A 55,944-nucleotide genomic window follows, 5' to 3' on the forward strand; every position below is an offset into this window, starting at 1 on the left:
GCCAGGTGTAGATCACACCCGGAATGACGCCATAGTTGACATGACCATGCTTGCCCGCGACCTGTTCGGCTGCGGCCATGCCCTCATCCTCGGCCTTATGCGCCAGCATTGGGCCTTCGGTCACGTCGCCGATGGCATAAATACCGGGCACGTTGGTCTGCCAGTCGGCACCGACCTTTATCTGACCACGCGGTGTCATTTCGACGCCCAGAGCATCCAGTCCCAGACCGTCTGAGAACGGCTTGCGCCCGGTGGCAACCAGCACGGCGTCTGCGTCGACCACATGTTCGCTGTCATCTTTACGCAGTTTGTACGTGACTTTGGCTTTTGTCTTAGTGGCCTCGGTTTTCTGAACTGCGGCCCCCATCACGAATTTCAGACCCTGCTTCTTCAGGATACGTTGGAAGGTTTTCTGCACCTCGGGGTCCATGCCCGGAGTGATCACATCGAGGAATTCAATTACCGTGACCTCAGCCCCCAAACGCTGATAGACCGAGCCCAGTTCCAGGCCGATTACACCCGCGCCGATCACGACCATTTTCTTGGGGATTTTGCCCAAAGACAGCGCACCGGTCGAGGTCACAACAACCTTTTCATCCACTTCGACGCCAGGCAGCGAAGCCGGTTCCGAGCCCGAAGCGATAATGATATTCTTGGCTTCGTGCAATTCGTCACCCACCTTAACCTGGCCGGCAGCCGGGATCGAGCCCCAGCCTTTTAGCCAGTCGATCTTGTTCTTCTTAAACAGGAACTCGATGCCCTTGGTATTGCCTTCAATTGTCTCTTCTTTGTAGGCCTGCATCTGCTTCCAATCGACCGAGGGGCTTTTGCCTTTCAGACCCATCTTGGCAAAGTTATGTTCGGCCTCGTGCAATTGATGACTGGCATGCAGAAGCGCTTTGGATGGGATGCAGCCCACGTTCAGGCAGGTGCCACCCAGCGTCTCACGTCCTTCGACCACGGCGGTTTTCAGGCCCAACTGGGCGCAGCGGATGGCGCAGACATAGCCGCCGGGGCCTGCTCCGATTACGATGACGTCATAGTTTGCCATGAGGGATCTCCTTGAGAAGTCGGGCTGTCACAGGGTTTGGGCCTATGAACAATTTGTACAACAGCGGGGTCACAATAACACCGCCAAAAGCATGAGGGTTGTGGCCAGAAATCCGACCAACCAGATCAGTGTGCGCCAGGGTCTGAGGCCATAGTAATACGCTGGCACATACAGGACGCGCGCAGTCAGATAGATATACGCGCAGGTGGTCGTGAAGCCACCGGTTGATCCGCTGAGTGTGACGACGACACAGGCGATAGCGAACAGGATCAGCCCTTCGAAGTGATTGTTCAACGCGCGGTACAGACGCGCTGTTTTTTCCGAAAGCTGATCTTCCAACCCGCCGCCCAACCGGCTTCGGTCGCGAGCAGACGTGGTCTTGCCGGGTCCGAGTTCCAAATTTGCGGGGACTGCCATCACCACATACTGAACAACCTGCAAAAGTGCGGCCAATGTCAGGGCTGTGAGTTCAGGGGTCACGCTTGAGAACTTTTGTTGTGTTGCCCGGCGTCGTCGTGCCCGGGCCATACTTGGGGTCTATGTCCAGTGGCAGTCGCATTCAAACGGGTGTCAGTATCTTGACCTGAATATGGGCCACGCCGCCGCGTTCGTGATGCATGGCCAATTCTTCGGACTCGATGAAACTCTGTGCGCGTTCAAGGTCGGTGACTTCAAACAAGGCCACCGCATGATCTTTCAAATTGGGGTCACGCCAGATGTGGAGGTCGCGGATACCCGCGGCCTCTCTCATTTTTTGATCCTCGCGGAACACCTTTAGCCAGACATCGAAATCTGCGACATCGGCCTGCCAGAGAATATGCGTTGCCATGGTTACAGATCCATAAGCAGGCGGCGGGGGTCTTCAAGCGCTTCTTTCACGCGAACCAAGAAGGTTACCGCGCCTTTGCCGTCGACGATCCGGTGGTCATAGGACAGCGCCAGATACATCATCGGGCGGATCACCACTTGACCGTTGATCGCCATCGGGCGGTCCTGAATCTTGTGCATGCCAAGTATGCCCGATTGCGGCGGGTTCAGGATCGGCGAGGACATCAACGAGCCGTAGACACCGCCGTTTGAGATGGTGAAGGTGCCGCCTTGCATCTCTTCCATGCTCAGCTTGCCGTCACGGGCGCGTTTACCTTTTTCGGCAATCGCCTTTTCGATCGCGGCAAAGGACATGCTGTCGGCATCGCGGATAACCGGAACCACCAGTCCTGTCGGTGTACCAGCGGCTACACCCATATGGACGAAGTTCTTGTAGACGATGTCGGTACCGTCGATCTCGGCATTCACCTCGGGCACTTCTTTCAACGCGTGGCAGCAGGCCTTGGTGAAGAAGGACATAAAGCCCAAACGGACGCCATGTTTCTTTTCGAACTGGTCCTTGTACTGGCTGCGCAGGGCCATCACCTCGGTCATGTCGACCTCGTTATAGGTGGTCAGCATCGCTGCGGTGTTCTGGCTGTCTTTCAGGCGCTTTGCGATGGTCTGACGCAAGCGGGTCATTTTGACCCGTTCCTCGCGCGCAGCGTCGCTGGCCGCAACCGGAGCGCGCGGGGCCGGAGCAGGTGCTGCCGCAGGTGCGGGGGCCGGGGCAGCAGCGGTTGCAACGGCACGTGCCACATCGTCTTTCATAATCCGGCCATCACGACCAGTCCCGGTGACCTGATCAGCGGACATGCCTGCCTCGGCCATGGCTTTCTCAGCAGAGGGGGCATTGGCCACGTCTTTGCCTGTGCTGGCTGCTGTGGGGGCCGTTGCTGCTGCGGCAGCCGCCGGAGCCGCACCAGCCGCCGCACCCGATATCACCGCCAGTTTCGCTGAGGCATCTACAGTTGTACCTTCGGGAGCTGCAATTTCTGCCAGAACACCCGCTGCGGGGGCAGGTACCTCGACCGAGACTTTATCGGTTTCCAACTCGCATAGCATTTCGTCCTGAGCGACGCTGTCGCCAACCTGTTTGAACCAAGTTGACACGGTTGCCTCGGTCACGGACTCGCCCAGTGTTGGCACCATCACGTCGACACTGCCCGCTGACGCCGCGGGCGCTGCTGCAGGGGCCGGCGCCGCGGCCGCAGGGGCAGCCGCTGCGCTGTCACCATCTGCGATGGTCGCCAGCAACGCATCGACGCCAACCGTCTGGCCTTCGGCCGCAACGATCTCACCCATCACGCCCGCAGCCGGGGCAGGCACTTCTACGGTGACCTTGTCTGTTTCAAGCTCACAGAGCATCTCATCCACAGCGACCGCGTCGCCTGGTTTCTTAAACCATGTCGCAACTGTGGCTTCTGTTACCGACTCGCCAAGCGTGGGAACACGAACTTCAATCGTCATCGTTTACTTTCCTTCAATGCTCAGCGCTTCGTTCACCAGCGCTTGTTGTTGGGCTTTGTGTTGGCTGGCCAGGCCCGTCGCGGGCGAAGCCGAAGTGGCGCGGCCGACATAGCGAGGCCGTGTATGTTTCGCTTTGATGCGGGACAGGACCCATTCGATGTTGGGCTCGATAAAGGTCCAGGCACCCTGGTTTTTGGGTTCTTCCTGACACCAGATCATTTCGGCGCCTTTAAAACGCTCAAGCTCATTGATCAGAGAATGCGCAGGGAACGGATAGAATTGTTCAATTCGCATCAGGTAGACATCGTCGATCCCACGCGCGTCACGCTCCTCCAAAAGGTCATAGTAAACCTTGCCCGAGCACATCACGACCCGCTTGATCTTGCTGTCGGCAACCAGCTTGGTATCCGAATTGCCATGTTGCGCATCGTCCCACAACACGCGGTGGAAGCTGGAGCCTGTGGTGAATTCCTCAGCGGTGCTAACCGCCAGCTTGTGACGCAGAAGCGACTTGGGTGTTACAAGGATCAGCGGCTTGCGGAAGGTCCTGTGCAGTTGACGGCGCAGGATGTGGAAATAGTTCGCGGGCGTCGTACAGTTCGCCACGATCCAGTTGTCCTGGCCGCACATCTGCAGGAACCGTTCCAGTCGCGCCGAGCTGTGTTCCGGGCCCTGACCTTCAAAGCCATGCGGAAGCAAACAAACCAAACCAGACATGCGCAGCCATTTACTTTCGCCCGAGCTGATGAACTGGTCGAACATGATTTGCGCGCCGTTGGCGAAGTCGCCGAACTGCGCCTCCCAGAGGGTCAACGCGTTGGGTTCGGCCAGTGAATAGCCGTATTCAAAACCCAGAACCGCATATTCCGACAGCATCGAGTCGATCACTTCATAGTGTGACTGACCGGGCCGGATATTGTTGAGCGGATAATACCGTTCCTCATTCTCCTGGTTGATGAAACCCGAATGGCGCTGGCTGAACGTCCCGCGTGTGGCGTCCTGACCGGACAGGCGCACCGGATAGCCTTCGGTCAGCAGCGAGCCGAATGCCAGAGCTTCACCCGTCGCCCAATCGAATCCTTTACCAGACTCAAACATTTGCTTTTTGTGTTCCAGCAGGCGACCAACGGTCTTATGCATGGCAAAACCGTCCGGTGTGCGCGAGAGCGCGGCACCGATCTCGGCTAAAGTATCTGGCGAAATGGCGGTCTCACCGCGCATGTATTCGTCTTTGTTCTTGTCGAGGTGCGACCACCGCCCGTCCAGCCAATCGGCCTTGTTGGGTTTATAGTCCTTTCCGGCCTCGAACTCATCGTTCAGACGGGCCTGAAAGGCGGTTTTCATATCCTCGATCTCGCCCTCGGGGATCAGCCCGTCTTTGACCAGACGTTCGGTGTACAGCGACAGCGTGGTCTTATGGGTCTTGATCTTCTTGTACATGATCGGGTTGGTGAACATGGGCTCATCGCCCTCGTTGTGGCCAAACCGGCGGTAGCAAAAGATGTCGATCACCACGTCCTTGTGGAACTTCTGGCGGAATTCGGTTGCCACTTTGGCAGCATGTACAACCGCCTCGGGATCGTCGCCGTTCACGTGGAAGATCGGAGCCTCGACCATCAGCGCGATATCCGTTGGATACGGGCTGGAGCGGCTGAAGTGCGGCGCGGTGGTGAAACCGATCTGGTTGTTCACCACGATATGCATGGTGCCGCCGGTCTTGTGCCCACGCAGACCGGACAGGCCGAACCCTTCGGCGACCACACCCTGACCAGCAAAGGCCGCATCGCCGTGCAGCAGAATGCCCATCACCTTGGTCCGGTCGGTATCCTTCAGTTGATCCTGCTTGGCCCGAACCTTGCCCAGCACAACCGGGTTCACCGCTTCAAGGTGGCTGGGGTTTGCGGTCAGCGACAGGTGTACGCTGTTGCCATCAAACTCACGGTCGCTGGAGGCGCCGAGGTGGTACTTCACATCGCCCGAGCCATCCACGTCTTCGGGCTTGAAGCTGCCTCCCTGGAATTCGTTGAAAATCGCGCGGTAGGGTTTGCCCATCACATTGGCGAGGATGTTCAGACGCCCGCGGTGCGGCATGCCGATGACAATGTCCTGAACGCCCAAGGCTCCGCCACGCTTGATGATCTGCTCCATCGCGGGGATCAGGCTTTCGCCACCGTCCAAACCAAAGCGCTTGGTGCCCATGTATTTGACATGCAGGAATTTCTCGAAACCTTCGGCCTCAACCATCTTGTTCAGGATCGCCTTGCGGCCTTCCTTGGTGAACTGGATTTCCTTGCCGTAGCCTTCGATGCGTTCTTTCAGCCAGGCGGCTTCTTCCGGGTTCGAGATATGCATGTACTGCAGCGCGAAAGTGCCGCAATAGGTGCGCTTTACGATCTCGACGATCTGGCGCATGCTGGCCATCTGCAGGCCCAGAACATTGTCGATAAAGATCGGGCGATCCATGTCGGCGTCTGTGAAGCCATATGTTTTCGGGTCCAGCTCTGGATGGGTGCTGGCAGCGCGCATTCCCAGCGGGTCCAGATCAGCCGCCAGATGGCCCCGGATCCGATAGGCCCGGATCAGCATCAGGGCGCGCAGGCTGTCCAACACGGCGCGCTTGATCTGGTCTTCGCTGACCTGAACACCGGTGTCAGCAGCCTTCTCCTGAATCTTCTTGCCTGCGGCTTTGGCATCAATCCCAGCCCATTCGCCGGTCAGCGCCCCGGTCAGATCATCTGTTGGCATGGGCGGCCAATCGGTGCGTGCCCAAGAGGGACCTTTGGCCTCTTTCTGAACATCCGGTGTAGCGTCACCCATCTGCCGGAAGAACTCGACCCATGCCGCATCTATTGCGTTCGGGTCTTTTGTGTACTGGGCATATAGCTGCTCTAGATACTCGGCATTGTGCCCTTGCATGAAGCTAGAGGCATGAAAGGCAGTGTTGGGCGTATGTTCGGTCATTGGGCTACCTCATATGGGTTGGGACCGTATTGGTTGGTGCCTGGCTGACTGGGGCGGGACAACCACCACAGCACCAGGAGGGGCGACACAAACAGGATCAGAAGTGTCGGAATGACGATCAGCAGAGTGGCACGGGTGAACAGGATATCCAGATTGCCGCCATGCTGGAAACTGGAGGCGAGCCCGATGCCAAAGAACAGGGTCGCAAACGCGCCGAGGATTAGAAGGAGTGGCAGTAAAGCGTAGAGGCCACTGCGCCCGGTATCATGCATCCGCCGCCACGCGACGGCGAGATGGGGGAAGAAGACGATCAGGCTGACGATGCTTTGCACAGGTTGTGAGGACTTAGCTGCGACGGATTTGGATGTTTCGGTTTCGGTCACTGCAACTTGCGTGAAGAACTGCGCGTCGATGATCCCGGCAATGACGCTCCAGATCACGATGAACAGGAAAAAGAACCAGTATTCGGGCCGAGAGGCACGCCCTGAGAAGGTGAAGAACTTCGAAAAACAGGTGCGGATGGCGTCGGAGAAAGTCATGCGAGACCCTCTTCACGCGGCGCCCCAAATCGATTTCTGTCTGGGTCGGAAGCAACCAGCATCAACCCGATAACATTGGACGCAACCAGCGCGCTTGTCACTATCGCGATTAGGAACACCGGAACAAAAAGAAAGATGGCCAGAAGAAACAGAAGAATGGGTCCGCCGATCAGCAACCCGAAACCAAGAAAGACATGATACCCCAGCCAGACGATAAATACTGTAGCGAACGGATAGAGCGCTTGATGCCCATCTTCGCCCGCGTCCTGCAGCCGTCTGCACATTGCTGAAAGCAGGGGCAAAGACGCGGCGGTGATCACCAACAGCCTCGAGGTGCCCCAGTTTACAGGAACGCTCCAGTCAAACAGCAATGCGGCGGCGATCGGCAAAACAATGGCGATTGGGGCAAACCACCAAAATTCAGAACGCGACGCCCTGCCCGTAAAGACAAATGTCTTTCGGATGCCTGTCGATATGGCTTGCTTTGGTCCCATCGTTACTGTTCCGCCCCGATTTGCCAAAGGTAAACCAAAGGTTTGATGGGAGGGCGCGTCTCGCCCACCCCCGAGCCGGACGTTGCCCCAAAAGCATATGTCCGGTTTTTGGTCACTTACCCAATCGCTTCCAGCACAGCCTCACCCAGCTGTGCTGGGCTTTCGGCCACGACGATACCGGCACTGCGCATGGCTTCGATCTTGTCCTCGGCACCACCTTTGCCGCCGGCGACGATTGCGCCCGCGTGGCCCATGCGGCGGCCCGGAGGGGCTGTGCGGCCTGCGATGAACCCGGCGGTTGGCTTTTTACGGCCCTTCTTGGCCTCATCCGCCAGGAACTGTGCGGCTTCTTCCTCGGCCGAGCCACCGATCTCACCGATCATGATGATCGAGTGGGTTTCGTCGTCGGCCAGGAACCATTCCAGCACGTCGATATGCTCGGTGCCCTTGATTGGGTCGCCGCCGATGCCCACGCAGGTGGACTGGCCCAGACCCACATCGGTGGTCTGCTTGACGGCCTCATAGGTCAGCGTGCCCGAGCGCGACACAACGCCAACCGAACCTCGCTTGTGGATGTGGCCGGGCATGATGCCGATCTTGCAGGCGTCGGGCGTAATCACACCGGGGCAGTTCGGGCCGATCAGGCGCGAGTTCGAGCCTTCCAGCGCACGCTTCACCTTCATCATGTCCAGAACCGGAATGCCTTCGGTGATGCAGACGATCACTTCCATCTCGGCATCAATCGCTTCGAGGATCGAGTCAGCCGCAAAGGGCGGCGGCACATAGATCACCGAGGCATTGGCTTCGGTCACATGCTTGGCTTCGTGGACCGAGTTGAACACGGGCAGGCCCAGATGCTCCATCCCGCCTTTGCCGGGGGTCACGCCGCCGACCATCTTGGTGCCATAGGCGATGGCCTGTTCGCTGTGGAATGTGCCCTGCGAGCCGGTAAAGCCCTGACAGATCACTTTGGTATTTTCGTCGATGAGGACTGCCATTTTTAGGAGTCTCCTTGATTAGATAAATTCGTGGTTTTGGCCGGTGGTCGATAGGCCGAATGCGCGTTGAAGACTGCACGATAGAGCTGATCGAAATTAGCCTTCAGAAGGGTCGCTTGGAACTTTATCTGGGTTCGGCCTTCCCAGAATCTCCGTTGAGCCGAAGCTTCTGGTGACAGGTTGAGGGCAACATAGCTGTTTAATCCAAAAGTCTTGGAAGAAACGGAAACTATGTCTCTCCAGGGAATCTCAGCTGGGGAACTTGGAAAGAAAGTGATTCCCGTGTTCGAGATACAGCATAGACTCTTGGGAAACCTAATCACATTAGTGATTTCTTTGATGCCTAACCAGCCAAAGACCAATACAGCAGACCAACCAGAGAGGTACGCTCGTGTCGGGTTGTTACAAGTATCGGACGTTTGAACCATCGAAATGCCGATAACAAAGAACAAGACGCATATTCCGAGAACGAGCGCGGTTCTAAGCTTTGAGCGCTCAAACACGACCGATTGCTGATTGGTTCCGCTACTGGACAAAGACTTAGCCCTTAACCGCCTTCACGATCTTCTCGGCACCGTCTTTCAGGTTGTCCGCCGCGATCACGTCCAGGCCAGAGGTGTTAATGATCTCTTTGCCTTTCTCGACATTCGTGCCCTCCAGACGCACGACCAGCGGAACCTGTAGGCCGACCTCTTTCACTGCGGCGACAACGCCCTCGGCGATGACGTCACAGCGCATGATGCCGCCGAAGATGTTGACCAGAATGCCTTTGACGTTCGGGTCCGAGGTGATGATCTTAAACGCTTCGGTCACTTTCTCTTTGGTTGCACCGCCACCTACATCGAGGAAGTTGGCAGGCTCGGCCCCATAGAGCTTGATGATGTCCATCGTGGCCATCGCCAGACCGGCACCGTTGACCATGCAGCCAATCTCACCATCCAAAGCGATGTAGTTCAGGTCGTATTTCGAGGCTTCCAGTTCCTTGGGGTCTTCCTCGGTCGTGTCGCGCAGCTCGGCGATATCCGGGTGGCGGTAGACCGCGTTGCCGTCGAAACCGACCTTGGCGTCCAGCACTTTCAGGTCGCCGCTGTCCGATACGATCAGTGGGTTGATCTCCAGCATCTCCATATCCTTCTCGACGAAGGCGTTATAGAGCTGGTTCATCAGTTTGACGCATTGCTTGACCTGCGCGCCTTCCAGACCCAGCGAGAAAGCAATACGGCGGCCATGATAAGCCTGATAGCCGGTGGCCGGGTCGACCGAGAAGGACAGGATTTTTTCGGGAGTTGCGGCAGCCACTTCCTCGATATCCATGCCGCCTTCGGTCGAGCAGACGAACGAGATGCGGCTGGTCTGGCGGTCCACCAGCAGGGCCAGGTACAATTCGCGCTCGATGCCCGAGCCGGCCTCAATATAGATGCGGTTGACCTGCTTGCCTGCGGGGCCGGTTTGGTGCGTGACCAGCGTGCGACCCAGCATCTTCTTGGCCTCTTCAGCGGCTTCTTCGACCGATTTGGTCAGACGGACGCCGCCTTTTTCACCGGCATCCGCTTCTTTGAAGCTGCCTTTGCCACGTCCACCTGCGTGGATCTGTGCTTTTACAACCCACAGGGGGCCATCCAGTTCACCGGCTGCGGTTTTGGCTTCCTCGGCGCGCAAAACCGCGCGACCGTCGGAGACCGGAGCGCCATAGCTGCGAAGAAGCGCTTTGGCCTGATATTCGTGAATGTTCATCGAAACTGTCCCGTCTGACTACGATTAAACCGTTATAGGGGTGTCTAGCGGGCAAGTTTAAAGGGTTTTTTGACAGCAAAGAGGTTTTTCACGAAGATTTTCACTATTTGTGATCACGCTTTTTTGGCGTGTGATCACAAATTGATAGGCCCTTGGTTTTGATTCGAATCCCACAATGCACATGCGGAAAACATATTCAAAAAAAGGGGTTTGCGACGGTTGCGCAAACATTTGAGATATGACGGACGGGCTTGGCACAAAAAAACCGGCCCTGCTGAGGGCCGGTTCTTGGAAGCTTTGAGTAAGCTTACGCCAGCGAACTGTCGATGCCCTTGCATGCGTCGATCAGGCCCTTCACGGCGTTGACCGAATTGTCGAAACCGGCCTGCTCGTCTTCGTTGAGCTTGATGTCAACGATACACTCAACGCCACCGGCACCGATCACGGTTGGAACGCCAACATAAAGCCCGTCAACACCCAGCTCACCATTGCAGTAGGCGGCACAAGGCAGAACGCGCTTCTGGTCTTTCAAATAGGCTTCGGCCATTTCGATTGCCGAAGTAGCCGGTGCGTAATACGCCGAACCGGTTTTCAGCAAACCAACGATTTCAGCGCCACCGTCACGGGTACGCTGTACGATGGCGTCTAGCTTTTCCTGTGTCGTCCAGCCCATTTCGACCAGATCAGGCAGCGGGATACCGGCAACGGTCGAATACCGTACCGAAGGTACCATCGTGTCGCCATGGCCGCCCAGAACGAAGGCGGTGACGTCGCGCATTGAGACGTTGAATTCTTCCGACAGGAAATGCGCGAAACGGGCCGAATCCAGCACGCCCGCCATGCCGCAGACCTTGTTGTGCGGCAGGCCCGAGAATTCACGCAGGGCCCAGACCATCGCGTCCAGCGGGTTGGTGATGCAGATTACGAACGCGTCGGGTGCATGTTTGGCGATACCTTCACCGACCGACTTCATCACTTTGAGGTTGATACCCAGAAGGTCATCGCGGCTCATGCCCGGTTTGCGTGCGACACCAGCGGTGACGATGCAGACGTCCGCGCCTGCGATATCGGCATAGTCGCTGCTGCCGGACATCGACGCGTCAAACCCTTCGGACGGGCCGGATTCGGCGATGTCGAGCGCTTTGCCCTGGGGCAGCCCGTCAGCGATGTCAAACAGGACTACGTCACCCAGTTCTTTGACAGCTGCAAGATGCGCAAGCGTGCCGCCGATGTTCCCCGCGCCGATCAGCGCAATCTTGGGTCTGGCCATTTGGAATATCTCCGGTCGGTTTTGAAATCGCGGTTGTGCTAGTCCTTTAAACGCCGCAACGCAAGGCCTCTGCGGCGCGGCATGCAACCGCATACCGTTTGCCTTGCCCTTGGTGGTTGCGCTAAACGGCTAATGAGACAAGCCAATTCGCAGGCCGCCACATGTTCGAATTGAATCTGATGTTTTTTGCCGTGGCGATCCCTGCGGTCATCTTCGCGGGTATTTCCAAGGGCGGGTTCGGGTCGGGTGTAGCCTTTGCATCTTCATCGATTCTGGCCATCATCCTGAGCCCGGGTCAGGCGCTGGCTCTGATGCTGCCGATCCTGATGATCATCGATCTTGCGACGTTGAAGCCCTACTGGAAACGCTGGGATTGGCCGAGTGCTCGCCTGCTGATGCTGGGGGCAATACCCGGCGTGATATTGGGGACGGTTCTGTATCGCGCGACCAATGACGATGTCTTACGCCTTTTGATCGGTGCGATTTCGATCGGGTTTGTGATCTGGCATGTGGCGCGTGCAAAGGGCTGGATTGGCGGTTTCACGGGGCAGTTGCCGCCATCGGCAGGTTTGTTCGCCGGATTGGTGGCGGGCTTCACAAGCTTTGTCAGCCACGCTGGCGGCCCGCCTGCCGCCGTTTATCTGTTGTCGCAGCGTCTGACAAAGACCCAGTTTCAGGCCTCGACCGTGTTGGTCTTTTGGGTCGTCAACATCGTGAAGTTTGTGCCGTACGCCTATCTGGGCCTTTTTACGTGGCACACCGCTTGGGCGAACATTCTGTTGTCGCCGTTCGCACTACTAGGTGCGTGGCTTGGGGTTCGGGCGCACTTCATGCTGTCCGAGCGGGTGTTTTTCGGGATCACCTATGTTTTGCTAACCCTAACCGGCAGCAAACTCATCTGGGACGCTTTGGCTTAGGCATTTGGCGGCAAGGCTTCTGCCAAAGTCTCATAGGACTGCCCCGAGGCGACAAGGCAGGTTGTGCCATCCGGCAGCGTGACGGTTATGGTCCAGCTACCTGTTTCATCAGAGGCGAACAATTCCATCACCGCGCCCTGGCCAGCGATCCCGATCCCTTTACGTGTTTCGCCATACCCCTCTGACAGACGTTTGATTACGTCCGCGCGCGGGGCGCAGTTGCGGCTCTGCGCGTTCACTTGCTGTGCGGCCAGCACCATAATCCCCAGCCCGATCGTCATGTTCAAAAGCGATTTCTTCATCTATGGCCCCTTCTGTCTGATCTGAGGACCAGCTTGCGAACAAGGGCAGGAGATTTGATTAAACCAAAGTGCGTTGCGTCACGAATACGCGCTTATGCTGCGATGCGGCAAATTTGACCTTGAAGTTTCTCGAAAAAAATGCCCCATTCCGCGCAACATTATTGCTTAGGGAGAGGTCAATGGACCCGCGTCAACGCCCGTATCGTTCGGTTTTGTATATTCCAGGCTCGAAAGAGCGGGCGCTGGACAAGGCGCGCACTCTGCCTGTGGACGCGATCATCTTCGATCTTGAGGATGCAGTCGCCGCTGACGAAAAACCCAACGCCCGCGAAACGCTAAAGGCGGCGTTGGCTGCCGGTGGCTATGGCGCGCGGGTCAAGATCGTTCGGATCAACGGGTTGGACACCGAATGGGGCCGCGTGGATGCCGAGGCCTTGCGCGACATGGACGCTGATGTGGTGCTACTGCCAAAGGTGAACTCCGCCGCGGATGTGGATGCGCTGGCCGCAATCACCGGTGATCTGCCGATCTGGGCGATGATGGAAACGCCACGCGGTATGCTAAACGCAGCCGAGATTGCCGCCCATCCCCTGATGACCGGGTTTGTGATGGGTACCAACGATCTGGCCAAAGAGCTTCAGACCCGCTTCCGCCCTGATCGCCTTCCATTGATGACATCACTGGGCCTGTGCCTGCTGGCCGCAAAGGCTGAGGGCCTGATTATCGTGGATGGGGTCTACAACGCATTCAAAGATACCGAGGGTCTGGCCGCCGAATGCATGCAAGGCCGGGATATGGGCTTTGACGGAAAGACCCTGATCCATCCGGCACAGGTTGAGGTGACCAACGCCGCCTTCGCCCCGTCTGACGCCGAGATCGATCTGGCCCGCCGTCAGATCGCCGCTTTTGAAGAGACCGAGGCGCAAGGGCAGGGCGTCGCCGTTGTTGATGGCAAGATTGTTGAGAACCTGCATGTTGTAACTGCCCGCGAAATTCTGGCAAAAGCAGAGGCGATTTCAGCTTTGTAAGCGGGGTAAGCCAGCATGGGCTTTGTTCTTCTGATTTTGGGCGTGGCACTATGGTGGGCCGCGCATCTTTTCAAACGCGTGGTGCCCGAACAGCGGGCAGCAATGGGCGATGCAGGCAAAGGCGTGGTGGCGCTGGCGCTGGTTGCCTCGATCCTCCTCATGATCTTCGGCTATCGCATGACCGATTTCATCTATGTTTGGGCCCCGCCGACCCTCCTGATCCACGTCAACAACCTGTTGGTTCTGATCGCGATCTTTATGATGAGCCCGGCTGGCCAGAAAGGCCGTCTGCTGAACAAGATGCGCCACCCGATGTTGGGCGGTTTCAAGCTTTGGGCGTTTGCGCATCTGCTGGTGAATGGCGATCTGGCCTCGATTGTCTTGTTCGGTGGTCTTTTGGCCTGGGCCGTCGTCGAAGTCATTGTGATCAACAAATCCGAACCTGATTGGACGCCGGGTGAACCGGGCACATATGGTATGGACGCGATGTTCTTTGTCGCCTCAATCGTTTTGCTCGGAATCATCGGATATATCCACGGGTTGGTCGGCCCTTCCCCGTTCGGTGGATAGGGGCAACCAGTCATGGCAAAGCTCTACCGATTGCTGACCGAGGAAGACACCTCCGCGTTCTGCCACAAAGTATCAGATGCGCTGGCCAAAGGGTGGGACCTGTATGGCGACCCATCCTACGCGTTTGACGCGGAAAACGGTGTCATGCGTTGTGCGCAGGCCGTGACCAAAGAGGTCGAGGTCGATTATTCACCTGACATGAAACTGGGACAGCAATAATGGCAAAAACCAATCCGGGCAGATTTTTCGAGGACTATTCCGTAGGGCAGGTCCTGCCCCATGCGGTGCCCCGTACCGTGACGGATGGGGAGCGCGCGCTGTATCACGCGCTCTATCCGGCGCGCCACGCGCTCTATTCCTCGGACGAGTTTGCGCGGTCTTGTGGGTTACAGGTAAGTCCGCTTGATGATTTGGCGGCGTTTCATGTGGTGTTCGGCAAGACCGTACCGGATGTCTCGCTGAACGCGGTGGCCAATCTGGGCTATGCCGAAGGGCGCTGGATAAAACCGGTCTATCCAAGTGATACTTTGCGCTCGATCTCTGAGGTGATCGGGGTCAAGCAGAACTCGAACGGCAAAACCGGGGTGGTCTGGGTGCGCACCCGTGGTCTGAACCAGCTGGACGAGGTGGTGATCGACTATGTGCGCTGGGTTATGGTTCGAAAGTCGAACCCGGATGCGCCGGCGCCGGAAACCGTTGTGCCCGACCTAAAAATGGTTTTGGCACCGGAAGATCTGGTGATCCCCGAGGGTCTGGACTTCTCGAACTACGATTTCACTCTGGCGGGCGAGCCCCATCGCTGGGGTGATTACACGATCGGTGAGACAATCGACCATGTGGATGGTGTGACCATCGAAGAGGCCGAGCATATGCTGGCTACCCGCCTGTGGCAGAACACGGCCAAGGTTCATTTCGATCTGACCTTCCGACCCGAGGGGCGATTGATCTATGGTGGTCATGTGATCTCGATGGCGCGAGCCTTGTCCTTTAACGGGTTGGCCAATGCGCAGATGATCGTTGGCCTGAACGGTGGTGCCCATGCGAATCCCTGTTTTGCGGGTGATACCATCAAGGCCTGGTCCGAGGTTTTGGACAAGGCCGAAACCAGCGTTCCCGGCGTTGGGGCTATTCGCTTGCGATTAGTTGCCACCAAAGGCGGTGCGCCGTTTGAGTTGCGCAATGAAGACGGCAAGTACCAGCCGCAGGTTCTGTTGGATCTGGACTACTGGGCGCTCATGCCAATGTGATTTCGTGCAGACCCTGCGATACATGCTAGGGTACTGCTATGATCCTGTTTCGCGCCTTGATCGCTTGCCTGTGTTTAACACCACCCGCTTGGTCTTGCGATTTGGCATTGGCTTTGGCTGTCGATGTTTCGGGGTCGGTCGACAGTGATGAATATCGCGTCCAGATGGATGGGCTGGCGGCGGGGTTGCGCGACCCGATTGTATCCGAAGCACTGGTGCGTGGGCAGGCGCGGTTGATGCTCGTGCAATGGACCGGTGCATCGCGTCAGCGGGTAACTATTCCCTGGACTCGGATCGACAGTTTCGACGCATTGGATGGGTTTGCCAGCAAAGTCGCACAAGATCCGCGCATCTGGCGAAACTTTTCAACGGCTATAGGCGAAGCGTTAGAGATGACGCTGGCCAGCTTTGATGCTGTGAACGATTGCAAACGTTTGTTGATCGATATTTCTGGCGATGGGGTCTCGAACGAAGGGGTCGAGCCTAATCAGATCCATCGCCTGCTTCGTGCCCGTGGCGTAACCGTGAATGCGATTGCCATCGAAGAATCCGAGCCCGATCTGACTGCCTATTTCTTTGAGAATGTCATCGTGGGCGAGGGTGCTTTTGTTGTGTCTGCCGCCGGGTTTGCTGATTACCCTGAACGTATTCGAAAAAAGCTGCTGCGCGAGGTAACACAGCAATCCGCCGACTTGAAATAAGCAAGGCAGATTCGTGATCACATTGCTTTCCTACTGAAATCGCTAACATAGGCAGTGCCGAATGCAATTTGTGATCACAGCTTTTATTTGCGTGATCACATATTGAAGAAATCACCCGTTTTGCGGTAATTTTACCTGTTTTTGCGGGTGCAGCACGTGACAGACCACCAAAAACCGGTAAAACGACAAGTAGCCAAAGTAAGAGGAGCCGCCATGGCCGATGTCAATCGGGGCAACCGCCCGCTCTCGCCACACATTATGATCTACCGTCCGCAGATGACCTCGATATCGTCGATCATGGTTCGACTGTCCGGTCTTGCGGCGTTCGCAATCGCGGCACTTGTTGTTTGGTGGTTGCTTGCTGCTGCCACGTCTGAGGCCGCATTTGCTGGCATCGACGGCTTTCTGCGCAGCTGGTTTGGTCAGCTTATCCTGACGGGTGGGGTCTGGGCACTGTGGTACCACACGTTGGGGCGCCTGCGCCACGTGATTTGGGATTTCGGCTATTGCCTGGATGTTTCGGTTTCCGAAAAGATGGGCATTGGCATGTTTGTCGGGGCGACCGTTCTGACCATCATCACCATGGCTTTGGTGTAAGGAGGATCGCGATGCAATACCTTACCGATCGCAAACGCGCGCAAGGCTTGGGCGCTGGGAACTCCGGAACGCAAACCCATTGGCGCACCATGGTTCGCGCGATGATACTAACCGTTCTGGTGCCCTTGTTCGTCTTCACTTTTGGTTACGGCATCGGCGGAACCTACGAAGAGGTTCTGGCCTATTTCGCCCGACCCTTCCCGGCCATCGTCACCGCCCTGACATTGGTCGTTGGCCTGCAACAGCTTATGTATGAGGCGCAGGAAACCATCGAAGATTATGTGCACGGGATCGCGGAAAAGATCACACTCGTTGCGATGTGGGCTTTTGGCTACACGCTGATGGCTGCGGGGCTGTTTGCCCTCGTCAAGCTGGCCCTGTGACGACGCGCGGTAAGGATCAGAGATAATGACAGCAGCATATGAATATGAAACCCACGAATATGACGTCGTGGTTGTCGGGGCAGGCGGCGCCGGTCTGCGCGCAACGCTGGGTATGGCAGAGCAAGGCCTGCGTACAGCCTGTGTAACCAAAGTCTTCCCAACCCGCTCGCATACGGTTGCAGCGCAAGGCGGGATCGCCGCGTCGCTGTCCAACATGGGCCCGGACCATTGGCAGTGGCACATGTATGACACCGTCAAGGGCTCGGACTGGCTGGGTGATACCGACGCAATGGAATACCTGGCGCGTGAAGCGCCCAAAGCTGTATATGAGCTGGAACATTACGGCGTGCCGTTCAGCCGGACCGAAGAAGGCAAGATTTATCAGCGCCCGTTCGGTGGCCACACGACCGAGTTTGGCGAAGGCCCCGCCGTACAGCGGACCTGTGCCGCTGCGGACCGGACCGGCCACGCGATCCTGCACACGCTCTATGGTCAGTCGCTGAAGAACAATGCCGAGTTCTACATCGAGTATTTCGCCATCGATCTGATCATGTCCGAAGACGGGCAGTGTCAGGGCGTCGTCTGCTGGAAGTTGGACGACGGCACGATGCATGTCTTCAACGCCAAGATGGTGGTGCTGGCAACCGGCGGCTATGGCCGGGCGTATTTCAGCGCGACCTCGGCCCATACCTGCACCGGTGACGGTGGCGGTATGGTGGCGCGTGCGGGTCTCGCCTTGCAGGACATGGAATTCGTGCAGTTCCACCCGACCGGCATCTACGGCTCGGGCTGCCTGATCACCGAAGGTGCGCGTGGCGAGGGCGGGTATCTGACCAACTCGGAAGGCGAGCGGTTCATGGAGCGCTATGCGCCCCAATACAAGGATTTGGCACCGCGGGACTATGTCTCGCGCTCGATGACCATGGAAATCCGCGAGGGCCGTGGGGTCGGTGGCGAAGGGGATCACATCCACTTGAACCTGTCACACCTGCCTGCCGAAGCTTTGGCCGAGCGTCTGCCGGGCATTTCGGAAAGCGCCAAGATTTTTGCCGGTGTCGACGTGACCAAAGAACCGATCCCGGTTCTGCCGACCGTGCATTACAACATGGGCGGTATTCCGACCAACTATTGGGGTGAGGTTCTGAACCCAACCGCTAAAGACCCGACTGCCGTAGTGCCGGGCCTGATGGCCGTGGGTGAGGCCGGTTGTGCCTCGGTCCATGGTGCGAACAGACTGGGTTCGAACTCGCTGATCGACCTTGTGGTCTTTGGTCGTGCCTCTGCGATCCGCGCCGGTAAGGTTGTGGATGCCGAGGCTCCGAACCCGGTTCTGAATCAGGCGTCGGTCGACAAGGCGTTTGACCGGTTCGACACGGTCCGCAACGCCAGCGGTGCAATCCCGACCGCTGATCTGCGACTTGAGATGCAGAAAACCATGCAGGCTGACGCGGCTGTTTTCCGGACCGCCAAAACCATGGCCGAAGGGGTCGAAAAGATGACCGCGATTGCCGCCAAGATGGACGATCTGCAGGTCACCGACCGCTCGCTGGTCTGGAACAGCGACCTGATGGAGACATTGGAGCTGACCAACCTGATGCCAAACGCTTTGACGACGATCGTTGGAGCCGAGGCGCGCAAGGAATCCCGTGGCGCTCACGCCCATGAGGATTTCAGCGAACGGGATGACAAAAACTGGCGTGTTCATACGGTCAGCCGAGTCGATGGCAATAAGGTTGACCTCAGCTATCGCCCGGTGATCGTCGATCCGCTGACCAACGAGGATGAAGGCGGCATCAGCCTCAAGAAAATCGCGCCCAAGGCGCGAACCTTCTAAGGAGTGAATTGATCAGGCAATGGTGTGCGAACGCCACATACCCAAGGACAACGCCCTGACCTTTGGCCGTTTGTCACCGTTTAGTGCCCGGAGGCGGTCATGACGGTCGAGGTGCTGCACTCTGCCCAAACCGATCCGAAAATCATTCTGATCGGTTTAAACCGCTGCGCGACGACCTCGCTCCACAGGCTGTTTCAGGACAGTGGTATTCCGTCGGTGCATTGGGTGGACCAGCAAGGCGATAATCTGGCGCATCGCATGATGACCAATATCGCCATGGGCCGCAAACCACTGGATGGGTTTGGTTCAGTTCGGGCATTTACCGACATTTCCTTTGTGAACGCGCGTTTCATGCTGGATGGCACACGGTTTTTCCGCGAATTGCACGCCGCATATCCAGACGCCTATTTCCTGCTGAACACGCGCAATGTGGACGATTGGATCGCCTCACGCGCGCGTCACAGCAATGGCGGATATCTGGAACGGTGTTGCAAGGCCAGCGGTCAGACCGCCGACGACGTCAAGCAAGGCTGGCGCCGTATGTATGACGTGCATCATGCCGAGGTGCAGGACTATTTCGCCGGAAACCCACGGTTTCTGCGCTTTGATATCGACCGGGACACCCCGCAGGCCATTGCCGACTGGCTATCCCCGGATTTTGACGTGAACATTGCCCATTGGGGGCATCATAATCGCGGCGCATCTGATCGCGCCCGGACAGGCTGAATGGAGAATTGACATGGTTCAACTGACCCTGCCCAAGAATTCCCGGATGACAACCGGCAAGACATGGCCCAAACCGGAGGGCGCGAAAAACCTGCGCAAGTTCCAGATTTACCGCTGGAACCCGGATGACGGGCAAAACCCGCGCGTCGACACCTATTTCGTCGACATGGATACCTGCGGGCCGATGATCCTGGACGCGCTGATCAAGATCAAGAACGAGATTGATCCGACCCTGACCTTCCGCCGTTCGTGCCGGGAAGGGATCTGTGGCTCTTGCGCGATGAATATCGATGGGATCAACACGCTGGCCTGTATCTATGGCATGGATGAGATCAAGGGCGACGTGAAAATCTATCCGCTGCCGCATATGCCCGTGGTTAAGGACTTGATCCCCGATTTGACCCATTTCTACGCTCAGCACGCATCCATCATGCCTTGGCTGGAAACCAAAACCAACCGTCCCGCGAAGGAATGGAAGCAGTCGATCGAAGACCGCAAGAAGCTGGATGGCTTGTATGAATGTGTGATGTGCGCCAGCTGCTCGACCTCGTGCCCGAGCTACTGGTGGAACGGCGACCGCTATCTTGGCCCCGCAGCATTGCTGCATGCGTATCGCTGGATCATCGACAGCCGCGATGAAGCCACAGGTGAGCGTCTGGATGAGCTTGAGGATCCCTTCAAGCTGTACCGCTGCCACACGATCATGAACTGCGCTAAGACCTGCCCCAAGGGATTGAACCCGGCGGCGGCAATTGCGCAGATCAAGAAGATGATGGTTGAACGTTCGGTTTGACCCAAAAATCGCGCTTGCCGAGTTGCGGCAAGCGCATGTCCCTGTTGCGAAATCAACCGATGTCGACGGGCGCAAAACACCCTAGATTTGCGATAGGGAGGAGTGATGGGATCAACTCAGGATCACTCCGATGAAAACAACACCACAAACCCCAAAACCGACCGCCAAGGAAGCATTGGAAATGCTTGAACAGGCATGGGCCTACTACACGCCCGAGCCGTCGACTGTTCAGTCGCGTGAGCCCGAGCTTTTTGAGTACGCAAACGCAGCCTGAGGGCTTGCCATCGATGGATAGAATGGGCGAAACAGATTCATGCCCATACTATTGCTTCTTCTGGCCGCTGGGGTTTTTGCCTACTTTCTATGGCGCTCCCGCACGTCCTCACTGACGCGAGAATGCCGATGGCGGCAACATCGCGACGAAGGCCTGTGGGTTTGCGCCTATTGTGGCGCGAAGGTGGAAAGTGCGGATAGCCCGACGCAGTGCTTACGGCAGAGTTCGGGCAGATAGAAATCGGGCAGAGGCGAACTCTGCCCGTTCAGGTCTAGCCTGCGTCCGGAAAAGCGGCGTGCAGTGCAATTTCGACCATATCGCCAAAGCTGCTTTCGCGGTCGGATGAGGGCAGTGCCTCACCGGTTAGCAGATGATCAGACACCGTCAGGACGGCCAGAGCCCGGCATTTGTGCCGTGCGGCAAGAATATACAGCTCAGCGGCTTCCATCTCGACGCCCAACACACCATGACGCACCATCTGTTCGTTTAGATCAGGGCGTTCATCGTAGAACACATCCGACGAGTAGATCCCACCGACGTGGGTTGGCGTTCCTTTTGCCTTCGCCGCGTTGGCCGCCGCCTGCAGCAAGCCCCAATCTGCGCAGGGGGCAAAGTTCAGCTCTTTCATGATACCACGTGATGGCGTGCTAAGTGTCGTCGACGTCATCGCCAGAATGACATCGCGTACATTCACGCTGTCCTGCATCCCTCCGCATGATCCGATCCGGATCAGCGTTTTGGCACCATAGTCCCGGATCAATTCATTCACGTAGATCGACAGGGACGGCATGCCCATGCCGCTACCTTGAATCGTTACCGGATGGCCATTCCAACGGCCAGTAAAACCCAGCATACCCCGAACATTATTGACCTGCTTGACGTCGTCCAGAAATGTCTCAGCCGCCCATTTTGCCCGATACGGATCACCAGGCAAAAGAACGGTTTCTGCGATTTCGCCTTGTTCCGCGCCAATATGAATTGTCATTTCGGCACCTATCTTGCTTAGATTTCCAGATCGGAAATATCTGCGCCAGATTTCAGCGCATCATGAATCCATTGCGGTTTCCGGCCGCGACCTGTCCAGGTTTGCGCCGGATCGGCCGGGTTGCGATATTTTGCTTTTGCCTTGGTGCCTTTTGCCGAACGAGGCGCATCATCGGACAATTCAGAAAGCGAGAAGCCAAACTCGGCCGCGGCTTTTTCTGCCGCTTTCAGCGCTTCTTTGCGTTCACGTTTCTCGGCGTTTATCAGCGCTTTTTCGACATTGTCGCGCAAAGACAACAGCTCTTTCCGTGACATTTCTTCAAGATTGATCCCCATTGGTATTCTCCGTCCAGTATTTCGGTGCTTCACGCAAAGATGCGTGCGCATTCACGCAACGCGATACCCTACCCCCAAAGAATTGGGAATAGAAACGGGGAATTTATTGGATTAAATGTCCGTTATTCTGCGGCCAGGTTTTTCGGATCCACCAATTCAACAATATCCCCCATGATCGAATTCAATTCGAAATTCTTGGGGGTATAGACTTTGGCGACACCCATGGCCCTCAGCTTCTCTGCATCTTCATCCGGAATAATACCGCCCACAACGACTGGTATGTGATCCAGACCGGCGTGACGCAGGCGGGACAGGACGTCTTCGACCAAGGGTAAGTGGCTGCCAGACAGAATAGACAGGCCGATGACATGCGCGTCGTCCTCGGCAGCGGCGGCGACGATCTCTTCGGGCGTCAGGCGGATACCCTCATAGCTGATATCCATACCACAATCCCGTGCGCGGAAGGCGATTTGTTCAGCCCCGTTCGAATGGCCGTCCAGTCCGGGTTTGCCAACCAGAAACTTGAGACGGCGGCCTAGCTTGTCGCTGACAGCGTCCACGGCGGCGCGCAGGTCGTCCAAACCTTCGGTTTTGTTTGAGACGGACCCGGACACACCGGTCGGACCACGATAGGTACCATAGACCTTGCGCATTTCTTCGGCCCATTCGCCGGTGGTGGCACCCGCCTTTGCTGCCGCAATCGAGGGTTCCATCACATTGGTACCGTTCTGCGCAGCCTCGCGCAGCGCGGCCAGGGCGGCGGCAACCGCTGTATCGTCGCGCTCAGCGCGCCAATCGTTCAGGCGGTTGATCTGCTCCTGCTCGACAGCCGGATCAACAACCATGATCCCGCCATCTTCGGTTTGCAGGGGCGAGGGTTCACCCTCGATCCACTTGTTCACGCCAACCACAACCGTCTCGTTGCGCTCGATCCGGTTTAGGCGTTCGGCGTTGGAATCGACAAGGCGGGATTTCATGTACTCGATTGAGGCGACGGCACCGCCCATCGAGTCCAGGTTCGCCAGTTCAGCACGCGCGCCGTTCTTCAGTTCTTCGACTTTGGCGTCGACTGCGGGGTTGCCATCAAACAGATCACCGTATTCCAGCAGGTCGGTCTCGTAGGCCAAAATCTGCTGCATCCGCATCGACCATTGCTGATCCCATGGGCGCGGCAAGCCAAGCGCCTCGTTCCAAGCAGGCAGTTGCACCGCGCGGGCGCGGGCCTTTTTCGAAAGGGTTACGGCCAGCATCTCGATCAGGATGCGATAGACGTTGTTTTCCGGCTGCTGCTCGGTCAAACCCAGCGAGTTCACCTGGACACCATAGCGGAAGCGGCGGAATTTCGGGTTCTCAACGCCGTAGCGGTCTTGCAGGATTTCGTCCCAAAGATCGACGAAGGCGCGCATTTTGCACATCTCGGTGATAAAGCGGATACCGGCGTTCACAAAGAACGATATCCGTCCGCATAGCGCCGGGAAATCCTCGGCCGGGACGCGCGGACGCAATTCATCCAGCACGGCGATGGCAGTGGCCAATGCATAAGCCAGTTCCTGTTCGGGCGTCGCACCGGCCTCTTGCAGGTGATAGGAACACACGTTCATCGGGTTCCATTTGGGCACGTGCGTATAGCAATACTCGGCCACATCCGCGATCATCTTCAGCGATGGTTTGGGTGGGCACACATATGTACCACGGCTCAGGTATTCCTTGATCAGATCGTTCTGAACTGTGCCCTGCAGTTTCGAGACATCCGCGCCCTGCTCCTCGGCCACCGCGATATACAGCGCGAGCAACCAAGGGGCCGTGGCGTTAATGGTCATCGAGGTGTTCATCTGTTCCAACGGAATCTGGTCGAACAGAACCCGCATATCACCCAAATGGCAGATCGGCACGCCCACTTTGCCAACCTCGCCCCGTGCCAACGTGTGGTCACTGTCATAGCCGGTCTGCGTCGGCAGATCGAAGGCCACCGACAGGCCGGTCTGACCTTTGGCAAGGTTTCCGCGATACAGCGCGTTCGAGGCTTTGGCGGTGGAATGACCGGCATAGGTTCGGATCAGCCAAGGGCGGTCTTTCTGCGTCTGCGTCATCGGTGGGCCTCGCATGTCGTTGGGTAACAAAATTACGTCTTGGGGTTCTAAAGCGCAATTTTCAGGCCATGTCAATTCGCTGCGTTGCGGCATTTCAAGTTTGTTCAGATTGTGAGCCGCTCCAATTAGTGGCACTGTGCTGACATGACTCAGACCGTGGAGCTTCCGCTGTGGCTTTTTCTGTTGATCGTGGTCTTTGCCATGGTCACCTTTGCCTCTCATTTTCTGTTCCCCTCGGTGCGCTGGTTTTTTCGGCGCCGGTTGGAACGTGCCGTATCGCGTTTGAACAAACGCCTACAAAGACCGATCCAGCCGTTTAAACTCGCGCGGCGGCATGACATGATCCAGCGGCTGATTTATGATCCACAGGTTGGTCAGGCCGTTCAACAGCATGCGCATGAAGAAGGCCTCCCCGAAGCGGTGGCCTTTGAACAGGCGCGTCGCTATGCGCGCGAGATTGCACCATCCTTTTCGACCTTTATCTATTTCAGCTTCGCCATTCGTCTGGCCCGCCTACTCAGCAACACGTTCTATGATGTTCGGCTTAGTTACACGGACGAAGCAGCGATCAAGAGGATTGATCCAGAAGCGACAGTTGTCTTTGTCATGAACCATCGCAGCAATATGGATTATGTGCTGGTCACCTATCTGGCCGCACAGCAATCCGCGCTGTCTTATGCGGTGGGAGAATGGGCGCGGGTCTGGCCCCTCAGCCGCTTGATCCGGGCCATGGGGGCTTATTTTATCCGTCGTAAGTCTGGCAGCGACCTGTATCGACAGGTTCTAGCCAGCTATGTCCGTCACGCGACTGAGGCTGGGGTAACGCAAGCCATGTTCCCGGAAGGAGGGCTGAGCCTGACCGGCGCATTGGGGCGGCCAAAGCTGGGCCTGTTAAAATATATCATCGATGGAACTTCGCCCGAAGGCCGGGATGTGGTCTTTGTGCCCGTCGCCCTGAATTACGACCGGGTTTTGGAGGATACGATCCTGACCCGTGCCGCATTGGGGTCTGAACGGCGATTTCACGCTCGGATCGGAGTGATTACGCGCTGGATTTTGAAACAGATCTGGCGCCGCTTGATTGGCCGTTACAAGCGGTTTGGCATGGCATCTGTAAGATATGGCAAGCCGATTTCGCTGAAACATTTCAGTGAGGAGGGTCGGAGTGATCTGATGACAGATCTGGCCCGCGAACTCATGCAGCGTATTGGCGCTGCGATCCCCGTGGTCCCTGCACCGGCTGCCTGTGCGCTGCTACGCGACAATGGTCCGTTGTCCGAGCAAGATTTGAAAGCGCGCATTACAGGGTTGATGAAGGCGGATGACGATCGACTGTCCGAAAATGGCGAGGCGGTGGATAATGCACTAGATCAACTGGTCGAGCGTCGACTCCTGAGCCATGATGAAGGTATCTTCAGCCTGTCAGATCAGCGCATCGACCTTCAAAACTACTACGCGGCATCCGTTCCGGCGCGTGCGATTTCTGGAAATACTGCAGATGCGAAAGAAATTTCTGCATCTGCTGGGTCATAAAATTACAAAATTTGCGCAAAAGCGGTTGCAATATTACCTAACGGTCAATATTCACATTTTGAGACGCGCGCGATTCTGCGGCGCGGCAAAGGTATTGAGAGAAGGAGGCCGGCATGGCTTTGGACACCGAAAGCGGTATCGCGTCGTACGAGGCACCCGAAAAGGACCTCTATGAGATGGGGGAAATCCCTCCGATGGGGTTTGTGCCCAAGCAGATGTACGCCTGGGCTATCCGCAAAGAGCGTCACGGAGAACCAAATACCGCGATGCAGCAGGAAGTGGTCGATGTGCCTGAGTTGGACAGCAACGAGGTTCTGGTCCTCGTGATGGCGGCGGGCGTCAATTACAACGGCGTCTGGGCTGCTCTGGGCCAGCCGATCAGCCCATTTGATGGCCACAAGGCCCCGTATCATATCGCTGGTTCGGATGCGTCGGGTATCGTTTGGGCCGTGGGTGACAAGGTCAAGCGCTGGAAGGTCGGAGACGAGGTGGTTATCCACTGCAATCAGGACGATGGCGACGACGAGGAATGCAACGGCGGCGATCCGATGTACTCGCCCAGCCAGCGTATCTGGGGCTATGAAACGCCTGACGGCTCGTTCAGCCAATTCACCCGTGTTCAGGCGCAACAGCTGATGCCGCGCCCCAAGCATCTGACTTGGGAAGAAGCTGCATGCTATACGCTGACGCTGGCCACCGCCTATCGGATGCTGTTCGGGCACGAGCCGCACGATCTGAAACCCGGTCAGAACGTTCTGGTTTGGGGCGCATCGGGTGGTCTGGGCTCGTATGCGATCCAGTTGATCAATACCGCAGGTGCGAATGCAATCGGCGTGATCTCGGACGAAAGCAAACGTGACTTTGTCATGGGCCTGGGTGCCAAGGGCGTTCTGAACCGCAAGGATTTTAACTGCTGGGGCCAATTGCCCACGGTCAATACCCCGGAATATGCCCAATGGTTCAAAGAGGCCCGTAAGTTCGGCAAGGCGATCTGGGACATCACTGGCAAAGGCAACAATGTCGATATGGTGTTCGAACATCCTGGCGAAAGCACCTTCCCCGTCTCGACCTTCGTGGTGAAAAAGGGCGGTATGGTCGTGATTTGTGCCGGAACCACCGGGTTCAACTGTACTTTCGACGTGCGCTACATGTGGATGCACCAGAAGCGCTTGCAGGGCTCGCACTTTGCACATCTGAAACAGGCGGCGGCCGCGAACAAGCTGATGGTCGAGCGTCGTCTGGACCCTTGCATGTCCGAGGTGTTCACCTGGAACGACCTGCCAGAGGCGCATATGAAAATGCTACGAAACGAACACAAGCCCGGTAACATGTCGGTCCTTGTTCAGGCGCCACGTACCGGCATGCGCACGTTGGAAGAGGTTCTGGACGCGCGCGGTTAAGACATCCACAAGTCGTCTTTCAGCACCCGCGAATCACCGTCTCGGTTCGCGGGTGCCTTGCTTTTTCGGACCAGTTTTAAGGCTATCAAGGGGTTGCAGAACCAACCCTCGCTGCTTTTGGGGAGTAGAAACCAGTGAATAGGCTGAAAAACATCACACATGTTATGGTTGTGTTAACTGTTCGTTAACTGTTTCAGAGAGACCCTGATGGCGCAGAATGAGTGGATTTTGGACGTATTGTCGGACCTCAACGCGTTCGCGGTAGCGAATGGGTTGACCGCGTTGGCTGAACAGTTGGATGACACCCGGCTGATCGCCGCCGCCGAGATCGCGTCCATCAAGGATAAGGCACAGGCGCCGGCGGATGGCAACAAAACTCGATTTGAGTCAAATCCTGCAGGATTTGGAAAACACCAGCACGCTTGACGAGCTAAGCGTCGTTGCCTTTCGATTACGCGATCATCTGAAGATCGAACATCTGACATACCATTGGGTTGACGGGGCCGGAGATCAATACGGCTGTACAACCTATTCTGATGCCTGGGACGCACGGTACCGGGAAAAAAACTATCACCGCATCGACCCTGTCATTCTGGGCTGTTTCCAACGATTTCATCCAGTTGATTGGAAGTCTCTGGACTGGTCTGGGAAAGTGTCAAAGGCGTTCTTGCAGGACGCGCTGGAACATGGGGTTGGCAATCAGGGATATTCGATCCCGATCCGGGGGCCTAATGGGCAGTTCGCGCTGTTTACTGTCAATCACAGTTGTGACGATAAAACCTGGCAGAACTTCATTGCAGTTTATGGGCGCGAATTGATTCTGGTGGCCCATTTCATCAACCGCAAGGCACTGGAGTTTGAAACGGATCGACAACCCGAATCGACACGCAGCTTGTCCCCGCGTGAGATCGACGCGATGACACTATTGGCCTTAGGTTATAGCCGCGCACAGGTGGCGCATTCCCTATCGATTTCCGAACACACGCTGCGGGTTTATATCGAAAGCGCCCGCGCAAAGCTGGGCGCGCAAAACACAACCCATGCGATCGCCACGGCACTTAGCCGAGGATTAATAGTGGTTTAAGCCTCGCACGCCCTGAGAACAGATAATTAACCACGACTCTGTACCCCTTTCGTTCCTGCACAGGACGACAAGGGGAAAAGTCATGTTGCGTTATCTGTATGCCGACGAGCTGCATAAGTTTCCAACTCTGGCCGAGGGGATGTTTCTGGATCGCGCGGATCAGTTCAAAACCCGATTGGGTTGGGATGTTCACGTCAATGCAAAAGGGGAAGAGCGGGATCAATACGATGATCTCAACCCGCTTTATGTCATTTGGGAAGAACCCGATGGCAGCCATGGCGGCTCGATGCGGGTGCTTCCAACCACCGGGCCGGTGATGATCAACGAAGTGTTCGGACATCTGAACGAGGGGGAACTGATTTGCAGCCCACTGATCTGGGAAGTCACGCGGTTTTGCCTGTCTCGCACAGCCAGCCCGCATACCGCCGGAGCCATCATGCTCAGCGGTGGCGAGATGATGGAAGGGTTCGGCCTGACCCATATTGCCGGTGTATTCGATGCCCGCATGATCCGGATCTACCGGATGATCGGCTCATCACCGGTTGTGTTGGGAACCGAAGGTAATGGGCGCGATCAGATTTCGGTCGGGTTGTGGCCCTACTCGGCGGATGACTGCAACCGTGTCGCCGCACGGGCTGGTATTCCAAGAGAGCTGTCCAGACTGTGGTTCAAAACGGCGTTTGGTTCCGGAAAACACCATCGGTTTGCTTTGTCCGCGTAACGAACGCGAAAACACCATTCGGCATCTGGCGATGGCTGGCGCGGCCTTGTAGGGTCGCGCCATGTCTTTGCCGCACGTGACCTTTTCTGAAGACCAGGCCGCCGCCTATGACAGCATCGCCGAGATGCTGCGCCAAGCCGGTGTGGACCTGGAAGATGACGCTTTGCTGAAGCTGCCGGGGGCAGGTAAGTCTGGCGTTATGGCCGTGATTGGTAAGGCCGGTTCGGGTAAGACTCTGCTACTGGCGGAACTTTACAAGGCGTTGGCCGACAGCGGTGTTCAGATCGTCTCGGGCGACTATGAAAGCCGCAAATCCCGGGAAAAGCGGACGCTTGCGATTCTGGCCCCGACCAACAAGGCTGCCAGTGTGCTGCGCTTGCGCGGTGTGCCCGCCACCACCATTCACCGCATCCTCTATACACCCGTTTATGATCCGGAGTACGAGCGCATCGCGGAATGGCTGGCCGGAAATGGCGAACGACCCGAGATTGAAGGCCTGACCGACGAAGCGCTGGATCGCGCAGCCGCCTTTTATGAAAACAACAAGTCGATCCCCGGTGCACTGGCTGCAGCTGGGTTGCGAGGGTCGGATTTCATCACCGGCTGGAAACGCCGGGATGAGCCGCTGGATATTGGCTTTGTTGATGAAGCTTCGATGCTGGATGATCGTCAGTTCGAAGACCTGAAAGAGATTTTTCCGACCTTGCTGATGTTTGGTGACCCGGCGCAGCTGGCTCCGGTCAATCAATCCGGCAGTATGGTTTTCGAAACCCTGCCTGAGCCGCGCAAGCTGGAATTGCACCGGGTCCACCGGCAGGATGCCGACAATCCGATTCTTGATCTGGCCCACGCGCTGGCCGATCCGACCATGGGGTTTGAAGATTTCGAGCGGATGGTCGAAGACACAGCGCGCCGTGACGATCGCGTCGTGTGGGGGCAGCGGGTCGAGGTCGACCTGATGGCCCGTAGCCCTGTTTTGGTCTGGCGCAATGCAACGCGCATTCGTCTGATACAAGCCTTCAGGCAGGTACATGGGGCGCCGGATACCGAATTGCTGGAAGGTGAGCCGCTGATCTGTGACGGTATTGAGCTGCCGCTGAAACATCGCAAAAAGCGGCTGGACCTTGAGGCGCGCGGCCTGATCAAAGGCGCTCAGGTCATCTATCTGGGACCGGGGCGCAAACCGGGGTTTTCGCGCCTGCATGTGATGGGGGCTGAAGACCCGCAGGTCAGTGCCGCCTCGATTGTGCAGATCGAACAACCGGATGAAGAAGAACCTTTTATCCCCTATGCGGCTCGCATGGGTGCAACGTTTCTGCATGGTGCCGCAGTGACAATCCACAAGGCGCAGGGATCACAATGGGATACGGTGCAGGTCTTTGCCCCAGATATCTATGCAGCGGCCCGGATGGGGCGGACTGAGGCCGGGCAACCCCTTTGGAAACGGTTGGCCTATGTGGCGATCACACGCGCGCAGGAGCGCTTGATCTGGGTCGTGCGAAACCGGTTGTCGAAACCCACATATCCTTTGCGTGTTGATGACCTGAAGGCTATCCCGGCAGCCTCACTGACGCTGGAGGTGGAAGAGACATGAAAACAATCATAGTCACCGGAGCGAGTTCAGGCATTGGCCAGGCCACGGCAGAGTTGTTTCTGGCCGAAGGTTGGACTGTGGGCTTGCTGGCCCGCAGTGCTGACAAACTGGCCGCAATTGCCGAAGGTCAGGCGCATGCGATACCGCTGGTTGCGGATGTTACGGACCCCAAGGCTGTCGATCACGCTTTTCAGACGTTTGAGGGCCAAACCGGTCGGCTGGATGTACTGTTCAACAATGCGGGCATCTTTGCCCCCGGCGGCACGATTGATGAAATCGCGCTGGAGGATTGGTATCACAGCATCAATGTGAACCTGAACGGCATGTTTCTGAGTGCCCGGGCCGCGTTTCGGAGTATGCGCAACCAATCCCCGCAGGGTGGTCGCATCATCAACAACGGGTCCATCGCCGCTCATGTGCCGCGTCCGAACTCGGTGCACTACTCGGCCACGAAACACGCGATCACGGGGTTGACCCGCAGCCTGTCTCTGGATGGGCGCAGTTTCGGCATTGCCTGCGGTCAGATCGATATCGGCAATGCCCGCACGCAGATGGTTCAGGGTCTGGTTGATGCGGCCATTGCCAGCGGTGAAACACCCGACCCGACGATGGATGTTCAGGATGCTGCGCGTTCGGTCCTGCATATGGCCAACCTGCCGCCTGAGGCGAATGTCCAGTTCATGACAGTGATGGCCACCACCATGCCCTATATCGGAAGGGGTTAGGCTTTTTACTTTTCGCGCAGCAATCTGAACGCGGTTGAGGCACCCCAACCCGCTACGATTGCGATGACCAGCGACATCAGGCCATACCACACCGGTTGCTCGCGCGACATGGTATAAAGAAACCGCTCCAGCCCCACTTTGCGCACGTCAATCGTTGTCTCATAGCGCGACACGACCTCGCCGCCTCTTGTCAGAAAGATACGCGCCACATAGTCACCTTCGGTCAGGTCTGCAGGCATCGCAACCGAGGTGCGAAACAGGGTTTGCTCGTCCACTGCCACCGTGTTTTCACGGATGGAATACAGGTCTTCGCTTTCCCGAATGCGCACAACTGCTTCGGCAAAATCCTGAGCGCCTTGAATGTTCATCGCGGCGCCAACAGACCGAATGGCCCGCTCGATTGAGATGCGATAGCGCAGGTCTTCGGTGTCGGTGATGATATCGTCAAACGGTGCGCTGGTGGCGACCGCATAGAAGCTGGGTGCAAGGTCGACCAGTACACTGTCGGTGTTGACCCAAATCCCAAGCCGGCGCGCCTTGCGGCGTACGGTGATCGGCTCTGATGGGCCTGCCAAGGCGACGATAACCTCAACTGGGGGGCCTTCGGGGATCGGGGCCTCGCGTTTGATGGCACCGAAGATCAGAATCTCGGACCCATCGAAATTCGCGGTGATCGCAACGCGATCCTGACTGAGCCCAAGAACAACCTGTTCCTCTGCAGCGGCGGCAGGGAAGCACATCAGACATAGGGCGGCAAAGAACGCGCGGACCATCATCAATGCCCTCCGCTTGCGCCGAGAGAGTATAGCTCGCTCGGTTCCAGAAGCAGATCAAGCGCCAGCTTGCCACAGACCACAAGGACCAAAGCCGCCAGAAGAACGCGCAGCTGTTCGGCAGGCATGCGGGCTCCGATCACGGTACCGATCTGCGCACCGATCACGCCGCCCACCAGCAACAGAACGGCCAGTACAATGTCGACCGTATAGTTGGTCGTGGCATGAAGCATGGTTGTGAAGGCGGTGACGAAAATGATCTGGAACAATGATGTTCCGACCACAACTTTCGTCGGCATGCCCAGCAGATAAATCATGGCGGGAACCATGATAAAGCCTCCGCCCACACCCATGATGGCGGACAAGATACCAACACACAGCCCGACGACAACCGGCGGGATGACCGAGATATAGAGGCCAGAGGTGCGAAAGCGCATCTTCAGAGGCAGTGAATGTACCCAGCCACGTTGGCGTCGCTTGGCGGGTCCGCCTGTACCTTTCTTCACCCGTCGCAGAGCGCGCAGGCTTTCGACAAACATCAGACTGCCGATGACGCCCAGAAAGACGACGTAGCAGAGGGTGACCAACAGATCGACCTGACCCAGGCTTTTGAGATAGTTGAAGATCACCACACCCACGGCGGCCCCGATAAGGCCACCTACCAGAAGCACCGTGCCCATCTTCAAATCTACGGTTTTTCGTCGAAGATGCGCAAGCACGCCCGAGAACGAAGACGCGACGATCTGGTTGGCTTCGGTTGCAACAGCGACTGCCGGGGGAATGCCGATAAAGAACAGCAGTGGGGTCATCAGGAACCCCCCGCCAACGCCAAACATACCGGACAGGATGCCGACCATCCCCCCCAGCCCTAGTAGAAGAAAGGCATTTACAGAGACTTCGGCAATGGGAAGGTATATTTGCATGGTTTCTTCTAGGCGCGCCGGAAACTATTGCGCAACGATGCAATGCTGTCGCGGCGGGAACGGGTTGGTAACTGGATTCGACCCGAGTTCTGAACAGTCACAAGCCCAACGTCAACAGCGTGCCAAGGCCGCCGAGCTGTGAATTCTATCCGAGACCAGAGGTTCATACCCTCTTAGAGCGGTTGCGGCATGCAAAATCAACTCCGCATGCCGCTTTGCAGCGAACAGGACCCAAATTTGTTCCAAACTGGACCTATCAGCGTTCCTTCACATAGGGTTCGCCGCCTGCACGTGGGGGAACGGCCTTGCCGACAAACCCGGCCAGGATCACCACAGTCAGGATGTAAGGCAGGGCGTCCATCACCTGAACCGGGATCACGACCCCGCCCAGATCGATGTTCTGGAACCGCAGGGCGATGGCTTGCAGCAGGCCGAACAAAAGGCACGCCCACATCGCATGCCACGGGCGCCATTTTGCAAAGATCAGAGCTGCCAAAGCGATGAACCCGCGACCGGCTGTCATTTCCTTGACAAAACCCGCCTGCAAGGCTGTGGCAAGATAGGCTCCGGCAATCCCGCATAGAATGCCGCAGATCGCAACGGCCGCAAACCGCAAGCCAACGACCGAAACGCCTGCGGTGTCGACCGCCGCCGGGTTTTCACCCACCGCTCGCAGGCGCAGGCCAAATCGGGTGCGATAGAGGATCCACCATGTGAGAGGCACCATTAGGAAGGCGACGTAGACCAGTATCGAATGTCCGGACAGAAGTTCCGAGTAGATCGGACCGATGACCGGAACGTTGCTTAGCGCCTCTGCAAAGGGGAACTCGATCGGTTCAAAACGGCCTCCGCCAAACAGGGACGGGGTGCGACCGCCTTGCTGAAACCAGCTTTGGGCAATCAGAACGGTAAGCCCCGAGGCCAGAAAGTTGATCGCCACGCCCGAGATCAGTTGATTGCCACGGAAGGTAATCGACGCCACGCCGTGCAAGGCTGACAAGATAAGCGACGCACCGATACCCGCCAAAAGGCCCAGCCAGACTGATCCAGTCACCGCTGCAACGGCTGCCGAGAAGAAGGCAGACATCAGCATCTTGCCCTCAAGCCCGATGTCGAAGATGCCAGCTCTTTCCGAATAAAGCCCGGCCAGACAGGCCAGCAGCAAGGGTGTCGCAAGGCGAATGGTCGAATCGAGGACCTGAATGAGGGTGATAAAGAACTCCATCACTCCGCCCCCTTCCGCAGACCCAGGAACAGCTTTTCAAGCGGCATGCGCACCATATTGTCCAGCGCTCCTGTGAGCAGGATAACCAGCGCCTGAATGACGACGATCAGTTCGCGCGGGATCGAGGTCCAAAGGGCCAGCTCGGCCCCACCCTGATACAGGAAGCCAAACAGGAGCGCGGCAAGGAACACGCCAAACGGATGCGAACGGCCCATGAGTGCCACGGCGATACCAATGAATCCGGCGCCTTCGGTCGAGTTCAGTACTAGACGCTCGGCCTCACCCATAACGTTGTTGATGGCCATCATGCCGGCCAGCCCGCCCGAGATCAGCATGGCAATGATGGTGATCCGTACCGGCGAAATCCCGGCATAGACGGCCCCGGTTTCGGTTTTGCCGTAGGACCGGATTTCGTACCCAAGGCGCGTGCGCCAGATCAGGGCCCACACCACGACACAAGCCAAGATCGCAACGAAGAATGAGATATTTGCCGGGGCGCCTCGGAACATCACGTTCTCAGCGGTCGAGAACATGGATTGGAACGTCGGCAGATGTACGGCCTCGGGGAACCGCGCTGTAGCCGGGTCCTGCGAGCCCTGCGGACGCATCACATTGACCAGCATGTAGTTCAGAAAGGCAGCAGCGATAAAGTTGAACATGATCGTGGTGATCACGATATGGCTGCCGCGCTTGGCCTGAAGATAGGCAGGGATTGCGGCCCATGCCGCACCGAACAAGGCGGCCCCAAGCGATGCGGCGGCCAGCGCAATACTCCAATGCGGCCAGGGAATGTACAGACATACCATGGCTACGCCAAGACCGCCCAGCATCGCCTGTCCTTCGCCGCCAATGTTGAACAGCCGCGCATGAAAGGCCACGGCCACGGCCAGCCCGGTGAACATGAAGTTGGTTGCGTAGTAGAGTGTATAGCCCCAGCCATAGGTCGACCCCAGCGCGCCCGTAACCATCAGGTTCACGGCTTCAACCGGGTTCTCACCAATGGCCAGAATGACCAGCGCCGATAGGATCGTGGCCAACAGCAAGCTGATCACCGGGATCAGCACGACATCGGCCCATTTAGGCATCTTTTCCATGCTTTAAGCGGCCTCTTCCGCAACACCGGCCATCAGCAGGCCCAGTTCTTTTTCATCGGTCTCGGCAGGCAAACGCTCACCCATGATATGCCCGTCGAACATCACGGCGATCCGGTCGGACAGCGAGAAGATCTCTTCCAGCTCGACCGAGACCAGCAGGATCGCTTTGCCCTGATCGCGCAGGGCGACGATTTGTTTGTGAATGAACTCGATTGCGCCAATATCCACGCCGCGTGTCGGTTGTCCGACCAGCAGCAGATCAGGATTCCGCTCGATTTCGCGCGCAACGACGATTTTCTGTTGATTGCCACCAGAAAAACTTTTGGCGGCCAGCCACGGGTCGGGCGGGCGCACGTCAAACTTGGCGATCTTGGCTTCAGTATCGGCGCGCAAGGCGGCGTTGTCCATGAACAGACCGCGCTGATAGGCGCGATCGCGGTGATAGCCAAAGGCAACATTCTCCCACGCGTGGAAGTCCATCACCAGCCCTTCGCGCTGGCGGTCTTCGGGCACATGGGCGATGTGCTGCGCGCGTCGTGCCTGACCATCCGATCCGGCACCGCTGAGTGCCAGAGGGGTGCCGTTCAGCTTGATCGAGCCTTGACCGGGGCGCATGCCACCCAGAACTTCCAACAGTTCTGACTGACCGTTGCCCGCAACCCCTGCGATGCCGACGATCTCTCCCGCGCGAACGGTTAGGTCGATGCCTTTGACCCGCTCAACGCCCGTGCTGTCGAACACTTGCAGATTCTCAATTTCCAGTATGGGCTTGCCCGGCTGGGCGGGTACTTTGTCGACTTGCAGCAGTACCTTGCGGCCCACCATCAGTTCGGCCAGTTCTTCGGGGCTGGTCTCAGCCGTTTTTACGGTCGCCGTCATCTCACCGCGTCGCATGACCGACACGGTATCGGTGTTTTCCATGATTTCACGCAGTTTATGCGTGATCACGATGATCGTTTTTCCTTCGGTCCGCAGCCGATCCAGAATGCGGAAGAGCTGATCCGCCTCAGAGGGGGTTAGAACGCCGGTTGGTTCGTCCAGAATCAGGATCTCGGCTTTGCGATAAAGCGCTTTCAGAATCTCGACCCGCTGCTGCATCCCGACGCCGATCTCGTCAATGCGTTTGTCGGGGTCGACGAACAGCTCGTATTCTTCTTCCAGCGCTTTCAGTTCTTTGCGGGCCTTGGCCAGCGACGGGGCCAATAGCCCGCCGTCTTCGGCACCCAGAACGATATTTTCCAGAACGGTGAAGTTTTCAACCAGCTTGAAATGCTGAAACACCATGCCGATGCCCGAGGCGATAGCCGCCTGGCTATCCGGTATCTCGGTCTTGGTGCCGTTGATCCAAATCTCACCTTTATCGGCTTTGTAAAAGCCGTAGAGAATGCTCATCAGCGTGGATTTGCCCGCACCGTTTTCACCGATGATCCCGTGGATCGTGCCGGGGGCGACGCTGATGGAAATGTCTTTATTGGCTTGAACCGGCCCAAAGGCTTTGGAAATCCCTTTGAGCTCAATGGCGGGGACGGTCATGTCTTGTCCTTGGGTTGCCGAAAGGGCCGCCATTGTACATGGCGGCAGAGAGGAAACGGGACGGAAGGCCAAGCCTCCGTCCCGCGAAAGATCAGAACTGCAGTGCTGGGCAGCTGTCGTTCTCGTAGTAGCTGACAACGGTCACATTGCCGTCGATGATGTCCTGACGCGCTTTGTCGACCGCGCCTTTCATGTCATCTGAGACCAGCGAGGCATTGTTGTCGTCCATCGCGACGCCCACGCCTTCTTCGGCCAGACCCATGGCGAATACGCCGGTCTCAAGTCCTTCGCCCGCTTTCATCGCGTCGTAGACGGCCACATCCACGCGTTTCAGCATCGATGTCAGAACTTTGCCCGGGTGTAGGTGGTTCTGGTTGCTGTCCACGCCGATCGACAGGATGCCTTCGTCGGCTGCGGTTTGCAGAACGCCGACACCGGTGCCGCCTGCGGCTGCATAGATCACGTCAGCGCCCTGGCTGATCTGCGCCTTGGTCAGCTCGGACCCTTTAACCGGGTCGTTCCAGGCGGCCGGGGTTGTACCGGTCATGTTGGCAACAACTTCGATATCTGGGTTCACAGCTTTGGCGCCTTGCGCATAGCCGCAGCCAAAGTGGCGGATCAGCGGGATATCCATACCGCCGATAAAGCCAACGGTGCCGGATTCCGACGCCATCGCGGCCATCATGCCAACCAGGTAGGAGCCTTCGTGCTCGGCAAATCCGATCTGACGGATGTTTGGTGCATCCAGCCAAGTGACGTCGACGGCGACAAATTTGGTGTCCGGATAGTCACCGGCAACGGCCGACAGCGGATCGGCCATGGCAAAGCCCATGGTGATGATCGGGTTCGCGCCCGCTTCGGCAAAGCGGCGCAGTGCCTGTTCGCGCTGGGCTTCAGATTGCAATTCGATCTCGCGGTATGTACCGCCGGTTTCCTCGGCCCAGCGTGTGGCGCCATTGTGGGCCGCCTCGTTGAACGATTTGTCGAACTTACCGCCCAGGTCAAAGATCAGCGCGGGCTCGGCCAGAGCAGTGCCAGCTGTCAGTGCGACCGCCGCAGCGGCACCCATCAAAGATTTCATCAGGGTCATTTTTTACTCCCGTTGGTTTTTGTCGGTCCGGAACCAAGATAGCCCCGTTTACCCACTCAGAGCGAGCATAACCGTTGTGATGACGGGAATTAAGGGTGTTTGCAACCGGCAGGGTCAAGTGGTTTTTGACCAGTTGGTCCAAAATTCTTGTCTTAGTTTAGATGCAGCAGGTGTTCCATGACGATTGCATCGCAGTTTTTGCCGGATTTTCGGGCATAGTAGCCCTTTCGCTGTCCACAAGCTCGGTATCCGCACCGTTCATACAGCGCAATTGCAGGTAGGTTGTCGGCGGCCACGTCCAAAAAGGCGCGTTTTGCCCCAAGCGTTTTGGCCTTAGAATGCCAGTCCGCCATGCATTGCTGGCCAAGACCCCGCCGCTGATACGCGGGGTGAGTCGCAATGGTCAGCAGTTCCGCTTCATCCGCGATGACCTGAAACAGGGCGAAAGAATCACTTGATCCAACGCAGTGCGTAAACGGGTTTGCCAGCAAGTCGGCAAACTCTGCCGCTGTCCACGGGCGGGATTGTGTGAATGCAGCCGCATGTGTTTGGGCCATCTCGTGTGGAGTCATTCGTCCAGTAGCACCGGAGGTTGGTCGCTGGATGGCGCGGCATCAGCAGCCCGGACATACAGCGGGGCAGGTGGGTCTGAGACGTCTTTCCAGCGACGCGCAGCAACTGTGGCAATTGCCTGTGCCTGCGCTGCCGGATCGGAGCAAAAGAACAGCTGTCCAAGCGTGCATGCCTCGACTTTGGGCATCAGTTGCGCAGGGCTGTCGTCTTGCTGCAGATAGATCTGTTCGCGCTGCGCCTGAATGGCCGGGATCTGACCGTTCGGTGCGATTTCGGCCAAGGCATCGAAGCCTGAAACCCCGACGGCCGGAACACCTAGCCCCAATGCCAGCCCCCGCGCTGCCGAGACCGAGATTCGAATGCCGGTGAAATTCCCCGGTCCGACACCGACGCCAATTGCGTCAAGATCGGCCCAGATACAGCCAGCTTGCTCCAAAACCTCTTCCAGCAAAGGCATCAGCCGTTCGGCCTGCCCGCGCGACATGGCCTCGGCGGTTGACACAATGATTTGCCCATCCCGCAGCAAAGCGGCCGCGCAATGCGCGGCCGATGTGTCAAATGCCAATATTGTTGGGTCAGACGGCAACCGGGCGAACCTCGGTCACTTCAGGGATATAGTGGCGTAGCAGGTTTTCGATGCCCATTTTAAGGGTCAGGGTCGAAGACGGGCAGCCCGCACAGGCGCCCTGCATATGCAGATAAACCACGCCCCGGTCAAAACCGTGGAATGTTATGTCACCCCCATCCTGTGCAACCGCAGGCCGGACGCGGCTGTCCAGCAGGTCCTTGATCTGATCCACGATTTCCGAGTCTTCACCGGTATGTTCCGCGTGGCCCGAGGCCGCCGTCGCGTCAGCACCCATGACCGGTTGGCCGGACTGAAAATGCTCCATCACCGCGCCAAGGATGGCGGGTTTGATGTGATCCCATTCTACAGAGTCAGATTTGGTGACCGTGACGAAGTCATTGCCAAAAAACACGCCAGTCACACCGCTGACACCAAAGATACGCTTGGCCAAGGGGGATTTCTCACCCGCTTCAGCAGTTGGGAAATCCGCTGTTCCCGCTTCCAGAACCGTCTGGCCGGGCAAAAACTTCAACGTAGCCGGGTTTGGGGTGGATTCGGTCTGAATGAACATGGGGCAGCTCCATCTGAGATGCCTCTGATATGCGCGTGGCGCTCTTGGAAGTCAAGATTTGGAACGGTTCTAAATCTGAGTTGCGTAGTCCAACGCCTCGTCCAATCTGTCGTCACCCCAGAACAGTTCGTCACTAACGCAAAAACTCGGGGCTCCAAAGATGCCCTTTTCCTCGGCGCCTTCAGCCTGCTGGAACAAGGCGGATTTGATGTCCGGTTCACCAGTTCGGTGCAGCAAACCTGGCGATAACCCGGCCTTGTCCAAGCAGGCCAAAAGCGTCGCTTCGCTCGAGATATCGCGCCCATCTCCAAATTCAGCATTGTAGACCGCACGTACAAACCGGGCCTTATCAGCGGGGTCGTCGATTGCCAAAACCAGCCGCGCCGCGCGCAGGCCATTCTGGGGAAAAGGGTCCGGTTTCTGAAATGGCAGGCCCCGTGCGGAGCATAACCTTTCCATATCACGCCACATATATGCGCCCTTGGCGGGGTAGAGGTTGAACGGCGATGTGGTCCACCCCTGTTCCGCAAAGATTGGCCCCAGGAGAAAGGGCTGCCAGTCGACCACTACGCCGCGATCAGAGGCAGCCTGTTCGATACGCATGGCGCTGAGATAGGAATAAGTTGAGGCGAATTCGAACCAGAATTCGACCCGTGCCACCATATCAGGTGATTTCCTCAAGTTTTTCCTTGCTTAGATCACCGGGTACGATCGTGATCGGGATCGGCAAGCTGCCCGAGCTTTTGGTCAACTGGGTGATCAGGGGGCCGGGGCCTTTCTTGTCGGTTCCTGCGCCCAGAACCAGCACCCCGATCTCAGGGTCTGATTGGACATGTTCGATGATCTGAGGCACGGGATCGCCCTCGCGGATCGCAAGTTCAGGATCGACGCCCTGTTTGTCGCGCATCCATTTGGCGAACACCTCATAATGCGCATGGATACGCTCGCGTGCTTCTTCCCGCATCACTTCGGCCACGCCGATCCAATGGTTAAACTCATCCGGCGGGATCACCGACAGGATCGTGACACCGCCACCGGTGTGCGAGGCGCGCATGGCGGCAAAGCGCATCGCGTTCAGGCATTCGCGGCTATCATCCAATACGACCAGAAACTTGCGCATGGGGGTCCTCATTCATTTCGGGGATCATGCCCGACCAAATGCGTGCTGGCAACTCGGGCAAATCCCAGGTGATTGACTAGCCTTCGCTTGCAGCCCAATCCCAGTAAAGCGTGCGGGCGCGCCGGGCAATAGGGCCAATCTGATATTGCGTATCGTCCAGAGCAGTCACGGGCGTCACTTTGTTCATGTTCCCGGACATGAACACCTCATCCGCTGCGTGGAAATCATCAAAGCTCAGGATGGTTTCGTGGATCGTGACACCATCCGCGCGTAAATTCGCGATATGACGCGCGCGGGTGATCCCGGCGAGAAACGTGCCGTTCGGGATCGGGGTGAACACCTCTCCATCTTTAGCCATGAAGATATTGGCGGTTGCAGTCTCGGCAACATTGCCCATTGCATCTGCGACAAGCGCGTTTGAGAACCCTTTGGCCTTCGCCTCGGCCAACATACGGGCATTGTTGGGATACAGACACCCGGCCTTGGCGTTCACCACGGCAGACTCCAGAACCGGTCGCCGAAACTGAGTAGTTGTCAGCGTGACAGAGGCCGTTTCGGGCGCCATCGGGATTTCTTCCAGACAGATGGCAAATCCTGTGCTGTTTTCCTGCGGCACGATTGCGGTGTGATCGCCATCAATGCCCCAATACATAGGGCGGATGTAAACAGCGCTATCCGGGGCGTAGGTTTGCAGCCCCTCACGCACCAATTCTACCATGCGCTCAGGAGTTACAGTCGGGGTCAGCATCAGCGCTTTGGCGGATCGGTTGACGCGTGCGCAATGGGCCAGCAGGTCTGGCGCCATGCCGTTGAAATAGCGCGCCCCGTCAAAGACAGAGGATCCCAGCCATGCACCGTGATCTGCCGCGCGCATGATAGGCGCGTCCCCATCATGCCACTGCCCTTCGAAATAGGTGCGGATGTTTTTGCCCGTTGCCATGACGCCCTCCCAATCTTTGGGCAAACCTAGGAGGGCGTCAGGCGAAGGTCCAGTGCAATCAGCGCGTCGACGCGCCGACCATTCCCACGATCTCGTAGGTCTGTCTTAGGATCGGCACGGTGATCTCTCTCGCGCGTTCGGCACCACGGGCCAGGATGCGGTCGATCTCGGACTGATCATTCATCAATCGAGCCATCTCGGACGAGATGGGCGAGAGCTTTTCGACCGCAAGATCGGCCAGCATCGGTTTGAAGTCTCCGAATTGCTTGCCGCCCACGTCTGAAAGCACCTGTTCCACGCTTTGATCCGAAAGGGCCGCGTAGATATTGACCAGATTACGTGCCTCGGGCCGGTCGTCCAGACCGTCAGCTTCCGATGGCAGAGCGTCCGGGTCTGTTTTGGCCTTGCGGATTTTCTTCGCAATGGTGTCAGCATCGTCCGTCATGTTGATGCGGCTCATATCTGACGGGTCGGATTTGGACATCTTCTTGGACCCGTCCCGCAAGCTCATGACACGTGTGGCTGCCCCTTCGATTACCGGCTCGGTGATCGGAAAGAAATCCACGCCGAAATCATTGTTGAACTTGATTGCAATGTCGCGCGTTAGCTCCAGATGCTGTTTCTGATCGTCCCCCACGGGCACGTGCGTCGCGTGGTAGATTAGAATGTCAGCCGCCATCAGCGACGGATACGCAAACAAACCCAGCGAGGCGTTTTGCGTGTTCTTGCCCGCCTTGTCTTTCCACTGAGTCATGCGTTGCATCCACCCCATCCGGGCGACGCAGTTGAAGACCCAACCAAGCTGCGCGTGTTCCGGCACCTGGCTTTGGTTGAACAGGATCGATTGTTCCGGATCAATGCCAGCCGCGATGAACCCGGCGCATAGCTCGCGGGTATTGTGCGATAGCACTGCGGGGTCCTGCCATGTGGTGATCGCGTGCAGGTCGACCATGCAATAGATGGTTTCGAACTCTGGCCCCTGCATATCCACAAAGCGCTTCAGCGCGCCCAGATAGTTGCCCAAGGTCAGCCCGCCCGAAGGCTGGATGCCGGAAAACACGCGCGGCGTGAATTGGGTCTGGGTCATCGAAAGGAACTCCCGTCTGGAAAAATCAGCCCTCGTCGCTTACCCATGAGGGTAAGGGACGTCAACAGCCGCGAAAGGCCCGGCAGATGAGCAGTGAGCATTATACACCCGCCGTGAACCCGCTACCGCCCGTGGTGGTGGCGCTGGTTCTGTTCATCATGGGGATCGAGCTGGCTTTTATTCTGGGCGAACGCGGCCTGATCGGCGGGCCTGGGGCCATAGGCTGGCGCACGCAGGCGATAGACAGCTATTCGTTCTTTGTCAGCCAGTTTGACCGGATGTTGCAGACAGGGCAGTGGCGCGCCGACTATCTAATGCGTCTGATCACCTATCCGTTTGTCTCGTTCAACTTCACGCAATCCGTCTTTGTTTGCGTCTTCGTTCTAGCGATGGGCAAGATGGTTGCCGAAGTGTTTGGCAGCGTTGCGATGTTGCTCATCTTTGTGCTGTCTGGTGTCGGCGCAGCTGTGGTTTATGCGTTGATCCTGGCTCCTGGCGCGTATCTGGTTGGCGGGTTTCCATCAGTCTACGGCTTGATCGGAGCGTTCACATGGCTTTTGTGGCGTAAGCTTTCTTTGGTGGGCGAGAACCAGGCTAGGGCGTTTCAATTGATTGCGGTGCTGATGGGAATTCAGTTTCTGTTTCGATTGATCTTTGGCGGTGCGCCGGATTGGATCGCCGATCTGGCCGGGTTTGCCACCGGGTTCGGATTGTCATTCTTTCTGGCACCAGGTGGTTGGGCCCGGATCAGAGGCCGCATTCGGCGGGATTGATCAGGACCGGCGCAAGGCGCGTTTGAACTCGGCCAGCTTGAAAGCCCCCAACAGGTGGCCAAGCACAAAATACGCAATTGCTGCCACGCCGATCAAACTCAGTAGGGCAAGATAGCGCCAGCCCGGCAATTCGAAGGCCCCGCCAAACAGCCGGATGGCAACAAACAATACGACACCCATTCCAACCGAGGCCGCAACAATCCGCCAGGCCCGCTGTTTGAACCGATCATCGAACCGCGCCTCGTCACCCATGCGGCGCGCGCCGATGGCCAGTAAGGCGACCATGGCCCATCCAGCTGCCGAGGCGGCAATCGCAGGCGCAATCCATCCGACCAGCGGATAGAGCCCAAAGGCCAACGCCGCATTGATGACCATGGCGACCACAGCATAGCGGAAGGGCGACCGCGTATCCTCGCGCGCAAAGAACAGGGGTTGCAGAAGTTTCTGCAGCATAAAAGCGGGAAGCCCGACGCCATAGACGGCAACGGCCAACGCTGTGGCGGCAGTATCCTCGGGGTTGAATTGGCCCCGTTCGAACAGGACCGAAACCAGTGGGATCGGGATGATCAAAAAGGCGATGGTCGAGGGCAGCGTGAGCAACAGCATGAACTCGCCAGCGCGGGAAAAGGCGTTGCGCGCGCCATCCTTGTCATCCGCACGCAGGCGGCGGGACAGGTCGGGCAGCAGGACGATGCCGATAGCTATCCCGACGACGCCCAAGGGGAGTTGATACAGCCGATCTGCCGCAAAAAGCCAACTGACGGCTTTCTCGGTTTTCGAAGCAACCAGTTGTCCAACCACCAGATTGACTTGCGTGACACCCATAGCCAAAGCCGCCGGGACGGCAATGCGAACCATGTTGCGCATCTCGGGGCTGAGCCGGGGCACGCCGGGGCGAATGCGGATGCCTGCCCGTTCCGTCGCCACCCAAACCAGCGCCAATTGCGCGATGCCGGCGATCGGGATCACTGCGATCAGCCAGCGAATGACCGCACCCCCGGACAGCGCGCCGAAAATCAGGGCTGTGCAGGCAAAAATGTTCAGCAAAACGGGGGCGGCAGCGGCGGCTGCAAAGCGTCCGTTTGCGTTCAGGACACCCGAGAACAATGCCGCCAAAGACATAAAAAGTATGTAAGGAAAGACGATATAGCCATAGTCGACGGCCAGATCGAACCTTTGGTCTCCATAAAACCCTTCTGCCGTTAGCCAAACAAGGCCGGGCATGAACACCATGGCCAGACCAACCAGTACCAGTACGGCAGCACCTAGTAGATTAAAGGCGTCTTGCGCGAACCCTTCGGCGTTTTCATCGCCCTCCAGCCTTTTCGAAAACATCGGTACAAAGGCCGCGTTGAATGCCCCTTCGGCAAAGAACCTTCGGAACATGTTGGGTAGGCGGAAGGCGGCGACAAACGCGTCCATCACTGGTCCGGGACCGATATAGGCGGTCAGCAGAATCTCTCGTAGAAAGCCTAGGATACGGCTGGCCAGGGTCAAGAACCCCACCGTGAACAGGCCCGAAAACAACCGGATTTGCTTCATGAGACTGCGCGCTCGGCGCCCTCGGTGATGGCTTTGCGCAGCTTGGCTTCAAGCCCGCGTTGTTTGCTTTCCGAGTGGTACTTTAGGCCGAACATGTCTTTGACATAGAAAGTATCCACAACTTGCTCGCCATAAGTCGCGATTACCGCGTTGGCGATATACACGTTCGAAGACGCAAGCGTGCGTGTGAGGTCATACAGAAGTCCGGGACGGTCGCGAGTATCCACTTCGATGATGGTGTAGATTTCGGACCCTTCATTGTCGAAGGTGATATGGGTCGGCACGTTGAAGGCGCGTTCGCGTTTCTTGATCTTGTCGCGGGATTTCAGTGCTTCACCGGCGACCACCTCACCTTTGAGCGTCTTCTGGATCATCTGCGTTAGGCGCGGCAGGCGCGAAGCTTCGAATGGGTGACCCTCGGCATCCTGTATCCAGAACGCATCGGTGACATAGCCGTCCTTGGTGGTGTAGCTGCGCGCGTCCACGACATTGGCCCCAACAAGTGCCAGCGCACCGGCGATCCGTGCGAAAATGCCGGGGTGATCACCCATCGCAAAGCAGGCGCGGGTCGCATCACGATCTTCATCCGGGTGTAGGCGAATTTCCATTGCCCCCGGATCGCCGCTGATCTCAAGCGCGCGCAACATCTCGGCAAATTCGACATGAGCCGACAGAGGCAGACCCTGCCAATAAGGCGCATAGTGACGACCGGTTTCTGTCTTGAGGTCTGTCTTGGTCCAGTCGGCCAGTTTGGCCCGCAATGCCTTTTTCGCCTCGGCTCCACGATTGGCGCGGTTCAGGACCTCCAGTCCGGTGTCCAGTGCGCGTTTGGTTTCAGCATGCAGCGCACGCAGCAGGGTGGCTTTCCAGTTGTTCCAGGTGGTTGGCCCGACGCCGCGAATATCACACACCGTCAGCACGGTCAGCAGGTCCAGCCGCTTGACGGTCTGCACCGCCTTGGCAAAGTCGCGCACCGTGCGTGGGTCCGAGACGTCGCGTTTTTGTGCCATGTCTGACATCAGCAGGTGATACCGAACAAGCCATTCGACGGTTTCACATTCGGTCTTGTTCAACCCAAGCCGTGGGGCCACTTTGCGCGCGATTTGCGCCCCAAGGATCGAATGATCTTCGGGGCGCCCTTTGGCAATATCATGCAGCAACAGCGCCACATACAAAACCTTGCGATTGACGCCGCCTTCCAGAATCGATGAGGCCAATGGCAAAGCCTCAACCAATTCGCCACGTTCAATCTGGGCAAGGTTCGTAATGCATTGGATGGTATGCTCGTCCACCGTGTAGCTGTGATACATATTGAATTGCATCATCGCGACGATGGGTTCGAACTCGGGCAGAAAGGCCGATAGCACGCCAAGTTCGTTCATGCGCCTTAGGGCGCGTTCGGGGTTGCCGTGTTTGAGCATTAGGTCCAGGAAGATGCGCCGCGCTTCTTTATCGTTGCGCATGTCTTCATCGATCAGGTGCAAATTGGCCGTAACAAGGCGCATGGCGTCGGGATGGATCAACATGCCGGTCCGCAGCCCTTCTTCAAACAGGCGCAGTAAGTTGACCTTGTCAGACAGAAACGCATCCGGGTCGGCAATGTCCAGCCGCCCATGCACAACTTTGTACCCGTCTTTGACCTGAGGACGCCGGCGGAAAATCCGTTCCAGCAGCGGGGCACCCTTCACATGCGCCGCTTCCAGCTTGGTCAGGAAGATTCGCGTCAGTTCGCCCACGCGGGTCGCTTCGCGGAAATACCGCTGCATGAAAACTTCAACCGCGCGTCGCCCGGCACGGTCTTTGTATCCCATGCGCTCGGCCACTTCGACTTGCAGGTCAAAGGTTAGCTGTTCCGTTGCGCGGCCGGTCACCAGATGCAGATGTGATCGAACGGCCCATAGGAAATCTTCGGCCTCGACAAATGTTTGAAATTCTTCGGGTGTGAACAACCCCAAAGGCACCAGTTCGGCCACGTCCTGGACACCGTAGATGTATTTGGCGATCCAATACAGCGACTGCAGGTCACGCAATCCGCCTTTGCCCTCTTTCACATTGGGCTCGACCATATAGCGCTGGCCCTGCTTCAGGTGCCGGGCGTCGCGTTCTTGCAGCTTGGCTTCAATAAACTCGCGCTCGGTTCCTTTGAACAGTTCGGATTTAAGCCGTTTGTCCAACTCATCCGCCAGCGCCTTGTCACCCGCCAGATAGCGTTGCTCCAGCATGGCTGTGCGGATGGTAAAGTCCTCTGCCCCGAGGCGCAGGCAGTCTTTGATCGTGCGAGAGGAATTCCCGACCTTTAACCGCAGATCCCACAGGATATAGAGCATGGATTCGATCACGCTCTCGGCCCAGGCGGTGATCTTGTAGGGCGTCAGGAACAGCAGATCCACGTCGGATGCGGGTGCCATTTCGCCCCGCCCATAACCACCAACCGCCAGAACGGCGATCCGCTCGCCTTGTGTGGGCGTGGCAAGCGGGTGCAGCCGTTCGCTGGACACGTGCATTGCTGTGCCCACCAGCTGATCGGTTAGGTAGGTATACGAACGCGTCAAGGGGCGCGCCTCAAATGGGCGCGTTGCAAAGGCATCGGCAATCGCTTTGCGCCCTGCTTTTTGAGCCTCCCGCAGGATACGCACCGTTTCTGCCCGCATGGCGGTATTGTCCGCGCAGGTCTCAAAAGCAGCAGCCAATTGTTCCGTCACATTGGCGCTGTCGAAAATGTCGTTGGCGGGGCAGATCAGTTCAGCATCAGGCGCTGTGATCAGGCCGGGCCGGTCAGAAACCGGCGCCAGCGAAGCTTTGTGGGGCAGGGTCAATCACAACCACCTGTTTGTTCTGGATCGTGGCGACGGCCAGACCGCGTTCATTGGTGCCATTCGGACGCAGGCGGAAAATGCCACCCACGCCCTGGAATCCGGCGCTCTGGGTCAGGGCTGCTCCGGTCAGCGCATTGGATTTGCCTTGTGCAACCAGCGCGCCAATCGCGGCGATCCCGTCATAGGCCAGGCCGCTGATCGGATGCGGTGCTTCGCCGTAGGTCGCGTTATAGCGCTGACGATAGGATTGCGCCTTGGCTGGGTCGGGCAGGGCAAACCAGCCCCCCTGAACCCCCGGCAGTTCAAGAGTTTGTGGTGGGATATCCCAACGCGTCAGGCCGATGAACTGTGTTGTAGCAGAGGACACGCCCGCTTCGGGCAAAAGCTGTGTCAGCAAAGGCAACGCCCCAGCTGTTGTCGCTGTCAGGAACACCGAGTCCGCTCCGGAAGAATCGACGGTCGCCTTGATGGTCGGCACCGCGGTAATCACCCCTTGTTGCGAGCGGTCATAGGAAACGGTGCCCGCATTGTTGACCGGGCTGCTGCCTAAGGCAGAGGCAATTGCAGATTGCCCCAACTGGCCGGCTGCGTCGTTGCTGTAGACGATCACGGTTCCGGTTTTGCCTTTAGCGGCCGAATAGTTCACCAGCCGGTTCGCTGTGTTCTGGAAGGTGGGACCAAGAACAAAGACATTGCCTCCGGCGATGCTGGTATTGTTCGAGAAAGACAGGACATTGACGTTTTTGTTCAACACGGCCAAGCCAGCGGCATTTGCGGCCTGCGCGTAAACCGGGCCAATAATGATCTTTGCACCGTCCGCCACAGCCTGTTGTGCGACTGTCGAGGCGGTGCCCGCATTTCCGGCCGTGTCATAGACCCGAAGGTCGACTTTCACGTTCGGCAGATCAGACATGGCAAGCCGAGCGGCATTTTCGAGGCTTTGTGCCAATGCGGCGTCACCGGCCTGACCTGACCCGCGCGGCACCAATAGGGCGACGGGAACGGGATCGGATGTATCGATTGATGGACCTCCACCAAGACCGCCAGGCTCACAGGCCGCCAGTAATGCTGCGGTGGCCAGCGCGGCTGCGGCTTTCGCCAGCTTGCTTACGGGCTTGCAAACAGTAAACATCTAAAAGAAAACTCCCTGATCCGGCAGCGCGCGACGCCGCTGTTCTGTCGATCTGAGATAATAAACGTCACGCGGTGAGGGTCCAGCTTTGAATTTCCAAAAGACCAGATTGGCTGCGGGCCTGTATTTTGTTGCCACACCCATCGGAACCGCGCGCGACATTACGCTCAGGGCTTTGGACGTCTTGGCCTCTGCCGACATGATCGCAGCCGAAGACACGCGCAGTCTGCGCAGACTGATGGAGATTCATGGCGTTCCACTGGAGGGGCGGCGCATTCAGGCCTATCACGATCACAGCGGTGCAGGAGCACGCGGCAAGATCATGGATGCGTTAGACCAGGGGCTTTCGGTGGCCTATGCGTCCGAGGCTGGAATGCCGCTGATTGCGGACCCAGGCTATGATCTAGGGCGGCAGGCGTCTGAGGCCGGGTATACCGTGACCTGCGCGCCCGGCCCGTCGGCGGTTTTAACCGCGCTCACGCTGGCCGGATTGCCTACGGATGCGTTCTTTTTCGCGGGATTTTTGCCAAATGCGTCTGGCGCACGTCGCAGTCGTATCGAAGCGCTGCGTGATATTCCCGGCACGCTTGTTTTCTACGAATCGCCAAAGCGTGTGGCGGCCTGTCTGTCTGATCTGGCAGACGTTCTGGGATCGGACCGCCAAGCCGCGCTTTGCCGCGAATTGACGAAAAAGTTCGAAGAGGTGCGGCGCGGCAGCTTGGGTGAGCTTTCGGACGCCTATGAGGGCCAGTCCGTCAAAGGTGAAGTTGTTCTACTGGTGGATCGAAGCCATTCGCAAACCGTTAACGAGTCTGACGTAGAAGAGGCATTGATCAAGGCCTTGCGAACCCATTCGGTACGGGATGCGGCGGATCTGGTCTCGCAAATGTACGAACTGCCGCGCCGCCCAATCTACCAAAAGGCCCTGAAACTGGGAAAGGGATAAGATGGCGCAGCGCTCGGTTCAGGGATCGGTTTCTTATCACTCCGGTCAGGCCGCTGAAGTGCAGGTGGCGATGGACTATGAACGCCGCGGATACCCGATCGCGCATAGACGCTGGCGCGGCGCAGGTGGAGAGATTGATCTGATCGCACGCGACAGCGATGGGCCGAGGTGAAGAAAAGCGCCAGTTTTGACATGGCCGCGGCCCGCATCACACGGCGGCAAACCGAACGGATTTGCGCCTCGGCTGCGCAGTTTCTAGAAAACGAACCCGGCGGGCAGCTGACGAATGTGCGGTTCGACGCGGCATTGGTTGATCGCTCGGGTGCGGTCCAAATCATCGAAAACGCGTTTGGGCAGGCCTAAGCCCCATTGAACCCCTCGGCCTGCTGCGCCATGTATCTGGCGTGAAGTTGAGGGACATGCCATGAAAATCGCCTTTCAAATGGACCCGATCGGGGCCGTGGACATCAATGCCGACAGCTCTTTCCGCCTTGCGGAAGAGGCGCAGGCCCGCGGGCACCAGCTGTTCTTCTACGGCCCGGACCAATTGGCCTATCAGGAAGGGCGGATCACCGCGCGCGGTCAGGACATGACGGTGCAACGTGTGCCCGGAGATCCGGCGGTGCTTGGACCGGAACGTGAGGTTGATCTGGCCGAGTTCGACGTCATCTGGCTGCGACAGGACCCGCCGTTCGACATGCATTACATCACGTCGACCCATCTGCTGGATCGTCTGAAAGGTCAGGTTCTGGTGGTCAATGACCCGTTTTGGGTTCGCAACTTCCCTGAAAAACTGCTGATCCTGGATTTCCCCGATCTGATGCCACCGACCACGATTGCGCGGGATCTGCGGACTATCAAAGCGTTCAAGGACAAGCATAAGGACGTCATCCTGAAACCCCTTTACGGCAATGGCGGTGCAGGCGTGTTCCGGCTGGATGCCAACGACCGCAATCTCACGTCCCTGCATGAGCTGTTCTCGGGCTTCTCGCGCGAGCCTCTGATCGTTCAGAAATTCCTGCCCGATGTCAAAAACGGCGACAAGCGCGTGATCCTGGTCGATGGGGAAGCGGTGGGCGCGATCAATCGTGTCCCGGCCGAAGGCGAGACGCGTTCGAACATGCATGTGGGCGGTCGCCCCGAGAAGATCGGGCTGAGCGAACGCGATCTCGAGATTTGCGCCGCCATCGGTCCAATTCTGAAAGAAAAGGGCCAGATTTTTGTCGGGATCGACGTCATTGGCGACTACCTGACCGAGATCAATGTGACCTCGCCCACTGGCATTCAGGAGCTGGAGCGGTTTAACGGCGAGAACATCGCCGAAAAGATCTGGCAGGCGATTGAGGCCAAAGTTTAAGCCATCACCTTGGCGCTGATGCGAAAACTCAGCGCCTCGGCCACGTGAGGGCGGCGGATATCAAGTGCTCCTTCGAGGTCCGCGATGGTGCGCGCGACCCTCAGAATGCGGTGAAACGCGCGGGCTGACAGGCCAAACCGGTCAGCGGCCTTAAGCAACAGCTCTTTCCCTTCAGCATCTGGCGCGGCAACTTCTTCCAACAGTTTGCCTTCGACGTCGGCGTTCTGACGTACTGAACTGTGGCCCTCGAACCGGGCGGCCTGCACCGCCCGTGCTTGTTCGACGCGTGCGGCGACGGTGGCTGAACTGTCACCAGAGGGCGGCAGATCGAGGTCGGTGAATGCAACCGGCGGCACCTCGATCCGCAGGTCGAATCTGTCCATCAACGGGCCGGAAATGCGGTTTAGGTAGTCCTCACCGCATCCGGGTGCACGCGAACAGGCTCGGGACGGGTCGGTCAAATATCCGCATTTGCAGGGGTTTGCCGCCGCGATCAGCATGAAGCGGCAGGGGTATTTCACATGGGCATTGGCACGGGCGACCATGACTTCGCCGGTTTCAATCGGCTGGCGCAGGGTCTCCAGCACCGTTCGGGGGAACTCGGGAAACTCGTCCATGAACAGCACGCCGTTATGGGCCAGCGAAATCTCACCCGGTTTCGCACCCTTGCCGCCGCCAACAATCGCGGCCATCGAGGCCGTGTGATGCGGCTCCCGAAAAGGCCGCGCCCGGCTGATCCCGCCTTCATCCAACAGGCCGCAGAGCGATTGGATCATCGACGTTTCCAATGCCTCAACCGGGGTCAAAGGGGGCAGAATGCCGGGCAAGCGGGCCGCCAGCATGGATTTGCCCGAGCCGGGCGTGCCGATCATGATCAGATGGTGCCGGCCTGCCGCCGCGATCTCCAACGCGCGTTTGGCCCGTTCCTGACCTTTTACATCGCGCAGATCACGTGGGTTGGCTGCAAGGGTCACCTCACCCGGTTTTGCGGCGGCAAGCGGCGTCTGGCCCGAAAAGTGGCGCACCACATCGCTCAATGACCCTGCGCCAATCACTTGGGTTGCATCGACCCAAGCCGCCTCTGCGCTGGAGGCGCGGGGGCACAGCAAGGCACGATCTTCGGACGCAGCAGTCATCGCAGCAGGCAGGGCCCCGACAACAGGGACCAGTGACCCATCCAGCGACAATTCCCCCAATGCGACCGTTCCCTCTGCCGCGTCGGCAGGGATAATCTCAAGCGCTGACAGCAATGCGACGGCAATGGGTAGGTCAAAATGGCTGCCTTCTTTCGGCAAGTCAGCTGGGGACAGGTTGATGGTGATCCGTTTCGAAGGCAGCGCGATGGCCATGGCGCTCAGCGCGCTGCGCACCCGGTCGCGCGCCTCGGACACGGCTTTGTCTGGTAACCCTACTATGGAGAACGCAGGCAGTCCGGGTGAAACGGCGCATTGCACCTCGACCGGGCGGGCATCGACCCCTTGAAACGCAACGGTATGGGCGCGGGCGACCATGGCAATCCTGTTCTTGGTTAACAAGACGTTGCTGCCATGGTTGCGGTTTAGGAATCGTTAACGACGTCTCGCATGGCGATGAATTTTGGCCAGGCCTCGGGGTCTGCGGCAGTTTTATCGCGGCAGAATGCGTTGCAGAAACCCCAGCATTGCCCATCGAGTTCCAGAAAATCCGTCACCGGTTCCTCGGAATACGGGCAGTGCGCGTTCAATGAGGGGCCGGTTTCGACAGTTTTGGCGGTTGATATGCCACCGATGGGCCAGGGCGAAGAAACGGAGCCATGATTGTAGGGAAATGGATCGTACTCAACTGTCAGTCCCATGGCTCGCCATTGCCGTACCGAGGTCTGGCCAAGCAGAAAGTGGCAATAGTCGAGATTGGCAGCAGACACCGGCAGACCATAGCCCACAATCCTTGCCGCGACCGGGGTGTAGAACACATCCGCAAGTGAATAGGCTCCGAACAATGGGCCATCTGCAGCCCCGGATATCTGGCGGGCATGAGCCCACAGCGTTTCAACACGCTCCAAATCTGCCAGCGTATCCTCTGATGGGTTGAAGTCTTGCCAGGTGTGTTTCAACTGCATGGGGCAATCTTCACGCAAGGCGCTGAAGCCGGCGGTCATCTCGGCGCAGAGCCACCGGGCTGTCGCCCGTGCTGCCGCATCTTTTGGCCAGAGCCCGGCATCCGGATGGCATTCAGCCAGCGTTTCGGCCATCGCCAGGCTTTCACCCACGACCGTTCCGTCGGGCATGCGCAAGGCGGGCACAAGGCGCGCAGGTGCGATGGTCTGCATATCCTGCGCCATCGTGCCGGAATACAGCCCGATCATATGGTTTCGATAGGGCAGGCCAAACTTTTCCAGCATTAGCCAACCACGCAAGGACCAGCTGGAAAACAGCCTGTCACCGATAAAGAGATCATAGGTCATGGGCCCACGATGGCGTCGGGTCGGCGTTTGGTAAATCAGTGATTTGTGCGCAGTGGGATCACGGACGGTGATTGATCGCCCCTGCGGACCAGCCTGTTCCCTCAAAGGTCAAATGGGTGACGGACAGGTTGTCGATACGATGGGCAAAAGTCTGTTGTCCGTCCAGATCAAGTGCCCGCTGAACCTGCGTCAGGATCACCCCGAAATGGGCGACGATCACAATATCGCGGCCATGTTGATTCGCGATCAGGGCGTCAACAGCGCGGTCGACGCGCGCGCGGACCTCGTTCCAGCTTTCCCCGTCTGGTGGGCGCACGTCACCGGGATTGTCCCAATAAGCAAAAGCCAGTTCAGCGTCCTCGGCCTCGATCTCTTTGAAACCGCGCAACTCCCATGCGCCAAAATTGATCTCTCGCAGATCACGATGATGCGGCAGGCGTGCACGCGTGCCTTGAATAGCGGATGCGGTATCAACGGCGCGCGACAGGTCTGATGAGACAACGACGGCGTCATGAGGTAAATAGTCATGCAGCCGCTTCAGGGCGGCGGTGTCGCTGAGATCAGCGGGAAGATTTGACCACCCGACCATGGTTTTGGCATGGGTTGGGCCATGCCGGACCAGATGCAACCGCGTCACGTCAGTGCGCCTTTCAGAACACTCGGTAGACCTGCTGTCACTTGAACCACCAACTCTGCCTGTGCCGCCAAGGCGATGTTCAATCGGCCCTGTGCCTCACGAAACCGGCGGGCCAAAGTGTTTTCGGGGACGATTCCGTGCCCCACCTCGTTCGATACGATGACGATGTGGGCCGGGCAGTTTTTAACGGCTTGTAGTAGGTCAGTCTGCGCAGTATGCAGATCGCTCTCAGCCAACAGGTGATTGGTCAGCCACATGGTGGCGCAATCGATCAAGCAGATCTGTTCGGGGTTTAGATCAGCCAATACAGGTGCCAGATCCAGCGGGGCCTCGACCGTTGGCCAATGCGGCCCACGCTGCGCGATATGGTGATCGACTTTCGCGCGCATCTCATCATCAAACACTTGTGAAGTGGCCAGATAAACGCGGCTTTTGCCCGATGAAACAACCAGTTGTTCGGCAAAGGCGGACTTTCCCGATGCAGCCCCACCCAGAACAAAGGTTAAATCGGGAAGCACAATTCTTACCTTTCAAGTGATCCGGTCTGTTGGGTTCTGCGTATCGACCATAGGTCGGCAAGGCAAGCCCGGCCATCGAATATCAAATAGGGAGAGTTTCATGGCACTTGACAACGCGACCGACTTTTCGATGTCCCGGCGAGCGATGAAGGCGGAACTGCTTGACGCGGAGACTGAATTAAAGCTGGCTTATGCATGGCGAGACCAACGCGATGAACAAGCCCTGCACCGTTTGATCACCGCCTATATGCGGTTAGCTATTTCGATGGCGGCTAAGTTCAAGCGCTACGGCGCGCCCATGAACGATCTGATCCAAGAGGCCGGTTTGGGCCTGATGAAAGCCGCCGACAAGTTCGACCCCGACCGGGGCGTGCGCTTTTCGACATACGCGGTCTGGTGGATCAAGGCCAGCATTCAGGACTATGTGATGCGCAACTGGTCGATGGTGCGCACCGGCTCGACCTCGTCCCAGAAATCCTTGTTTTTCAATATGCGCCGTGTTCAGGCGCGGCTGGAGCGTGAGGCCGCAACCGAGGGTCTTGAGCTGGACCGCCATCAATTGCACCAGATGATCGCGACCGAGATTGGTGTGCCGCTGCGCGATGTCGAGATGATGGAAGGTCGCCTATCCGGGTCGGATTTCTCGCTGAATGCGGTGCAATCTGCCGATGAGGACGGACGCGAATGGATCGACGCGCTGGAAGATGATCGTGAGCAGGCCGCCGAAGCGGTAGAACACAGCCATGATACCGAGCAGTTGCGCGAATGGTTGCTAACCGCGATGAAATCGCTGAATGATCGGGAAAGGTTCATCGTGCGTGAACGTAAGCTGCGGGAACCGGCACGAACCCTTGAAAGCTTGGGTGACGAGCTTGGTCTATCAAAGGAACGCGTGCGCCAGCTTGAGGCCGCAGCCTTCACGAAGATGCGTAAGAACCTTGAAGCCCAATCGCGTGAGGTGCAACACTTCATCGCATGACACGGCTTGCGATTCTTCTTTTTGCTCTGACAGTTACGGCAATCCCGGCGCGCCCGGGTATTGCCGCTGGCGTTATCCCTG

The 55,944-nt window shown here is 57.7% G+C and carries 59 protein-coding genes and 1 pseudogene (2 of these 60 running past the window's edge); 25 read left to right on the forward strand and 35 right to left on the reverse strand.

The window, feature by feature from the left end; translation table 11 throughout:
- From lpdA to mdh, 11 genes are all read right to left on the reverse strand, one after another.
- Positions 1–1,051 carry the 5' portion of a dihydrolipoyl dehydrogenase gene (gene lpdA, locus ACR0JE_RS12300; protein WP_480864351.1) on the reverse strand. 338 nt of this gene lie to the left of the window's left edge, so only the first 1,051 of its 1,389 coding nucleotides appear in the window; the start codon lies at positions 1,049–1,051; the stop codon falls past the left edge of the window.
- A 69-nt stretch (positions 1,052–1,120) separates the two neighbouring features.
- The gene (locus ACR0JE_RS12305; protein WP_480544365.1) at positions 1,121–1,531 is read right to left on the reverse strand and encodes an MAPEG family protein; all 411 of its coding nucleotides are present in this window, start codon (positions 1,529–1,531) and stop codon (positions 1,121–1,123) included.
- Between the two features lie 79 nt (positions 1,532–1,610).
- Positions 1,611–1,880 carry a hypothetical protein gene (locus tag ACR0JE_RS12310; protein ID WP_353012019.1) on the reverse strand — a complete coding sequence of 90 codons (270 nt, stop codon included), beginning with the start codon at positions 1,878–1,880 and terminating at the stop codon, positions 1,611–1,613.
- 2 nt (positions 1,881–1,882) lie between these two features.
- Positions 1,883–3,388 carry a 2-oxoglutarate dehydrogenase complex dihydrolipoyllysine-residue succinyltransferase gene (gene odhB, locus ACR0JE_RS12315; protein WP_480544364.1) on the reverse strand — a complete coding sequence of 502 codons (1,506 nt, stop codon included), beginning with the start codon at positions 3,386–3,388 and terminating at the stop codon, positions 1,883–1,885.
- A gap of 3 nt (positions 3,389–3,391) precedes the next feature.
- On the reverse strand, positions 3,392–6,349 hold the full coding sequence (locus tag ACR0JE_RS12320) for a 2-oxoglutarate dehydrogenase E1 component (RefSeq protein ID WP_480864352.1): 2,958 nt from the start codon (positions 6,347–6,349) through the stop codon (positions 3,392–3,394).
- Complete coding sequence (locus tag ACR0JE_RS12325) at positions 6,346–6,888, reverse strand: DUF805 domain-containing protein (protein ID WP_480864353.1); 543 nt, start codon at positions 6,886–6,888, stop codon at positions 6,346–6,348. The genes ACR0JE_RS12320 and ACR0JE_RS12325 overlap by 4 nt, the downstream gene beginning before the upstream one ends.
- Positions 6,885–7,382 carry a DUF805 domain-containing protein gene (locus tag ACR0JE_RS12330; RefSeq protein WP_480864354.1) on the reverse strand — a complete coding sequence of 166 codons (498 nt, stop codon included), beginning with the start codon at positions 7,380–7,382 and terminating at the stop codon, positions 6,885–6,887. Before ACR0JE_RS12330 ends, ACR0JE_RS12325 begins: the two co-directional genes overlap by 4 nt.
- Positions 7,383–7,498: 116 nt before the next feature.
- Positions 7,499–8,380, reverse strand: a complete 882-nt coding sequence (gene sucD, locus ACR0JE_RS12335) for a succinate--CoA ligase subunit alpha (RefSeq protein WP_170455655.1) — start codon at positions 8,378–8,380, stop codon at positions 7,499–7,501.
- Positions 8,381–8,382: 2 nt separating this feature from the next.
- A complete protein-coding gene (locus tag ACR0JE_RS12340) occupies positions 8,383–8,883 on the reverse strand; it encodes an STM3941 family protein (RefSeq protein WP_480864399.1) in 501 nt (166 codons plus the stop codon).
- Between the two features lie 37 nt (positions 8,884–8,920).
- Entirely contained in the window at positions 8,921–10,114 is a 1,194-nt protein-coding gene (sucC, locus tag ACR0JE_RS12345; protein WP_480500114.1) for an ADP-forming succinate--CoA ligase subunit beta, read from the reverse strand.
- A 307-nt stretch (positions 10,115–10,421) separates the two neighbouring features.
- On the reverse strand, positions 10,422–11,384 hold the full coding sequence (gene mdh, locus ACR0JE_RS12350) for a malate dehydrogenase (RefSeq protein WP_480864355.1): 963 nt from the start codon (positions 11,382–11,384) through the stop codon (positions 10,422–10,424).
- Between the two features lie 161 nt (positions 11,385–11,545).
- Between mdh and ACR0JE_RS12355 the strand changes: the two genes are divergently transcribed.
- Complete coding sequence (locus ACR0JE_RS12355; protein ID WP_480864356.1) at positions 11,546–12,301, forward strand: sulfite exporter TauE/SafE family protein; 756 nt, start codon at positions 11,546–11,548, stop codon at positions 12,299–12,301.
- On the opposite strand, the gene ACR0JE_RS12360 is transcribed toward ACR0JE_RS12355, so the two are convergent.
- Positions 12,298–12,603, reverse strand: a complete 306-nt coding sequence (locus ACR0JE_RS12360) for a hypothetical protein (protein WP_480544358.1) — start codon at positions 12,601–12,603, stop codon at positions 12,298–12,300. The two genes, ACR0JE_RS12355 and ACR0JE_RS12360, sit on opposite strands and share 4 nt — an antisense overlap.
- Before the next feature lie 179 nt (positions 12,604–12,782).
- Between ACR0JE_RS12360 and ACR0JE_RS12365 the strand changes: the two genes are divergently transcribed.
- The 11 genes from ACR0JE_RS12365 (at position 12,783) to ACR0JE_RS12415 (ending at position 20,756) form a co-directional block, all read left to right on the forward strand.
- Positions 12,783–13,631, forward strand: coding sequence for an HpcH/HpaI aldolase/citrate lyase family protein (locus ACR0JE_RS12365; protein ID WP_480864357.1), 849 nt, complete (start codon positions 12,783–12,785; stop codon positions 13,629–13,631).
- Between the two features lie 15 nt (positions 13,632–13,646).
- Positions 13,647–14,201, forward strand: coding sequence for an NnrU family protein (locus ACR0JE_RS12370; protein ID WP_480864358.1), 555 nt, complete (start codon positions 13,647–13,649; stop codon positions 14,199–14,201).
- 12 nt (positions 14,202–14,213) lie between these two features.
- The gene (locus ACR0JE_RS12375) at positions 14,214–14,420 is read left to right on the forward strand and encodes a DUF1737 domain-containing protein (protein WP_480544356.1); all 207 of its coding nucleotides are present in this window, start codon (positions 14,214–14,216) and stop codon (positions 14,418–14,420) included.
- Positions 14,420–15,448 carry a MaoC family dehydratase gene (locus ACR0JE_RS12380; protein WP_480864359.1) on the forward strand — a complete coding sequence of 343 codons (1,029 nt, stop codon included), beginning with the start codon at positions 14,420–14,422 and terminating at the stop codon, positions 15,446–15,448. The genes ACR0JE_RS12375 and ACR0JE_RS12380 overlap by 1 nt, the downstream gene beginning before the upstream one ends.
- Before the next feature lie 38 nt (positions 15,449–15,486).
- A complete protein-coding gene (locus ACR0JE_RS12385; protein WP_480544354.1) occupies positions 15,487–16,149 on the forward strand; it encodes a DUF1194 domain-containing protein in 663 nt (220 codons plus the stop codon).
- Between the two features lie 213 nt (positions 16,150–16,362).
- On the forward strand, positions 16,363–16,746 hold the full coding sequence (gene sdhC, locus ACR0JE_RS12390) for a succinate dehydrogenase, cytochrome b556 subunit (protein ID WP_480544353.1): 384 nt from the start codon (positions 16,363–16,365) through the stop codon (positions 16,744–16,746).
- An 11-nt stretch (positions 16,747–16,757) separates the two neighbouring features.
- Positions 16,758–17,129, forward strand: coding sequence for a succinate dehydrogenase, hydrophobic membrane anchor protein (locus ACR0JE_RS12395; RefSeq protein ID WP_480544352.1), 372 nt, complete (start codon positions 16,758–16,760; stop codon positions 17,127–17,129).
- 25 nt (positions 17,130–17,154) lie between these two features.
- Positions 17,155–18,963 carry a succinate dehydrogenase flavoprotein subunit gene (gene sdhA, locus ACR0JE_RS12400; protein WP_480548553.1) on the forward strand — a complete coding sequence of 603 codons (1,809 nt, stop codon included), beginning with the start codon at positions 17,155–17,157 and terminating at the stop codon, positions 18,961–18,963.
- A gap of 99 nt (positions 18,964–19,062) precedes the next feature.
- Entirely contained in the window at positions 19,063–19,689 is a 627-nt protein-coding gene (locus tag ACR0JE_RS12405; RefSeq protein WP_480864360.1) for a sulfotransferase, read from the forward strand.
- A 13-nt stretch (positions 19,690–19,702) separates the two neighbouring features.
- Positions 19,703–20,482, forward strand: coding sequence for a succinate dehydrogenase iron-sulfur subunit (locus ACR0JE_RS12410; RefSeq protein WP_170535844.1), 780 nt, complete (start codon positions 19,703–19,705; stop codon positions 20,480–20,482).
- Positions 20,483–20,612: 130 nt separating this feature from the next.
- Entirely contained in the window at positions 20,613–20,756 is a 144-nt protein-coding gene (locus ACR0JE_RS12415) for a hypothetical protein (protein ID WP_353011959.1), read from the forward strand.
- Between the two features lie 271 nt (positions 20,757–21,027).
- Here the strand turns inward: ACR0JE_RS12415 and deoD are convergent, their stop codons facing one another.
- The 3 genes from deoD to ACR0JE_RS12430 form a co-directional block, all read right to left on the reverse strand.
- The gene (gene deoD, locus ACR0JE_RS12420) at positions 21,028–21,741 is read right to left on the reverse strand and encodes a purine-nucleoside phosphorylase (protein ID WP_480864361.1); all 714 of its coding nucleotides are present in this window, start codon (positions 21,739–21,741) and stop codon (positions 21,028–21,030) included.
- A 17-nt stretch (positions 21,742–21,758) separates the two neighbouring features.
- A complete protein-coding gene (locus ACR0JE_RS12425; RefSeq protein ID WP_480864362.1) occupies positions 21,759–22,076 on the reverse strand; it encodes an H-NS histone family protein in 318 nt (105 codons plus the stop codon).
- A 122-nt stretch (positions 22,077–22,198) separates the two neighbouring features.
- Positions 22,199–24,166 (reverse strand): methylmalonyl-CoA mutase family protein, encoded by a 1,968-nt coding sequence (locus ACR0JE_RS12430; protein WP_480864363.1) that lies wholly within the window; start codon positions 24,164–24,166, stop codon positions 22,199–22,201.
- A gap of 144 nt (positions 24,167–24,310) precedes the next feature.
- Here ACR0JE_RS12430 and ACR0JE_RS12435 point away from each other — a divergent pair, with 144 nt between their 5' ends.
- The 7 genes from ACR0JE_RS12435 to ACR0JE_RS12465 all read left to right on the forward strand — a co-directional run bounded on the left by ACR0JE_RS12435 (position 24,311) and on the right by ACR0JE_RS12465 (position 31,223).
- Positions 24,311–25,699 (forward strand): 1-acyl-sn-glycerol-3-phosphate acyltransferase, encoded by a 1,389-nt coding sequence (locus ACR0JE_RS12435; protein ID WP_480864364.1) that lies wholly within the window; start codon positions 24,311–24,313, stop codon positions 25,697–25,699.
- A 113-nt stretch (positions 25,700–25,812) separates the two neighbouring features.
- Positions 25,813–27,099 (forward strand): crotonyl-CoA carboxylase/reductase, encoded by a 1,287-nt coding sequence (gene ccrA, locus ACR0JE_RS12440; RefSeq protein WP_480548563.1) that lies wholly within the window; start codon positions 25,813–25,815, stop codon positions 27,097–27,099.
- 207 nt (positions 27,100–27,306) lie between these two features.
- On the forward strand, positions 27,307–27,525 hold the full coding sequence (locus ACR0JE_RS12445) for a hypothetical protein (RefSeq protein ID WP_170535599.1): 219 nt from the start codon (positions 27,307–27,309) through the stop codon (positions 27,523–27,525).
- The gene (locus ACR0JE_RS12450) at positions 27,464–28,183 is read left to right on the forward strand and encodes a helix-turn-helix transcriptional regulator (protein WP_480548565.1); all 720 of its coding nucleotides are present in this window, start codon (positions 27,464–27,466) and stop codon (positions 28,181–28,183) included. The genes ACR0JE_RS12445 and ACR0JE_RS12450 overlap by 62 nt, the downstream gene beginning before the upstream one ends.
- Before the next feature lie 82 nt (positions 28,184–28,265).
- On the forward strand, positions 28,266–28,904 hold the full coding sequence (locus tag ACR0JE_RS12455) for an acyl-homoserine-lactone synthase (protein ID WP_480864365.1): 639 nt from the start codon (positions 28,266–28,268) through the stop codon (positions 28,902–28,904).
- 61 nt (positions 28,905–28,965) lie between these two features.
- The gene (locus tag ACR0JE_RS12460) at positions 28,966–30,498 is read left to right on the forward strand and encodes an ATP-dependent DNA helicase (RefSeq protein ID WP_480864366.1); all 1,533 of its coding nucleotides are present in this window, start codon (positions 28,966–28,968) and stop codon (positions 30,496–30,498) included.
- Entirely contained in the window at positions 30,495–31,223 is a 729-nt protein-coding gene (locus tag ACR0JE_RS12465) for an SDR family oxidoreductase (protein ID WP_480827926.1), read from the forward strand. Before ACR0JE_RS12460 ends, ACR0JE_RS12465 begins: the two co-directional genes overlap by 4 nt.
- A gap of 5 nt (positions 31,224–31,228) precedes the next feature.
- Here the strand turns inward: ACR0JE_RS12465 and ACR0JE_RS12470 are convergent, their stop codons facing one another.
- From ACR0JE_RS12470 to trpS, 13 genes are all read right to left on the reverse strand, one after another.
- Positions 31,229–31,996 (reverse strand): TIGR02186 family protein, encoded by a 768-nt coding sequence (locus ACR0JE_RS12470; protein WP_480864400.1) that lies wholly within the window; start codon positions 31,994–31,996, stop codon positions 31,229–31,231.
- A gap of 2 nt (positions 31,997–31,998) precedes the next feature.
- Positions 31,999–32,919 carry a sulfite exporter TauE/SafE family protein gene (locus ACR0JE_RS12475; RefSeq protein WP_170535866.1) on the reverse strand — a complete coding sequence of 307 codons (921 nt, stop codon included), beginning with the start codon at positions 32,917–32,919 and terminating at the stop codon, positions 31,999–32,001.
- 256 nt (positions 32,920–33,175) lie between these two features.
- On the reverse strand, positions 33,176–34,144 hold the full coding sequence (locus ACR0JE_RS12480; protein WP_170535868.1) for an ABC transporter permease: 969 nt from the start codon (positions 34,142–34,144) through the stop codon (positions 33,176–33,178).
- Positions 34,144–35,238 (reverse strand): ABC transporter permease, encoded by a 1,095-nt coding sequence (locus ACR0JE_RS12485; protein WP_480864367.1) that lies wholly within the window; start codon positions 35,236–35,238, stop codon positions 34,144–34,146. Before ACR0JE_RS12485 ends, ACR0JE_RS12480 begins: the two co-directional genes overlap by 1 nt.
- Positions 35,239–35,241: 3 nt before the next feature.
- Positions 35,242–36,771: an ABC transporter ATP-binding protein gene (locus ACR0JE_RS12490; protein WP_480864368.1), complete on the reverse strand. Its 1,530-nt coding sequence runs from the start codon at positions 36,769–36,771 to the stop codon at positions 35,242–35,244.
- 91 nt (positions 36,772–36,862) lie between these two features.
- Positions 36,863–37,861 carry a BMP family lipoprotein gene (locus ACR0JE_RS12495; protein WP_480864369.1) on the reverse strand — a complete coding sequence of 333 codons (999 nt, stop codon included), beginning with the start codon at positions 37,859–37,861 and terminating at the stop codon, positions 36,863–36,865.
- 152 nt (positions 37,862–38,013) lie between these two features.
- Positions 38,014–38,433, reverse strand: coding sequence for a GNAT family N-acetyltransferase (locus ACR0JE_RS12500; protein ID WP_480864370.1), 420 nt, complete (start codon positions 38,431–38,433; stop codon positions 38,014–38,016).
- Positions 38,430–39,020, reverse strand: a complete 591-nt coding sequence (gene tsaB / locus ACR0JE_RS12505) for a tRNA (adenosine(37)-N6)-threonylcarbamoyltransferase complex dimerization subunit type 1 TsaB (RefSeq protein WP_480864371.1) — start codon at positions 39,018–39,020, stop codon at positions 38,430–38,432. The genes ACR0JE_RS12500 and tsaB overlap by 4 nt, the downstream gene beginning before the upstream one ends.
- On the reverse strand, positions 39,010–39,573 hold the full coding sequence (locus ACR0JE_RS12510; RefSeq protein ID WP_170535878.1) for a NifU family protein: 564 nt from the start codon (positions 39,571–39,573) through the stop codon (positions 39,010–39,012). The genes tsaB and ACR0JE_RS12510 overlap by 11 nt, the downstream gene beginning before the upstream one ends.
- Positions 39,574–39,642: 69 nt before the next feature.
- Entirely contained in the window at positions 39,643–40,236 is a 594-nt protein-coding gene (locus ACR0JE_RS12515) for a DsbA family protein (protein WP_480864372.1), read from the reverse strand.
- A gap of 1 nt (position 40,237) precedes the next feature.
- Complete coding sequence (locus tag ACR0JE_RS12520) at positions 40,238–40,693, reverse strand: universal stress protein (protein WP_170535882.1); 456 nt, start codon at positions 40,691–40,693, stop codon at positions 40,238–40,240.
- 76 nt (positions 40,694–40,769) lie between these two features.
- Positions 40,770–41,633, reverse strand: a complete 864-nt coding sequence (locus tag ACR0JE_RS12525) for a branched-chain amino acid aminotransferase (RefSeq protein WP_480864373.1) — start codon at positions 41,631–41,633, stop codon at positions 40,770–40,772.
- A gap of 58 nt (positions 41,634–41,691) precedes the next feature.
- Positions 41,692–42,720, reverse strand: a complete 1,029-nt coding sequence (trpS, locus tag ACR0JE_RS12530; RefSeq protein WP_480864374.1) for a tryptophan--tRNA ligase — start codon at positions 42,718–42,720, stop codon at positions 41,692–41,694.
- A gap of 86 nt (positions 42,721–42,806) precedes the next feature.
- Here trpS and ACR0JE_RS12535 point away from each other — a divergent pair, with 86 nt between their 5' ends.
- Entirely contained in the window at positions 42,807–43,493 is a 687-nt protein-coding gene (locus ACR0JE_RS12535) for a rhomboid family intramembrane serine protease (RefSeq protein WP_480548589.1), read from the forward strand.
- Here ACR0JE_RS12535 and murJ read toward each other — a convergent pair whose 3' ends face one another.
- The 3 genes from murJ to ACR0JE_RS12550 are packed head-to-tail and all read right to left on the reverse strand — an operon-like array spanning position 43,494 to position 48,983.
- On the reverse strand, positions 43,494–45,035 hold the full coding sequence (gene murJ, locus ACR0JE_RS12540) for a murein biosynthesis integral membrane protein MurJ (protein WP_480864375.1): 1,542 nt from the start codon (positions 45,033–45,035) through the stop codon (positions 43,494–43,496).
- A complete protein-coding gene (locus ACR0JE_RS12545; RefSeq protein ID WP_480864376.1) occupies positions 45,032–47,851 on the reverse strand; it encodes a [protein-PII] uridylyltransferase in 2,820 nt (939 codons plus the stop codon). Before ACR0JE_RS12545 ends, murJ begins: the two co-directional genes overlap by 4 nt.
- Entirely contained in the window at positions 47,811–48,983 is a 1,173-nt protein-coding gene (locus ACR0JE_RS12550; protein ID WP_480864377.1) for a penicillin-binding protein activator, read from the reverse strand. Before ACR0JE_RS12550 ends, ACR0JE_RS12545 begins: the two co-directional genes overlap by 41 nt.
- Before the next feature lie 88 nt (positions 48,984–49,071).
- Here ACR0JE_RS12550 and rsmI point away from each other — a divergent pair, with 88 nt between their 5' ends.
- From rsmI to gshB, 3 genes and pseudogenes are all read left to right on the forward strand, one after another.
- Positions 49,072–49,929 (forward strand): 16S rRNA (cytidine(1402)-2'-O)-methyltransferase, encoded by an 858-nt coding sequence (rsmI, locus tag ACR0JE_RS12555; RefSeq protein ID WP_480864378.1) that lies wholly within the window; start codon positions 49,072–49,074, stop codon positions 49,927–49,929.
- 1 nt (position 49,930) lies between these two features.
- Positions 49,931–50,292: pseudogene (locus tag ACR0JE_RS12560) on the forward strand (YraN family protein).
- A 61-nt stretch (positions 50,293–50,353) separates the two neighbouring features.
- Positions 50,354–51,286, forward strand: a complete 933-nt coding sequence (gene gshB, locus ACR0JE_RS12565; protein ID WP_170522312.1) for a glutathione synthase — start codon at positions 50,354–50,356, stop codon at positions 51,284–51,286.
- Here the strand turns inward: gshB and ACR0JE_RS12570 are convergent.
- Genes ACR0JE_RS12570 through cobU form a run of 4 tightly spaced genes read right to left on the reverse strand, consistent with a single transcriptional unit; the run spans position 51,283 to position 54,884 of the window.
- Positions 51,283–52,797 carry a YifB family Mg chelatase-like AAA ATPase gene (locus tag ACR0JE_RS12570; protein ID WP_480864379.1) on the reverse strand — a complete coding sequence of 505 codons (1,515 nt, stop codon included), beginning with the start codon at positions 52,795–52,797 and terminating at the stop codon, positions 51,283–51,285. The genes gshB and ACR0JE_RS12570 overlap by 4 nt on opposite strands.
- 47 nt (positions 52,798–52,844) lie before the next feature.
- Complete coding sequence (locus ACR0JE_RS12575; RefSeq protein ID WP_480864380.1) at positions 52,845–53,729, reverse strand: glutathione S-transferase; 885 nt, start codon at positions 53,727–53,729, stop codon at positions 52,845–52,847.
- Positions 53,730–53,787: 58 nt separating this feature from the next.
- Positions 53,788–54,366 (reverse strand): histidine phosphatase family protein, encoded by a 579-nt coding sequence (locus ACR0JE_RS12580; RefSeq protein WP_480864381.1) that lies wholly within the window; start codon positions 54,364–54,366, stop codon positions 53,788–53,790.
- Positions 54,363–54,884, reverse strand: a complete 522-nt coding sequence (cobU, locus tag ACR0JE_RS12585) for a bifunctional adenosylcobinamide kinase/adenosylcobinamide-phosphate guanylyltransferase (RefSeq protein ID WP_480864382.1) — start codon at positions 54,882–54,884, stop codon at positions 54,363–54,365. Before cobU ends, ACR0JE_RS12580 begins: the two co-directional genes overlap by 4 nt.
- 100 nt (positions 54,885–54,984) lie before the next feature.
- Here cobU and ACR0JE_RS12590 point away from each other — a divergent pair, with 100 nt between their 5' ends.
- Positions 54,985–55,863 carry an RNA polymerase factor sigma-32 gene (locus tag ACR0JE_RS12590; RefSeq protein ID WP_170535908.1) on the forward strand — a complete coding sequence of 293 codons (879 nt, stop codon included), beginning with the start codon at positions 54,985–54,987 and terminating at the stop codon, positions 55,861–55,863.
- Positions 55,860–55,944 carry the 5' portion of a ChaN family lipoprotein gene (locus tag ACR0JE_RS12595; protein WP_480864383.1) on the forward strand. The gene runs 740 nt beyond the window's last position, so the window shows 85 of its 825 coding nt (coding positions 1–85); its start codon is at positions 55,860–55,862; its stop codon lies beyond the right edge, outside the window. Before ACR0JE_RS12590 ends, ACR0JE_RS12595 begins: the two co-directional genes overlap by 4 nt.

The organism is Ruegeria sp. H3 (assembly GCF_056533095.1).

Coding starts and splice junctions, on each gene's coding strand:
- ACR0JE_RS12310 (WP_353012019.1), bottom strand. CDS start 1,880: ATGGCAACGCATATTCTCTGGCAGGCCGATGTCGCAGATTTCGATGTC.
- odhB (WP_480544364.1), bottom strand. CDS start 3,388: ATGACGATTGAAGTTCGTGTTCCCACGCTTGGCGAGTCGGTAACAGAA.
- ACR0JE_RS12320 (WP_480864352.1), bottom strand. CDS start 6,349: ATGACCGAACATACGCCCAACACTGCCTTTCATGCCTCTAGCTTCATG.
- ACR0JE_RS12325 (WP_480864353.1), bottom strand. CDS start 6,888: ATGACTTTCTCCGACGCCATCCGCACCTGTTTTTCGAAGTTCTTCACC.
- ACR0JE_RS12330 (WP_480864354.1), bottom strand. CDS start 7,382: ATGGGACCAAAGCAAGCCATATCGACAGGCATCCGAAAGACATTTGTC.
- sucD (WP_170455655.1), bottom strand. CDS start 8,380: ATGGCAGTCCTCATCGACGAAAATACCAAAGTGATCTGTCAGGGCTTT.
- sucC (WP_480500114.1), bottom strand. CDS start 10,114: ATGAACATTCACGAATATCAGGCCAAAGCGCTTCTTCGCAGCTATGGC.
- mdh (WP_480864355.1), bottom strand. CDS start 11,384: ATGGCCAGACCCAAGATTGCGCTGATCGGCGCGGGGAACATCGGCGGC.
- ACR0JE_RS12355 (WP_480864356.1), top strand. CDS start 11,546: ATGTTCGAATTGAATCTGATGTTTTTTGCCGTGGCGATCCCTGCGGTC.
- ACR0JE_RS12360 (WP_480544358.1), bottom strand. CDS start 12,603: ATGAAGAAATCGCTTTTGAACATGACGATCGGGCTGGGGATTATGGTG.
- ACR0JE_RS12365 (WP_480864357.1), top strand. CDS start 12,783: ATGGACCCGCGTCAACGCCCGTATCGTTCGGTTTTGTATATTCCAGGC.
- ACR0JE_RS12370 (WP_480864358.1), top strand. CDS start 13,647: ATGGGCTTTGTTCTTCTGATTTTGGGCGTGGCACTATGGTGGGCCGCG.
- ACR0JE_RS12375 (WP_480544356.1), top strand. CDS start 14,214: ATGGCAAAGCTCTACCGATTGCTGACCGAGGAAGACACCTCCGCGTTC.
- ACR0JE_RS12380 (WP_480864359.1), top strand. CDS start 14,420: ATGGCAAAAACCAATCCGGGCAGATTTTTCGAGGACTATTCCGTAGGG.
- ACR0JE_RS12385 (WP_480544354.1), top strand. CDS start 15,487: ATGATCCTGTTTCGCGCCTTGATCGCTTGCCTGTGTTTAACACCACCC.
- sdhC (WP_480544353.1), top strand. CDS start 16,363: ATGGCCGATGTCAATCGGGGCAACCGCCCGCTCTCGCCACACATTATG.
- ACR0JE_RS12395 (WP_480544352.1), top strand. CDS start 16,758: ATGCAATACCTTACCGATCGCAAACGCGCGCAAGGCTTGGGCGCTGGG.
- sdhA (WP_480548553.1), top strand. CDS start 17,155: ATGACAGCAGCATATGAATATGAAACCCACGAATATGACGTCGTGGTT.
- ACR0JE_RS12405 (WP_480864360.1), top strand. CDS start 19,063: ATGACGGTCGAGGTGCTGCACTCTGCCCAAACCGATCCGAAAATCATT.
- ACR0JE_RS12410 (WP_170535844.1), top strand. CDS start 19,703: ATGGTTCAACTGACCCTGCCCAAGAATTCCCGGATGACAACCGGCAAG.
- ACR0JE_RS12415 (WP_353011959.1), top strand. CDS start 20,613: ATGAAAACAACACCACAAACCCCAAAACCGACCGCCAAGGAAGCATTG.
- deoD (WP_480864361.1), bottom strand. CDS start 21,741: ATGACAATTCATATTGGCGCGGAACAAGGCGAAATCGCAGAAACCGTT.
- ACR0JE_RS12425 (WP_480864362.1), bottom strand. CDS start 22,076: ATGGGGATCAATCTTGAAGAAATGTCACGGAAAGAGCTGTTGTCTTTG.
- ACR0JE_RS12430 (WP_480864363.1), bottom strand. CDS start 24,166: ATGACGCAGACGCAGAAAGACCGCCCTTGGCTGATCCGAACCTATGCC.
- ACR0JE_RS12435 (WP_480864364.1), top strand. CDS start 24,311: ATGACTCAGACCGTGGAGCTTCCGCTGTGGCTTTTTCTGTTGATCGTG.
- ccrA (WP_480548563.1), top strand. CDS start 25,813: ATGGCTTTGGACACCGAAAGCGGTATCGCGTCGTACGAGGCACCCGAA.
- ACR0JE_RS12445 (WP_170535599.1), top strand. CDS start 27,307: ATGGCGCAGAATGAGTGGATTTTGGACGTATTGTCGGACCTCAACGCG.
- ACR0JE_RS12450 (WP_480548565.1), top strand. CDS start 27,464: ATGGCAACAAAACTCGATTTGAGTCAAATCCTGCAGGATTTGGAAAAC.
- ACR0JE_RS12455 (WP_480864365.1), top strand. CDS start 28,266: ATGTTGCGTTATCTGTATGCCGACGAGCTGCATAAGTTTCCAACTCTG.
- ACR0JE_RS12460 (WP_480864366.1), top strand. CDS start 28,966: ATGTCTTTGCCGCACGTGACCTTTTCTGAAGACCAGGCCGCCGCCTAT.
- ACR0JE_RS12465 (WP_480827926.1), top strand. CDS start 30,495: ATGAAAACAATCATAGTCACCGGAGCGAGTTCAGGCATTGGCCAGGCC.
- ACR0JE_RS12470 (WP_480864400.1), bottom strand. CDS start 31,996: ATGGTCCGCGCGTTCTTTGCCGCCCTATGTCTGATGTGCTTCCCTGCC.
- ACR0JE_RS12475 (WP_170535866.1), bottom strand. CDS start 32,919: ATGCAAATATACCTTCCCATTGCCGAAGTCTCTGTAAATGCCTTTCTT.
- ACR0JE_RS12480 (WP_170535868.1), bottom strand. CDS start 34,144: ATGGAGTTCTTTATCACCCTCATTCAGGTCCTCGATTCGACCATTCGC.
- ACR0JE_RS12485 (WP_480864367.1), bottom strand. CDS start 35,238: ATGGAAAAGATGCCTAAATGGGCCGATGTCGTGCTGATCCCGGTGATC.
- ACR0JE_RS12490 (WP_480864368.1), bottom strand. CDS start 36,771: ATGACCGTCCCCGCCATTGAGCTCAAAGGGATTTCCAAAGCCTTTGGG.
- ACR0JE_RS12495 (WP_480864369.1), bottom strand. CDS start 37,861: ATGACCCTGATGAAATCTTTGATGGGTGCCGCTGCGGCGGTCGCACTG.
- ACR0JE_RS12500 (WP_480864370.1), bottom strand. CDS start 38,433: ATGACTCCACACGAGATGGCCCAAACACATGCGGCTGCATTCACACAA.
- ACR0JE_RS12510 (WP_170535878.1), bottom strand. CDS start 39,573: ATGTTCATTCAGACCGAATCCACCCCAAACCCGGCTACGTTGAAGTTT.
- ACR0JE_RS12515 (WP_480864372.1), bottom strand. CDS start 40,236: ATGGTGGCACGGGTCGAATTCTGGTTCGAATTCGCCTCAACTTATTCC.
- ACR0JE_RS12520 (WP_170535882.1), bottom strand. CDS start 40,693: ATGCGCAAGTTTCTGGTCGTATTGGATGATAGCCGCGAATGCCTGAAC.
- ACR0JE_RS12525 (WP_480864373.1), bottom strand. CDS start 41,633: ATGGCAACGGGCAAAAACATCCGCACCTATTTCGAAGGGCAGTGGCAT.
- trpS (WP_480864374.1), bottom strand. CDS start 42,720: ATGACCCAGACCCAATTCACGCCGCGCGTGTTTTCCGGCATCCAGCCT.
- ACR0JE_RS12535 (WP_480548589.1), top strand. CDS start 42,807: ATGAGCAGTGAGCATTATACACCCGCCGTGAACCCGCTACCGCCCGTG.
- murJ (WP_480864375.1), bottom strand. CDS start 45,035: ATGAAGCAAATCCGGTTGTTTTCGGGCCTGTTCACGGTGGGGTTCTTG.
- ACR0JE_RS12550 (WP_480864377.1), bottom strand. CDS start 48,983: ATGTTTACTGTTTGCAAGCCCGTAAGCAAGCTGGCGAAAGCCGCAGCC.
- gshB (WP_170522312.1), top strand. CDS start 50,354: ATGAAAATCGCCTTTCAAATGGACCCGATCGGGGCCGTGGACATCAAT.
- ACR0JE_RS12570 (WP_480864379.1), bottom strand. CDS start 52,797: ATGGTCGCCCGCGCCCATACCGTTGCGTTTCAAGGGGTCGATGCCCGC.
- ACR0JE_RS12575 (WP_480864380.1), bottom strand. CDS start 53,729: ATGACCTATGATCTCTTTATCGGTGACAGGCTGTTTTCCAGCTGGTCC.
- ACR0JE_RS12590 (WP_170535908.1), top strand. CDS start 54,985: ATGGCACTTGACAACGCGACCGACTTTTCGATGTCCCGGCGAGCGATG.